The following is a 57,671-nucleotide window of genomic DNA, read 5'->3' on the forward strand; positions in this document are numbered from 1 at the left end:
GGTGTAGTGACAGCTCCGGAAGGTATCAGTGCAGGATATGATGCCTTTAAGGTAGATGCCCAAGGCAATGTCAGCACAGATGGTACGATTATCGCTCAAGGCAATTCAACGATTGGCGGTGTCACACTGGAAGACGGCAATGTCCTGACTAATGAAGTATGGGCTGGCAACAATAACTTCCATGTAAACGAAACCGGGAGTGTAACTGCACCAAGCGTAACCGGCCTTGAAAATACAGAATGGAATGCTGGTGAAGTTGTAGCAGACCGTGCAGCAACGGAAGGTCAGCTAGCAGATATTCAAAAACAAGTTACTAATAATACAAATAATATAGGTAACTTGACTACTAAATTTAACGAAGCTGGAATTAACACGAACAGCCTTGAAAAAGCGGTTGCTGTTGCTAACCAGCTGGATGGAGCGAACTTGTCTGCGCTGAACGCCTTGTCGCAAATTGCTCCTATGAGTTTGGATGTAACGATGATGACGAACAGTGTATTGTCGGCACCGCAGGAATCTCCAAAAGGGATGCGTGATCCGGATCCGAGTGAATGGGGCAACAATGTAACGACTGAAGATATGACGACTATTAATAATAATCTGACCGTTACGGGCGATACCCATCTGAAAGGCGATTTGAAAGTCGACGGTGAAGCTACGTTTAACAATAACGTTAGCATCAAAGGCGATCTGAACATGAACAACAACAAAATCACCGGCGTGGCTGACGGAGAAATCTCCGAAACGTCGAAAGACGCCGTCAACGGCAGCCAGCTCTACGGCGTGAAGCAGGATGTCGAAGCTAACGCGAAGAACATCAGCACTCTCGGCGGCGCAGTCAATAAGCTGGGCAACCGCATCGACGAAGTCGGCGCAGGCGCAGCCGCATTGGCAGCCCTCCATCCGCTCGATTTCGACCCGGACAACAAGTGGGACTTCTCGGCTGGCTACGGTAATTACCGCGGCGAAAGCGCCGTCGCCTTCGGAGCCTTCTACCGTCCGAACGAAGACACCATGTTCAGTGTCGGCGGCACCGTCGGTAACGACGACAATATGGTCAATGCCGGCGTATCCCTCAAGATCGGCTCCGGCAGCAGCGGCGTTACTACGTCCCGCGTCGCTATGGCCAAGGAAATCAAGGCTATGCGCGATGTCGTCGCTAAGCAGGATGCGCAGATTCAGAAATTGACGGCTATGGTCAACGCTCTCGTCGGCATTCAGTCCGAACCGGATACGACGACGATGTTCCCGGATGTACCGGAAAACCACTGGGCTTACGAAGCTGTCGCAGCCATGGCTAGAAGCGGCTTAGTAAAGGGCTATCCCGACGGCGAATTCAAGGGCGATCGCACTATGACCCGTTATGAATTTGCCCAGATCATCCAGAACGCGATTCAGGCCGGAGCGGAAGTAGATTCCCGTCTGGTAGAAGAATTCAAGCCGGAGCTGGAATATTTCCACATCGCCACGGTCGCGAAGGATAAGGATGGCAACCCGACGATCGAACGCGTACGGGCTAACTAACTTCATACGGAAAGGCTTTGTGAATAGCTTATAGCTGACACAAGGCAAGAGAAACGAGTCGGGGGAAACCTCGGCTCGTTTTTTCTATCATTTTATTCATTTAAAGGAGGAACTTCCCATGAATCAAACCGTATGCCAATGGATAGAACGCGCTCAGAAAGGCGAGGAAGAGGCGGTCTTGCTGATATTGCAGCAGTTCCGGCCCTTGATTTGCAAGTACGCCCGGCGGCACCGCTATTGCTACGATTCGCTGGACGAGGCCGTGTCGGTGGCCCAGCTGGCGATTTTGGAGTGCGTCCATGCCTTCGACGTAACTGGTGATGACGAAGCCCACAAGGCCTTCCGCCGGGCTGTAGACCGGGTGTTTAAACGGGAGAGCCGGCGGTTTAAGACTTACATGGAATCGATGGAGACGGCCCTTCATATCGACGAGATCGCCGAGGCATTGGGCTTATTCAGCGGCGACGAGCAGGACCCGCACCGGCAGGCTGTGGTGTCCGAGGTGAAGGACCTGGTGCGGAAGTGTTTGGACAGCCTGACGGAGGAAGAACAGCGATTTCTCCGCCTGCGCTATCTCGCCGACCTGACCTACGGCGACGTAGCCAAACGCTGCGGCCTGTCCCTGTCGCAGGCCCATAAGCTGACGAAGGCGGCCATGGCTAAGTTTTATGAGGCTGTGGACTGTCATGGCGGTGGAGAAGGTGAGGGTTATGGATTACTGCGTCCAGACGGGCAGCTGTAGGCGGCAGGCCATACAATTTGCTGAGATTTTTTTGAAAAAATCATTGACGAATAGCCCCTGAAATGATATTATAATAAAGTATTTGCATGGAGCGGTATCGAAGTGGTCATAACGGGGCTGACTCGAAATCAGTTAGGCCGAAAGGTCTCGTGGGTTCGAATCCCACCCGCTCCGCCAGACAAGAACCGCGCTGTCGAGCAGAAATGCTTGGCAGTGCGGTTCTTTTTTGCGTTTAAGAGCCTTTTACGGCTGTTTTTCTGCCTAAAAAAACGGCATTGAATAGAATCTATTATCGATGCTTGACATATAGCTTTCTACGCCGGTGCCTTCTCCATAAATATGGTAAAATTAACAAAGTAGCCGCATGAGAAAATAAGTCTTTGCATGCGGCCGTTTCTTTGATATGCGTGTAAACTATGTTGCATTATTATTAAATTTGTTATTTATCCCTATAATGAGAACCGCACTGGACGATTTTTATTATACCCTTTTCTATACGATACACGATGCGGTTAGAATCATCTATTCGACGACTCCAATAAGCAGATAAATCGCCGCTTAACCGTTCCGGCTTGCCAATTCCTTCATATCCGTTGCGGTCTATATCTCTCAGAAGTTGTAAAATACGTTTCAGTGTTTTCTTATCTTGCTTTGTCCAATATTCAAAATCTTCCCAGGCTTCATCAGTCCATGCTTTGATCATCTGTAATTACATCATGAATTGTACCGCCTGTAGCTTCCATCTGCGCAATGGAACGGCGAAGTCGAGCCATATTTTTTTCAGAATAAAACGGATCTATAGACACGTCGAAGGGGATACGTTTTTCCCTTGTCATTTTTTTTGCCAGCATGGTAATAGCCGTAGTCATAGAAAGTCCCAGATCATTGCAAATGCGGTCAAATTCTTTTTTTAAGGATTCGTCCATTCGGACGCTGATTGTAGTTTGTGCCATCGTAAACACGCTCCTTTCTATTTATATTTTAATACAATATCCATACAACATCAATACAATTAGCAAAAAGTGTATTTGATGATTATTTGAAGAAGTATTGCAGAATGCAATGTTTCAAGAAAAATGGATATACTTATTGCCGCTGCAGCTGAATACAAAATCGTTGTATTTTTTACGTATATTTTTATCGATGAAACGCTTTAGGTTCATGAAGATATAAAAATTTAAGAGTATCACTCATTGTATGCCGAATATTCTAATTAAATTTCATCTTATGGTATAATATCTATATGTATATTGATTATAACAAATTCGGCGCAGGGAGGAATGCAGGATGTTTGAATTGGTGCAGGTCAACGAGAAGACTTATTATATCGAGAGTCCGGCGAAAATCGGCGTGTATGTTGCCGAAGGGACGGACGTGTATTTGATTGACAGCGGCAACGACAAGGACGCAGGGCGGAAGATCCGCAAGCTTCTCGACGAAAAAGGCTGGACGCTGAAGGGGATTTTAAATACCCATTCCAATGCCGATCACATCGGCGGCAATGATTATCTGCAGCGCCAGCGGAAATGCAAGGTCTTTACCGGCGGTATTGAAACGGCCTTTACGAAGTATCCTATTTTGGAAACGTCCTTCTTGTACGGCGGCTATCCCTGCAAGGATTTACGCCACAAGTTTTTGCTGGCGGCGGCCAGCGACGCCGTCGATTTTTCCGACGCCGATTTTCCTAAGGACATAGAAGTAATTCCTCTGCCGGGCCATTTTTTCGACATGGTAGGCTTCCGTACGCCGGACAACACGGTCTTTCTGGCCGACTGCCTCAGCAGCATAGAAAACCTCGATAAATACGCCGTGTCCTTCATTTACGACGTAGCGGCCTATTTAAAGACTCTCGACGCAGTGGAGGCTATGGAGGGGGACGTCTTTGTGCCGTCTCACGCGGCGGCCGGCTCAAAGGAGGATATGCAGAAGCTCGTGCAGGCCAATCGGGACAAGATATATGAAATCAAGGCCTATCTCCTGTCGCTGTGCCAGGAGCCGATGATATTCGAGCATATCCTGCGGAAGGTATTTGACCGGTATCAGCTGGTCATGACGATAGAGCAGTATGTCCTGGTAGGCAGCACGATTCGCTCGTATTTGTCGTGGCTCCGCGATACGGGCGAGATGACCTATGCCTTTGAGGATCATTTGATGGTATGGAAAGCTGTATAATGTGTATATAAGAGTAGGACGACAAGGCGCTTGCGCAGGCAGGCGTCTTTTTTTGTATGAAACATGTCATACAGGTGGATTTATTTGAGAAAAAATTCACGTAGCATATGGGCCATTATTCTGTGCACGAACACATCAACAGAAAGGGCCTATTTTAATTGGATAGCTCGTATATACTATGTAAGCGTCACATAGGTACGGCAGTTTTTATGATATAAATATATCATAAAATTAAAAATAAAATGAAAAGACTATTGCATTTAGCTAACGAATGAGTATAATAAAGGTACAAACAAGGTTTACCAAAATTTTACAGTACTCTTACATGACGAAGGGAAATGTATTGAAAGGACGGGATGACATATGCCAATGGATTCGGCAAATCAGGAAGTTTGGATTGGCGTCGACGTAGGGACGACAGGCGTGCGGGCTATCGCCTACACGGAAGAAGGGACGAACGTCTGCTCTTCCGAAGCATTTTATCCGCTGTTAACGCCTCATCCGGACTGGGCGGAAGAAAGTCCGCTGCAAATTTATGAAGCTATCGAACAGGTCGTGCGCAAGACGGCGGACCAGCTCCGCTACAAGAACAAGGAGCTGGCAGGCGTAGCCCTGAGCACGGTGATGCACAGCTTCGCCGGTCTGGACGATATGAAGGAACCTCTCATGGACATGCAGACCTGGGCCGACAGCCGCAGCACGGGCATCGTGCGGGAAATGAAGAAAAATCCGGAGCTGTGCCGGTCGTTCTACGAACGGACAGGATGCCCCATTCACGCCTGCTATCCCCTGGCGAAGATCATCTGGCTGCGGGAAAACCAGCCGGAGCTGTTCAAACAGATGAAATACGTCGGTTCCTTAAAGGATTATATTTTTTACAACATGACGGGCGAATGGGTTATCGACAAGTCGGCGGCCAGCACGAGCGGCATGTACAACGAGCATACGCTGGACTGGGACGATGAAATCCTGGCGTACGCCGGTGTGACGAAGGACTACATGCCTCCCGTCGTATCGACGACGTACAGCCATCCGCTGACGGACGAAGCGGCGGCGGCCATGCATCTGCCTAAGGGACTGCCCGTCGTTATCGGCGCGACAGACGGCGTATTGGTCAACGTCGGCATCGGCGCTGTCGAACCAGGCCAGCTCAGCGGCACCATCGGCACGAGCGGCGCGCTGCGCATGCTGACGAAGGAACCGATGACGGACCCGCAGATGCGCACGTGGTGCTACAACCTGACCGACGACATGTGGGTAGCCGGCGGCGCTATCAACAACGGCGGCATGATTCTCCGCTGGGTCCGCGACAAGATCTGCCATTACGGCGGCAGCGCCCTGGAAAACCTGGACATCGACCCGTACGACCTCATGACCATGAAGGCGGAACACGTCGACGCCGGCGCCGACGGCCTCATCTGCCTGCCGTACTTTACAGGCGAACGGGCTCCGTACTGGAATTCGGAGCTGCGGGGCATGTTCTTCGGTTTCTCCCTCAACCACAGCCGGTCCCACATGATCCGGGCTGTCATGGAAGGTATCTGCTACAGCCTGAACAGCGTCATGCAGGCCTTGAAGGAATTCGGAGATGTAAAGGATATCCGCGTCAGCGGCAGCTTTACGAAATCGAGATTGTGGATTCAAATCCTGTCGGATGTTCTCAATCAGCCCATTACCTTGCCGGACAACAGCGAAGGCGCGGCATTCGGCGCTGCCGTACTGGGCTTCATTTCCAGCGGCAAGATGAAGAGCATCGCCGATACGGCCCATCTCGTCCATCCGCGCCGCATTTACACGCCGCAGGATGAAAACCGCGAAGTATACGACGAATTGTATGATATTTTCGTCCGCTTGTATCACAACTTACAGACTGAATTTTCCGATATTACGGAATATCAGAAGAAAATATAAGGAAGCAGAGAGGAGATAGATGATTATGGAATTACGGGATATCGGCGTCGTAGGCATGGCTGTCATGGGCAGCAATCTGGCCCTCAATATGGCCGACCACGGCTTTGCCGTATCGGTATACAACTACACGCCGGACTTGACGGAAAAATTTGTAACGGAACGGCCTCATGACAACATTAAAGGCTACTACGACTTGAAGGAATTTATCGGCTCCCTGAAAAAGCCCCGCAAGATCATGCTCATGATCATGGCTGGCGCGCCTGTAGACAGCATGATTGAACAGCTTATTCCCATCCTCGATGCCGGCGACATCATCATCGACGGCGGCAACTCGTACTTCGGCGACACGCGCCGCCGCTGCGAACGCTGCAGCGAAGCAGGCATCCACTTCTACGGCATGGGCATTTCCGGCGGCGAAAACGGCGCCCGCCGCGGCCCGTCCATCATGCCCGGCGGCAACAAGGACACATATCCGGAAATCCAGCCGGTCTATGAAGCCATCGCCGCCAAGGCTGCCGACGGCAAGCCGTGCTGCACCTACATCGGCGAAGACGGTGCAGGCCATTACGTCAAGATGGTCCACAACGGCATCGAATACGCCGATATGCAGCTCATTTCCGAAGCGTACCTGCTCTTGAAATACGTCGGCGGCTACGACAACGCCAAGATTTCGGAAATTTTCCACCAATGGAATCAGGGCGAGCTCAAGAGCTTCCTCATCGGCATTGCCGCCGATATCTTCGCAGAAGACGACGAAGCAGGCGGACAGGTCGTAGACTACATCGTCGACGCTGCCGGCCAGAAGGGCACGGGCCGCTGGACGAGCATCGAATCGATGAAGCAGGGCGTAGATATTTCCATGATTACGGCGGCCTGCAACGCCCGGGTCATGTCCAACCAGCCGGGCCGCAAGGTGGCGCAGGAAGTCATCCATAAGCCGGCTCTTACGAAGCAGGAAGGGGAGGCCTTTATCGAAGCCGTCCGTCAGAGCTTGTACACGGCGAAAATCGTCGCCTACGCCCAGGGCTTCTCGCTGTACCGCAGCGCCTCGGAAACGTACGGCTGGAACCTCGACTACGGCAGCATCGCGTCTATTTTCCGGGCCGGCTGCATCATTCAGGCTGAGTTCCTGAACAAGATTACCGAAGCCTACGAAAAGAACCCGAATCTGGAAAACCTCATGTTCGACGAATTCTTCCTCGACAAGATCAACGCCAATCAGGCCAGCCTGCGCAAGATCGTTTGCCTGGCTGTCAGCGAAGGTATTCCCGTACCGGCTTACGCCAACGCGATGGAATACATCGACGCCTACAGCAGCCCCCGCGTCGGCGCCAACCTCATTCAGGCCCTGCGCGACTACTTCGGCGCCCATACGTTTAAGCGCGTAGATAAAGAAGGTACGTTCCATCATCAGTGGAAGGAACATTATACGAAATAATAGAAGGAGGTCATACTCATGCCGCTAGTCATACTTGCCATCGGTATTCTCGTACTGTTTTTCCTCATCGTCAGAGTCAAGCTGAACAGCTTCCTGGCCCTTCTGGTCGTCGCCGGTCTCGTCGGCCTGGCCGAAGGAATGCCTATCGACAAGCTGATCCCGACTATTGAAAAGGGCTTGGGCGGAACCCTCGGCGGCCTGGCTATCGTCGTTTCCTTCGGCGCTATGCTGGGTAAGCTCATGGCCGAAAGCGGCGGCGCACAGCGCATCGCCACGACGCTCATCAACGTCTTCGGCCGGGAAAAGGTAAAATGGGCCGTCTGCCTGACGGGCTTCATCGTCGGCATCGCCCTGTTCTATGAAATCGGCTTTGTCCTCTTGATTCCTCTCGTATTCACCATCGCTGCAGAAGCGAAGATTCCCCTTCTCGAAGTAGGCATCCCGATGGCCGCGGCCTTGTCGGTCACGCACGGCTTCCTGCCGCCCCATCCCGGCCCGACGGCTATCGCCATCATCTATAACGCCGATATCGGCACGACCCTCGTATACGGCGCGATTATCGCCATCCCGACGGCTATCGTCGCCGGCCCGCTGTATTACAATTTGACGAAGGATATTAACCCGGAAATTCCTAAGGGATTGTACAATCCTAAAATCTTTAAGGACGATGAAATGCCCGGATTCGGCGTTTCCGTTTTCACCGCTCTCGTGCCCGTCGTCCTCATGGCTGCATCGGCTATTGCGAAATTAGCCCTGCCCGAAGCTTCGGGAGCGCGCCATATCCTGACCTTCCTCGGCCAGCCGGACATGGCCCTGACCATCGCTGTGGCCATCGCCATTTACACCTTCGGCCTGGGCCGCGGCAAGAAGATGGATGAAGTCATGAAAATCGTCCAGGACGCTGTCTTGGCTATCGCCATGATCCTCCTCATCGTCGGCGGCGGCGGTGCGCTCAAGCAGGTCCTCATCGACAGCGGCGTCGGTACCTATATCGGTGATTTGGTCGCTGGTGCCGATTTGTCCCCCTTAGTATTGGCTTGGCTCGTGGCCGCCGTTATCCGTACAGCCTGCGGCTCGGCTACCGTCGCGGCCTTGACGGCTGGCGGCATTGCCGCTCCGATCTGTGCGGCTACCGGGGCCAATCCCGAGCTGATGGTACTGGCTACGGGCGCAGGCTCCCTCATCTTCAGCCCGCCTAACGACCCCGGCTTCTGGCTGTTTAAAGAATTCTTCGGCCTGACCGTCAAGGAAACGGTGCGTACCTGGTGCGCGCTGGAAACGATCATCGCCGTCATGGGCCTCCTCGGCGTACTTGTTATCGACGCATTTTTAGTATAAAATTAAATATAGTCATAGAATTACTATGAAAATTTGCAAGGTAGGGGAGACGCGCCTATGGATGAAAAAGCAATCCAGCAATTTCCCGTGCTGCGCAGCGCATACGGCGGTCTGACGAAATCAGAGCGCCGTATTGCCGATTATATCGTCGCTGCGCCGGAAGAAATCATGGAGCAGACTATTTCCGATATTGCCAACGCTACGGAAAGCTCGGAAATTACAGTATCGCGGTTTTGTAAAAAGCTGGGGTTCAGCGGCCTGCAGGAATTGAAGCTGAATCTCATTGCCGGCATGTCGGCGGCAGAAAATAAAGAGTTTCACGACATCCGCAGCGGCGACCGCTGTTCTGTCGTAGCGTCTAAGATGTTTCAAAACATCAGCGACGGCCTGCAGGATACGCTGGCCTTGCTGGACTACGACGCCGTAGATGCTGCGGCCCGTATCCTGCGCCGGGCCCGCCGCGTCGCCGTGTACGGCTTCGGCAACTCGGCGACGGTGTGCCGGGACATCGCTACGCGGTACCTCCGCCTGGGATTGGCCATTCAGGCCTATGCGGACTCGCACATGCAGGTCACGTCGGCGGCCCTTTTGTCGCCGGACGACGCGGTCATCGCCGTCTCCCACAGCGGCGCGTCGCAGGAGCTGCTCCAGTCCGTGCAGGCTGCGAAGGACAGCGGCGCGTCTATCGTCGTCATTACGAGTCATGCCAAATCGCCGCTGGCAAAGCTGGCCGACGTGTGCCTGTGCGGTATGGGCCGCGAAGTCCGCTACTCTTCCGAAGCCGGCGCGTCGCGCCTCATTCACATGGCTATCGGCGACGTCCTGTACACGCGCATCGCCATGGCCGACGCCGAGCTGTTTCAGGACAACATGCAGAAAATGCGGCGGGAAATTACGAAAAAGAGAATATAAAGCATATCCTTCAGGGCCTTGTATGCGAAAAAAGTATACAACTTGCCAAAGAAATGACACACAACTGTAACATTTGTGCTGTATACTATATGTATCAACCAAAGGAAAACACTGGAATGGCAGCTAAAGGAGTGGTACAGATGATGAAGCGCATAAAGAATATTTTGAAGATGACGTTGGTTACGACGTTGGTACTGACGACGTTCAGCGGAGCCGTTGCCGTTCAGGCTGCCGGCCCGAGACACGACCGGCCAGGCTGGGAACAGCGAGACGACCGCCGCGACCATCGCGACAGAGACTGGGATCGCGATAGAAAAGACCATAAGAGCAAAACTCAGGAAGACGCTGACGACGCCAACAAGAAAGCCAACTGGGCTTTGGGCGTAGCCGCCGTCGCAGCGATTATCGCTATCGCCAAATAACATGGCTCCCCTATAGGGGAGGATATGATCTCCCTTTTAATCTCATATAATAAAATACCCGCAGGCAGCGACGACGAGCTGTCGGCGGGTATTTTATTGCCGTCTTGGGCTGGCGGCATATATGGCTTGACTGTAGTTTTTATGATACAATGTTTTCATAGCTTTTAAGAGTGAGGAACAGCAGATGAAACTAATCGTAGGAAACGTCATGCCCGAAGAAACGCGCATGGCTATCATAGAAGACAGTCGTCTCCGCGATTTCGCCGTCGAGCGGAACGACGAGACCCATATTGGCAATCATATTTACAAGGGAACCATACAGAATATCCTGCCGGCCCTGCAGGCGGCCTTTGTCAATATCGGCCGTAAGAAAAACGCCTTTTTGTATCTGGGCGATCTATTTCCCCGGGCGGCGACGAAGGAAGAAATTCAGCAGACCCATATTTCCGTCGGCCAGAGCGTCCTCGTCCAGGTCATCAAGGAGGAACGGGGCAGCAAGGGGGCCAAGGTGACGGCCAATGTCAGCCTGGCCGGGAGATACGCCGTCCTCATGCCGACGGTGGACTACGTCGGCGTGTCGAAAAAGATACGGGACGAAGAAGAACGGAACCGCCTGCGCGATATTACGGCGAAAATCAAGCCGGCCGGCATGGGCCTGATTATCCGTACCGTCGCCAAGGGCGTGTCGGAAGAGGCATTGCTGGCCGATATCCGCTATCTGCTGCGGACGTGGGACAGCGTGCAGCAGCGGTATAAGCTGGCGAAAAAGCCCAAGCTCCTGTACCGTGAGGCCGATTTGGTCATGCGGATGATACGGGATCACTTTACGGCCGACGTAAAAAAAATCATCGTCGACGACAAGGATGCCTACGACCGCATCTGCCAAATCGTGACGGACGACCAGTGGCGCAGCCGCGTCGAGCTGTATCAGGGCGACCAGCCGATTTTTGAATGCTACAATTTAGAAGACGAGCTGCGGCACCTCATGGCTCGTGAAGTCGCGCTGCCGTCGGGAGGCACGCTGGTCTTCGACCATACGGAGGCACTGACGGTCATCGATGTCAACAGCGGCAAGTACACGGGCAACGGCACCCTGCAGGATACGATATTTCACGTCAATAAGGAAGCGGCCGTGGAAATTGCCCGGCAGCTGCGGCTCCGCGATATCGGCGGCATCATCATCATTGATTTCATCGACATGGCCCAGCCTGTGCGGCGCGATGAAATTCTGCAGATACTGGAACGGGAAATGGCCCAGGACTGCACGAAAACCCACGTCCTGGGCATGACGGCCCTGAATCTGGTGGAAATTACCCGCAAGAAGGCCCGGCAGGGCTTGTATCAGGTACAGTTCAGTCCCTGCGATATCTGCGGCGGCTCGGGATATTTGTATTCTCCCGAATCGGTGGCGATCCAGATTATCCGCCGCCTGCGCCATATGGTTCACGTGCGCTATATAAAGGGCGACCTGCTCATCTGCGCTCATGCCGACGTATTAGCCGTCTTAAAAGATAAAAAGCGGCGGGACGAATTGGAGCGGGAGCTGTCACGGACGCTTCATTTCGAAGCGTCAGATCATCCGAACAGAGAAGTATTTTCGATTTTGTCGTATCATGAATAAATGAAAAACAGCTCGACACTATGATGTGCCGGGCTATTTTTTTTGCTCGTCCGTATGCTATTGGAGATAGAACGTCATGGTGACTGTTTCGCTTAACGTATTGGTGCCTGCTTCTACGGGGGCGTAGTCGGCGGCTTTGGCGGACATGCGCAGCGCCGCGCCGGCGTAGCCGTTTTCATAAGACGGCGAGCGGCCGGAAATGCTGATTTCCTTCACCTTGCCGAGGGACATGCCGGCGGCCTGGGCGGCGGCTTCAGCCTGCCGTCTGCCGTTGATGATGGCCTGCTTGACCAGGTTGTCCTTAATCTGTTCGGTCTTTTCGTTGGTGAAGCGGATGCCTTGAATAGAGTTGGCGTTCAGGTTGGCCGCCTTGGCGATGATGCGGGGAATCATGTCGAGGTCGGACACTTTAATTTGCAGATTATTCGTTACGGTGTACGATACGATCTTGCGGCTCTTGCTGTCGTAGTTCGGCGACATGTAGAAGCCCATGGTCTTGAGGTTTTCCGGGGCGATGCCCATAGATTTCATAGCCGCCGTGACCTGGCTCATGACTTCGTTGTTCTGCGTGCGGGCCTGCTGAGCGTCTTCTCCTGTCGTTTCCATGCCGATGGTGACGTAGGCCGTGTCGGGAGCGACTTCCTGCTGGGCGTAGCCCGTGACGTGGATGACCGACGGTTCGGGAGCAGCGGCATAAGACGGGGACATAAAGGCCGTGGAACCGATGAGCAGGGCGGCGACGGCCAAGGCTTTAACGGGATAATATTTCATGATAGGACCTCCTTTTAATTCCATAAGGCTTGTTTATTGGTACGCCTATTATAGCATTTCGCCGGAAGGCCCTTCAATACAAAGGAACGGACTGTGCAGAAACTGTGACAATTATGACAGATAGTTGTGTTTTATTTACTTCCGACGCCGGCTGCGGAAGAAATCGCGCATGATGGCGGCGCATTCGTCGGCCCGGACGCCGGCCGTCACTTCGACGCGGTGGTTCAGGGCCGGATTGTCGACGATTTGAAACAGTGAACGGACGGCGCCGCCCTTTGGATCGTCGCAGCCGTAGACGACGCGGTCGAGGCGGCTGTTGACGATGGCGCCGGCGCACATGGGGCAGGGCTCGACGGTGACGTAGAGGGTGCAGCCCGTGAGCCGCCAGCGGCCCAGAGCCCGGCAAGCTTTTTCGATGGCCAGGAGCTCGGCGTGGGCCGTGGCGCAGGGCAGGGTTTCGCGCAGGTTGTAGGCCCGGGCAATGGCCTTCTTTTGATAAATGACGACGGCGCCTACGGGAATTTCCCCGACGGCGGCGGCGATTTTCGCTTCTTCTATGGCTTTGCCCATGTAAAATTCGTCTTTTGTCATGACGTGTCTTGATTCTCCCTATATAATATAGTATGGTAAGGTATGTATTATATTATTTTACTAAATCGAGGTGTCCTATGCAATCTATTTGGTGGCAGGTTTTTGATATATTGGGAACGTCGGCCTTCGCCTTGTCGGGGGCGCTGGTGGCGATTTCCCGGCGCATGGATCTATTCGGCATCTTCGTCCTGGCGGCTGCGACGGCTGTCGGCGGAGGGATTGTCCGCGACCTGATGCTGGGCCATACGCCGCCGTCGGCCTTCCGCACGACGCTGTATGTATGGATTATCGTTCTTTCTATCGTCGCCGTCGTCTTGTTTATCCGCTACGTCAACGTGTCGTCGCGTCAGCGTCTGATTCATCAAATGGAATCGGTCTATCTCGTCTGCGACGCCATCGGCCTGGGTTCCTTTACCGTCACGGGGACGCTCATGGGATTTTATTACTATCCCCAGTACTGGGTGCTGAACGTCACCCTCGGCGTGCTGACCGCCGTCGGCGGAGGCGTCGTCCGCGACGTGCTGGCCGGGCAGATACCGGGCGTATTGAAAAAGGAAATTTATGCGACGGCGGCCTTGGCCGGGGCGTGCATATTGCTGTCCGTGCACATCTATTGGGGCTTTACCATATACGCTGCGTCGACCTTGAGCTTTGCTTTTACGGTCTGCCTGCGGCTAGTTGCCGTGCGCTTTCACTGGAACTTGCCCCGCGTGCGCAGGACGACGAAGAGTTCCATTTTTTAACGGAGTTTGCTATAATCATTACAATGATTTCATTATATTATACAAGGAAGTGGTACTTTTGAAAGGTTGGCAAAAAGCCGTAGGCGCCGCCGTCTTGTCCATGCTCATGAGCGTTGGGCCGACGGCGATGGCGCGGACGATTTTATATGTGCCTCAGGATAATCGTCCCGTCGATCTGGCGTATACGGTCAACACGGCGGAAGACGCGGGATATACAGTTCTTACGCCGCCGGAGCAATATTTGTCCGGGTCCAATTTTCAAGGTTCGCCGGACCGGCTCCTGCGCTGGGTCAACGAGAACGCCGGCCTGGCCGATGCAATGGTCTTATCTATTGATTCTCTAGTATACGGCGGTCTCGTCGATTCGCGGAAGCATAATTTCGACATGGAAACCCTCGTCGAACGGCTGGAAAAGGTGGAACACCTGCATAAGCTTCATAAAAACGTACCTATTTACGCTTTCAGCACCGTTATGCGCAGCCCCTGGGCCGGCGGCAAGGGCGTAGAGCCTGATTATTACCTGAAAATGGGGACGGATATGTATCAGCTGGCGGCCCTGCAGGCTAAGATGGACGTAGATAACCTGACGCCCCAGGAGCGAAGCAGCTGGTTTGCCGTCATGCGCCGTATTCCTTTGGAATATCTGCAGGACTGGTATAATCGCCGGCAGAAGAACATGATGATCAATTACCGCCTTATTCAGGATGCTAAGAAGGGGATTTTCAAATATTACAGCCTGGGCCATGACGATAATTCCGTCAATACCCAGTCGTCCCTCGAATCGAAGTATTTGGAAATGGCCGGCGCCGACGTGCCTAAGACGTCCTTCGGCTCTTTCCCCGGCGCAGACCAGCTGGGGCTGCTGCTCATTACGCGGGCAAATAATGATTTTACGAACTATCATCCCAAGGTCACGGTGATTTACCCCCTGGGCGGTGGCGAAAAGACCGTGCCGAGCTACGACGGACAGGCTATCGGCAAGACGATTGCTGCGCATATCGAGGCGATTGGCGGGACGGTAACAGAAACGGAACGGCCCGATTTACTGCTGGCAGTGAACACGCCCCTTACGTCGTCGACGAGCGAATCGGGGAATTTTGAAAACTTCCCCATCATGCTGCAGTCGACGCGGGAATTCCTGACGCAGATCGAAACGGCCGTCAAGGCCGGCATTCCCGTCAGCCTCGTCGATATGGCCTTTTCCAACGGCTCGGACAATACCCTCGTATACGGCTTATATCAGGACAAGATGATGTACCGTTTGGCGGCGTACAACGGCTGGAACACGGCGAGCAATTCCGTCGGCTACGGCTTGTCTCAGGGCGTCTTGTCGCGGTATATGACGCCGGAAGCCCACCGCGACATGCTGACGACGCAGTATCTGGACAACTGGGCCTATCAGGCCAACGTGCGCGACTATATTTCCCGCATGGACCAGAAGCTGGAAGCCGGTACAGTGAAGCGCTATTATCCGACGGGCATGAGGGAGCTTCAGAGCCTGACGAAGGAACAGCTCCAGCGCTATGCCGGCACGTATTTGGGCGTCGACCCGCGGACAGTCGACGTGACTTTGCCGTGGAACCGCTTGTTTGAAGTATACGTAGACGTCCACGATAAGCCCGATGTCGATTTGGAATGGCGGGAACGGCAGAAATTGAAGCAGAAAGAGCTGGACCGTCTGGGAAAAATCCTGAACGACGCCAAGAAAGCCCTGGAAGACGCGAAGAAGGCGGCTAAGGGCGGCAAGGTGGACCCGGCCTTGGAAAAACGGCTGAAAGATGCCGAAGCCGACGCGAAAGCCGCCTATGAAGCGGAAAAGCAGGCTCAGGAATTGAACGCCAAGGAAGAAGCGGCCCAGAAAAACCGCACGTGGGCTCCTAAGTAATCGAAAGGGGAGGGCGCGGCGAGCCGCATTGTGCCGACAATGACATCGTGCTGTAACAAAATTGTAACAATTATTAGCTATACTATTCATATACCAAAGGTATTTGAATAAAGGGAGCTGATATACGATGAAATTGAAAGATTCGCTGCGCAAAAAGATTATAGCATCTGTTATGACCGGCGTCATGGCCGTCGTCGTAGCCGCGCCGTATTCTATGGTTTCGGCTGCCGATATGACCCATGGAAGACTGCCTGTCAAAGCCGTTCAAAAGGACGGGCCTAAGCATGATAACGACATGCGGAAGCCGGGAGACCGGAAAGACGTGCGTAAGGACGTTCGGAAAGATGTCAAAAAAGACCGCAAGGCCGATAAAAAAGACATAAAGAAAGAAGTAAAGAAGGATGCAAAGAAGCCCGGTGTCATGAAGAAGCAGCCGCCTAAGAAGGGCGACGTCAGAAACGGCAAGGATACGGTCAGGCACGACCAGAAGGGCCATGGCGACAAGAAAGATGCGCCGCGCCGCGGACGGGCTTAATAGAAATCAGACGGGCGAGGGGAGGACTATACTCCCTGCGCAGCTAGGCATATGAAACCACAGAAAGCGTGAAGGAGCTGAATCATATGAAAACGACAACATGGCGTAAGAAATTGGCATCTTTTGCATTAGTAGGCGCTGCAGCCGCCGTTATGACGGTCATGCCGAACAGCCAGGCTTCGGCCGCCGACATGCGTCCCGGCCCGCCGCCTCCGCCGCACCGCATCGGTATGGAAGGACCGGGGTTCCACAGCACCTTTGATTTTTCCCATCGCGTGCAGGCTATGGTACGGGACGGCAAGATTACGCAGGAACAGGCCTTTAAACTGTATGATGAAATGAAACGGTTTGAACGGAAGGGGCAGCGGGACCATCGGCGGTTTATGCATAAGCTTCCCGACAGGACGGGCATTTCTGAAGATACGCTGAAGGAATTGTTCGCGCCGCCTCAGAGAGGTCAGAAGTTTAGAGACGGCAAAAAGCATCGTCCGGCACCGCCTCATCGCCGCGGCGACCGCCGGTAGGCTCATGGCTATGGAGAGTCGGAACGACGGCTCCGGGCATTGGCAATACAGCCGTAATGCGGTATAATACTGCCTATGGAACATAACAATAAGTATTCAGAAAAAAACAAAGAACATAAGGAAACGCAGGAAGTACGCAATACAGCTCCGGGCCGCCGAAAACGGCGCGCCGCAGGGGCTGTTCTTTGCGCGCTTCTTTTATCTGCGGCCTTCGTGGCGGCGGCCTATGGCGCGCCGAGTCTTTTCCTGCCGGAAAAACGAGGCTACGTCCATGTTCGCAGCGATATGACGGCGTCGGAAGTAGCCGATATGCTCAGCGAACAGGGGTATATTGCCAGCCCCCTCCTGTTCCGCGCGGCGGCCGTGGCTACGGGGCAGGCCGGCGATATCAAGGAAGGCGAGTACGTCATCGATACGTCTATGAGCGTCCACTCTATCCTGGAAAAGCTGACCAGCGGCAAGTCGGAGGCCCTGCGCCTGGTCGTTCCCGAGGGCTACACGGTGTGGCGCATTGCCAAGGAAGTGGCGGCTATGGGAAAAATTTCCGAAAAGGATTTCCTAGCGGCGGCTAAAAAGGAAGAATATCTCTATCCGTATATGAAGAGCCATCGCGACGTAACCTTCCCGACAGAGGGCTTCCTCTTTCCCGACACGTATTTTATTCCCCTGAACGCGACGGCCGACGACATCGTCAAGATGATGCTGAAAAACTTCGACGACCATCTGACGGAGGAAATGAAAAAGGGCATCGACGAGGAAAACCTGTCTATTTACCAGTTTGTCACCTTGGCATCGCTCATCGAAAAGGAAGCGAAGTACGAAAAGGACCGGCCCCTCATCGCCTCGGTATTCCTCAACCGCTTGGACAAGCACATGAAGCTCCAGTCTGACGCCAGCATTTCCTATGCCATGGGGACGCACAAGGCGGCGTACAGCATCGCCGAGACGCGCTACGATTCGCCTTATAATACGTATATGTACGAAGGCCTGCCGCCGGGACCGATCGGCAATCCCGGCATGGACTGCATGAACGCCGTACTGAAAGCGCCTCATACGTCGTATTTGTATTTCGTAGCCGATGAAGACGGCCACAACTACTTTGCCGCGACGTACGAAGAGCACATGAAAAACGTAGAGGAGCATATGCCATGACGGAGCTGTGGGCAGAGATGAAGGCCTATGCCAAAATCCACCAGGTTCCGATTTTGCGCGACGCCGAGCTGCCCTTATTCCGCGGCCTGGTGACGGCGGCTCGTCCGTCGTCGGTTTTGGAAGTCGGCGCGGCTATTGGGTACTCGACTTTGCAGATAGCCTCGTGCCTTACGGCGGAAAGCCGTATTACGACAATTGAAATCGATGCGGAACGGATTGCCGCGGCCCGGGATTTCATCGGCCGCTCGCCCTATGGAGAGATGATACGCCTCCTCGAAGGAGACGGCACGGCCCTCCTCGACGAGCTGGACGAGACGTGGGATTTCGTTTTCCTCGACGGCCCGAAGGGCCAGTATTCGCGGCAGCTGGCAAAAATCATGCCCAAGCTGCGGCCCGGCGCCGTCGTCGTAGCCGATAATATAAGCTATCATGATATGTTTTATATCGAAGGGACGGTACCTCATAAGCACCGCACGGCCATAGGCCGCCTGCACGAATTTTTGGACATGATCTATGACGATGACCGTTTTGAATCGGTATTTTTTGAAAATGGAGACGGCATGACCGTTTCCCGATGGAAAGGATAGATAATACGCATGCAGAAAATGGAGTTGCTGGCTCCGGCCGGCAATATGGATAAATTGAAAATGGCCCTGCTGTACGGGGCTGACGCCGTGTATTTAGGCGGCAAGTCGTTTGGGCTGCGGGCTTTCAGCGACAATTTTTCCCTGGAAGAAATGGAAGAAGCTGTCCGCTACGCCCACGAGTTGGGGAAGAAGGTTCACGTGACCGTCAATATCTTTCCCCACAACGCCGACTTAAACGGTTTGCCCGAATACTTGACCAGCCTGCGGGATATTCATGTCGACGCCGTGCTCATCGCCGACCCCGGTATTTTTAGCCTGGCCCGGCAAATCGTACCCGACTTGCCCGTTCATATTTCGACGCAGGCCAACGTGACCAACTGGGCGTCGGCGAAGTTTTGGCATGATGCCGGCGCAAAGCGCGTCGTCATGGCCCGCGAGGTCAGCTTAAAGGACGTAAAGGCCATTCACGATAAGGTGCCCGTCGAGCTGGAAGGCTTCGTGCACGGTGCGATGTGCATTTCCTATTCGGGGCGCTGCCTGCTGAGCAATTACTTTACGGAAAACCGCGATTCCAACCGAGGCCAGTGCGTCCAGTGCTGCCGGTTTAAGTACAACGTCGTCGAAGAAAAGCGGCCGGGCCAGTATTTCCCGGTCATGGAAGACGAACGGGGCACGTATATCTTCAATTCCAAGGACCTGTGCCTTCTGCCGTATCTGCCCGACTTGTACAACGCCGGCTTGTGCAGCCTGAAAATCGAGGGGCGCATGAAGAGCGTTCACTACGTCGCGACGGTCGTCAAGGTATACCGTCAGGCCATCGACGCCTATGAACGGGACCCGGAACATTTCCGCGTCCTGCCTGAATGGGTAGAAGAATTGGAAAAAATTTCTCACCGCCCCTATACGCGGGGCTTTTCCGTGTCCCGTCCGACGGAAGCCGATCAGGTGTACAGCCATTCGAGCAATACGCAGACTCATGAATTCATCGGCCTCGTCCGCTCGTATGATGCAGAGCGGAAGCTGGCCTGGATTGAGCAGCGCAACCATTTCAAAGTCGGACAGACCGTCGAATTTCTCCAGCCTAAGGGAAAGCTGATTCGCTGCACTATCAGCCGGATTCTCGATGAAGACGGACAGGACCTCGACGCGGCCCGCCATGCCCAGCAGGTCGTCGCCGTTCCCGTAGACGAGCCGTTGGAGGCCTATTCTATGATGCGCCGGGAGATGAAACGCCATGCTTGAGCCGGAATGGGTGTATTTCCGCATTCCTCCGCAGGAAATGACGTATCTCACGCGGATTCTTGAGGGCTGCGAGTATTTGGGCGTCGTTACTGCAATAGATGGAAAAGCTGGCGTCGGCTTCGTGCGGACGACGGCCGATACGGCGGCGGAGACGCGGGACGTCCTGCTGTCTCTGCCCTTTCCTGTCACCTTGCTTTCGCATGAGGAAGCCTGTCGTTGGCAAGCAGGGAAAGAATAAATTATCAATTTATAAATATTTAATATGCATGAAAAGTTACGGAACCGCGTCTGCTTGGCAGAGGCGGTTTTTTGTTGCGAAACGGTAATCTTTCCGTAAAAAGTCAATAATATCTGTGAAAAAGACGTAATTTGCAGCGCGATTTACTCTTAATTTTCTTGGCAAAATGTTGTATAATTAGCGTATATTATTTAAAATATGCATAGCTATTCGCGGAAGTATATTTATAAAAGAAAATCCTATAGCATATAGACATAACGCACGCGTTTGACAGAGTATGACTGGGATTTTCTTGACGTGAGGAGGAATTTTATATGAGAAAATCCAATTGTCTGGCAATGATTCTGGCTGGCGGGCGAGGGAGCCGTCTGGGCGTCCTGACGAAAGATCAGGCCAAGCCCGGACTCTTGTTCGGTGGCAAATACCGCATTATCGACTTTCCGCTCAGTAACTGCCGCAACTCCGGCATCAACACCGTCGGCATCCTGACCCAGTACCAGCCGCTGGAACTGAACTGGTATGTCGGCAACGGCAGCTCGTGGGACTTGGATTCCGATCGGGGCGGTGCATATATCCTGCCGCCGTATGAAAGCGACGGCGGTTCCAACTGGTACCGCGGCACGGCCGACGCTATTTATCAGAACTTGAATTTCGTCGAAATGGTCGGAGACGACTACGTCCTCATCTTGTCGGGCGACCATATCTATTCTATGGACTACGCTAAGATGCTGGCCTTCCACAAAAAGCATCAGGCGAAAGTCACCATCGCGACGATCCGCGTTCCCTGGGACGAAGCCAGCCGCTTCGGCATCATGGTCGCCGACGAAACGATGCGCATCAATAAATTCCAGGAAAAACCGGCCAAGCCCGAAAGCAACCTGGCTTCCATGGGCATTTATATCTTCGACCGCGACGTATTGGAAAGCTATTTGAAAGCCGACGCGAAGGATGAAAAATCGGAACACGACTTTGGCAAAAACGTCATTCCCGCTATGCTGAAGGACAAGCTGCCCCTGTACGCCTATCCCTTTGAAGGCTATTGGAAGGACGTCGGAACGATCGACAGCCTGTGGCAGGCCAATATGGACCTCATTGCCGACGAACCGCCCCTCGACCTGAACAATCCGGCATGGCGTATTTATTCTGCCAGCCAGAGCATGCCGCCTCATTTCGTAGGACCCGAAGGCAGCGCCAAGAGCTCTATCGTCGCCGAAGGCTCGGCTATCCTGGGCAACGTCATAAACTCGATCATCTTCTATGACGTGACGATTGAAAAAGGCGCAAAGGTAAGCAATTCCGTCATCCTGCCGGGCACGGTCATCAAGAAGGGCGCCGTCGTCGACAAGGCGATTATCGGCGAACGCTGCGTCATCCATGACGGCGCCGTCGTACAGAACGAAGACGGCTCTATCGCCGTATTGGGCAGAAACGAAGAAAAGCTGGCAGCTAAAAAAGGGGAGGCATAACATATGAACAGCAACATGATTGCAATAATTAACCTTAGAAACGAAAGCCCGCTCCGCGAGCTCAATGAAAAACGGCCCTTGGCGACCATTCCCGTAGGCGGCAAATTCCGCCTCATCGACTTTACGCTGTCCAATTTGGTCAACGCCGGCGTATCGCAGGTCGGACTCTTGTTGTCGGCCCAGTCGCGCTCCGTATTGGACCATATCCGCTCAGGTAAGGAATGGGGCCTGGCCCGCAAAGGAGACGGCTTGTTCTATCTGCCGGAAGAAGTAGAAGACGTCGTTCATCCTACGGAAGGCGACGTACCGGCTTATTATAAAAACCTCATGTTCGTCGAACGGGGCAATAAGCCGTATATCTTGCTGACGGGCTGCGACATGGTGCAGAACATCGATTACGACGAAGTGCTCCATTTCCATCGCCGTCACAACGCCGACGTCACCCTCGTTTACCAGAAGCAGAAATACGAATTTAACCGCAGCGGCTACGCCCTGAATATCGGCGAAAACGACCGCGTCCTGGACATCGAATCGCGGGAAACGCTGGCGGCCGGCGAAAACCTGTACCAGCGGGGCGTCCTCATCGACAGCAAGGTCTTTGAAAGCTGCATCCGCAAGGCCTATACGCAGGGCTACAACTACCTGATTACGGACGTGCTGAAGCGCAATGTAGACCGCCTGCGCATTTTCGGTTATAATTATCAAGGATATGCGAAGCGGATCGACACCATCGATTCGTACTTCCAGGTCAATATGGACCTGCTCGACGCCAAGACGTGGCACGACTTGTTCCTCAAGGACAAGCAGCACCACATCTACACGAAGATCAAAGACGAAGCGCCGGCTAAGTACATGGAAGAATCGCATGTCAGCAATTCTCTCGTAGCAAACGGCTGCATTATCGAAGGCCGCGTCGAAAATTCCATCTTGTTCCGTAAGGTCAAGGTCGGCAAGAACGCCGTCATCCGCAACAGCATCATCATGCAGCATACGGGCATCGGCGACGACGCCCAGCTCGACTACGTCGTATGCGATAAGAACGCCGTAGTGCAGCCCGAGGCCATTTTGTCCGGCACCAAGGACAAACCGCTGTGCATCGGAAAATGCACTGTAATTTAAGAAGAGGTATAGAAGAACAATGAAAAAATGGCAGGATAAGGAAGAATTCAAGAAGATATTTACTGAAAAGGCGCATGTCTTGTGGGAAAAAGAGCTCAGAGATCTGACGCTCAACGAAGTATACCAGACGATTGCCTACATGATACGCGACTTGGTCAGTGAAGATTGGATTCGTACGAACGAAGTGTACGCCGAGCAAAAGGCGAAACAGGTCTATTATTTCTCGATTGAATTTTTGCTGGGACGCTTGCTCCAGTCCAACCTCATCGGCATCGGCTTGGAAGACATTTGCCGGCAGGGCTTGGAAGATCTGGGCTGGAAGCTGGAAGACGTCGTTCCGCAGGAACGGGACCCGGGCTTGGGCAACGGCGGCTTAGGCCGTCTGGCAGCCTGCTTCATCGACTCCCTGGCGGCGCTGCAGCTGCCGGGACATGGATGCAGCATCCGCTACCAGTACGGGCTGTTCAACCAGCGCATCGTCGACGGCCAGCAGGTAGAGCTTCCTGACAACTGGCTGGTCAACGGCTATCCCTGGGAAGTCAAGCGAGTAGATAAGGCCGTAAACGTCCGCTTCGGCGGCAACGCCTACATGCGGCCGACGGAAGACGGAGAGCTCGAATGCGTTCACGAAAATTATTCGTCTGTCCGCGCCGTCCCGTACGACGTTCCTGTCATTGGCTATCATAACGACACCGTCAATACGCTGCGCCTGTGGCGGGCCGAATACTCCCGGGAAGATTTGTACCGCGAGCTGACCCTCGGCGACCGCCACCGGGCGTTCCGTTACAAGAACAACGTACAGCTCATTTCCCGCTTCCTCTATCCGGAAGACAGCACGGAAGAAGGCCGCCGCCTGCGCCTGATGCAGGAATACTTCATGGTTTCGGCAGGCCTGCAGAGTATCGTACGCCACTATAAGAGAAAATACAAGGAAAGCATGTACAAGTTCGACCAGTACATCGCCATCCACATCAACGACACTCATCCGGCTCTGGTCGTGCCGGAACTGATGCGCATCCTCCTCGACGAGGAAGGCATGGCCTGGGAAGACGCATGGGATATTACGTGCCGCACCGTGGCTTATACGAATCACACGATTTTGCCGGAAGCCATGGAAAAATGGTCTATCCCCATGTTCCAGTCGCTCCTGCCGCGCATTTATCTCATCGTCGAAGAAATCAACAACCGCTGGCTCAAGGAAGTGCGCCGCCTCTATCCGGGCGACGAAAACAAGGCCCGCAGCGTAGCCATCCTTTGGGACGGCCAGGTTCACATGGCTCATTTGTCCGTATTGGGCAGCCACAGCGTCAACGGCGTTGCGGAAATCCACTCGCAGATCCTGAAGGATTCGACGCTCCATCAGTTCTATACGATTTTCCCGAACCGTTTCTCCAACAAGACCAACGGCGTTACGCACCGCCGCTGGCTTATCGAAGCCAATCCGCAGCTGTCGAACCTCATCGATGAAGCCATCGGCGACGAATGGCGCCTCGAACCGTCCAAGCTCATCCGCTTGAAGACCGTCTCCAGCGACAGCGCCTTCCTGGATAAGCTGGCTAAGGTGAAGAAAGCCCGCAAGGAAATTCTGGCTGACTATATCAAGAAGGAATACGATACGAATATCGCCGTCGATTCGATTTTCGACATTCAGATCAAGCGCATTCATCTATACAAACGGCAGCTGTTGAATATCCTCGGCATCCTTCACCTGTACTATACGCTGAAAGCAAATCCGGACCTGCGCGTCCGCCCGCACACGTTCCTGTTCGGCGGCAAGGCTGCGGCGGGCTACGGCGAAGCCAAGCAGACGATCAAGCTTATCAACGTCGTGGCCAATATGATCAACCGCGACAAGCAGGTGAACAAGCAGCTGAAGGTACTGTTCCTGGAAAACTACAACGTCTCCTTGGGACAGCTCCTGTTCCCGGCGGCCGACGTGAGCGAGCAGATCTCCACGGCCGGCAAGGAAGCGTCCGGCACGGGCAATATGAAATTCATGATGAACGGGGCCATTACGCTGGGCACGATGGACGGGGCCAACGTAGAAATCTGCCGCGAAGTCGGCATGGAACACTGCGTCATCTTCGGCCTGCGGGCGGAAGAAGTCATGAATTACTACATGCACGGCGGCTATTCGTCGTGGAATATGTACAGCTCGGACCCGCGCATCCGCCAGCTCATGAACTCGCTCGTAGACGGTTCCATCAACGGCGAACATTTCGGCATGCTGTACGAATCGCTGCTGGACCGCAACGACGAATTCTTCGTCCTCAAGGATTTCGCCGCTTATTGCGAGGCCCATACGGAAATATCCCGCCGCTACGCAAACCAAAAGCAGTGGTTCCATTCCAGCGCCATCAATATCGCCCATTCGGGCTACTTCTCCAGCGACAGGACGATTCAGCAGTATGCATCTGACATTTGGCGTATTAAATCCGTCAAGGTATAATCAGTCAGGGGGAATGCTTACATGAAACTCAGTGCAATTGACGAATACGGTACGTTTCTGTACCATCAGGGAACAAACTACGCCAGCTACCGTTTGTTCGGCGCTCATTTTACCGTTCTCCGCCGCAGATCGTGCGTGCGCTTTTCCGTATGGGCTCCTCATGCCCAGAAGGTAAGCGTCGTCGGCGATTTCAACCAGTGGGACATAGAAGCCAATCCTATGGAACGGTGCGGCGCCGGCAACGGCATCTGGGTTACGTATATCGAGGGCCTGCAGGAAGGGGATATTTACAAATACGCCGTTACGACGGCGTCTGGCGAAGTGCTCATGAAGAGCGATCCCTATGCCTTCTGGTCGGAAGTGCGCCCCAACACGGCCTCTAAAATCACCAAGCTCCGCTATACGTGGAAGGACAAAAAATGGCAGAACAGCCGCGAGCAGTACGACTCGTACCGCAAGCCTATGCTGACCTACGAAGTGCATCTCGGCTCGTGGTGCCGCGACGAAGAAGGCAATATGCTGACGTACCGCGAAATCGCCGACAAGCTCGTGGAATACGTCACGTCTATGAACTATACGCACATCGAAATCATGCCACTGTGCGAATATCCCTTCGACGGCTCGTGGGGCTATCAGGCGACGGGGTACTTCTCGGCGACGAGCCGCTACGGCGAGCCGGAAGACTTCATGTACCTCGTCGACACATGCCATAAGCACGGCATCGGCGTCATCCTCGACTGGGTGCCGGGCCATTTCTGCCGCGATGCCCACGGTCTGCGCTATTTCGACGGCGAGCCCTGCTATGAATCGGGCAACCCCATGCTGGCAGAAAACAAAGAATGGGATACGATGAATTTCGACTATGGACGGACGGAAGTACAGTCCTTCCTCATTTCCAGCGCCATGTTCTGGCTCAGCCAGTTCCACATCGACGGCCTGCGCATCGACGCCGTGGCCAACATGCTGTATCTCGACTACGGCCATCCCGATGGAAATTGGCAGCCCAATAAGTACGGCGGCCGGGAAAACCTCGAAGCCATCGACTTCCTGCGCAATTTAAATAAAGCTGTGTTCAGCGAATTTCCCCATGCCCTCATGATTGCCGAAGAATCGTCGGCCTGGCCGCTGGTGACCAAGCCTGTCGACGTCGGCGGCCTGGGATTCAACTATAAGTGGAATATGGGCTGGATGAACGACATGCTCCGCTACATGTCCATGGACCCGCTGTTCCGCAAGGATAATCACAATCTCGTTACGTTTTCCCTGTGCTACGCCTTTTCGGAAAACTTCATCCTGCCTTTGTCGCACGACGAAGTCGTCCACGGCAAGCACTCGCTCTTGGACAAGATGCCCGGCGACTACTGGCAGAAATTTGCCGGCCTGCGGGCTTTCTACGGCTACTGGATGTCTCATCCCGGCAAGAAGCTCCTGTTCATGGGCAGCGACTTCGGCCAGTTCATCGAATGGAAATACGACGACAGCCTCGACTGGCATCTGCTCGAATATCCCATGCACAAGGCCATGCACGACTACGTCAAGGAGCTGAATACGTATTATGTAGAGCATCCTGAATTCTGGGAAGAAGACTGCGACTGGTCGGGCTTTTCGTGGATCAGCTGCGACGACCGCGACAACAGCGTCATCGCTTTCTTCCGCAGCGGCCAGGAAACAGACGACATGACCGTCGTCGTATGCAACTTCACACCTGTCGTCCGCCATTCGTACCGCTTCGGCGTGCCGCGCAAGGGGACGTATGTCGAAGTATTCAACAGCGATTCCGAAGCCTTCGGCGGCTCCAACGTCCTCAACGAAGGCGAATTTGAAGCGCAGGATATTCCCATGCACGGCATGGAACAGTCTCTGGAGCTGACGCTGCCGCCGCTGGCGACTATATATTTACAGCTCAAGACGTCGGCCGATAAAAAAAAATCTCTGAAGGCTGGCAGCAGTACTGCCAAGACGCGGAAGACGACTGGCTCGGCTAAAAAGGCCAAGAGCAGCGAAAAGAAACCAGCTTCCAAGACGACGAGAAAACGCGCCGTTAAAAAGACGACGAAAAGCGACGCGGCGAAATAAATAGTAAACTGCATTCCAAAGGGAAAGTGGGGGAGTTAAGATGGAAAAAATATTATTCGTGGCGTCAGAAGCCGTGCCTTTTATCAAGACGGGCGGCTTAGCCGACGTCATGGGCGCTTTACCGAAGGAATTGGCCGCCAAGGGCATGGACGTCCGCCTGGTCATTCCGAAATACAGCCTGATTAAAGACGAAGCAAAGCAGCAGATGAAGCAGGTGACGACGGGGATCGTCAACCTGGCCTGGCGTCAGCTGTACTACGGCGTCGACGAAATCGATATGGACGGCGTCAAGGTATATTTCATCGACAATGAATGGTACTTCAAGCGCGACCGCCTGTACGGCTATGCCGACGACGACGAACGGTTCGCCTATTTCTGCCGCGCCGTGCTGACGATGCTGCCGCGCATCGGCTTCCAGCCCGACATCATTCACGGCAACGACTGGCATACGGGTATGCTGGGCGTCTTCTTGAAGGAAGATTTCTACCATGACGATTTCTACAAGAATATGAAATTCGTCTATACCATTCATAACCTGAAATATCAGGGGATTTATCCGGCGTCTATCATGCAGGATATCATCGGCCTGCCGCAGCACTTGTTCGACAATGGCAATCTGGAATGCGACGACTGCGTGAACTACATGAAATCGGGCATGGTCTACGCCGACTACATCACGACGGTCAGCCCGACGTACGCTCAGGAAATTACCTATCCGTACTTCGGCGAACGGCTGGACGGCTATATCCGCAGCAATCAGGACAAGGTCGTCGGCATTATCAACGGCCTCGACGAAGATGCCTATAATCCCGAAACGGACCCCTATATTGCCCAAACGTATACGTCGAAGGACGCCCGCGCCGGCAAGCGCGTCAACAAGGACGCCCTGCGCAAGGAATTGGGGCTGCGCATCAAGCGCGGCGTGCCCATGGTCGCCATGGTATCGCGCCTCGTCGAAGACAAGGGCATGGATTTGGTAACGCGCATTATGGACGAGCTCGTCGAAGACGACGTACAGCTGGTTATCGTCGGGACCGGCGACTGGCAGTATGAAGAAGCCTTCCGCGATTTGGCCCGCCGCTATCCGACAAAGGTATCGGCCAACATCATGTTCAACGAAGGCCTGGCGCACCGCGTCTATGCGGCGGCGGATATCTTCCTCATGCCCTCGCGGTATGAACCGTGCGGACTGAGTCAGCTCATCGCCCTGAGATACGGCGCCGTGCCCGTCGTCCGCGAAACGGGCGGCCTGCGAGACACCGTCGTTCCCTTTGATAAATACAAAAATCAGGGCAACGGTCTGACGTTCCCGAACTTCAATGCTCATGAACTGTTGTTTACGGCAAAGACGGCTTTGGGATACTACGAAGATACTGCCTTGTGGGATCACATCGTCAAGAACGCCATGGAAAGCGACTACAGCTGGAAGCGTTCGGCTCAGGCGTATGCAGACTTGTACAAAAAGGTATTGAACCGATAAGAACAATACAGCCAAATCCCCCGCCGTACTTGCTCGGCGGGGGATTTTACAAAAAAGGAGATTTCATGGATTTAGGACTGTATCACAATTCACATGAATTTTATTGCCGCTCTGTTTTCGGCGCCGTTCCCTCGGGCAGCCAGGTCGTCCTGCGCCTGCGGGCCGACAAAAATATAGAAGAAAACTGGCAGGCCAGCGTGCGCCTGTGGCAGAGCAACGCCGGCGAAACGATCGTTCCCATGACCTGGGAAGGCGAGGCCTTCAAGGCGACGCTGACCATGCCGGATAAGGGGTGCCTCCTTTGGTACTATTTCATCGTTTCCTACGACGGCAAGACCGTCTATTACGGCAATAACCACGAGCAGCTCGGCGGCAAGGGCCGCATTACGGCTCAGGAGCCGCCGTCCTATCAGATTACCGTATACGATAAGGACGTCAAGACGCCGGACTGGTTCAAGAATGCCATCGTCTATCAGATTTTTCCCGACCGGTTCCGCCGCGGCAAGGACACGACGGCGGTGCTTACGGGCAAGACGGGCGCCGTCATTCACAGCGACTGGGACGACATACCGGCCTATTGGAAGAACCCCGATACGGGAGAGATTGCCTTTTACGATTTTTACGGCGGCAACCTGGCGGGTATCCGGGAAAAGTTTTCGTATCTGAAAGAATTAGGCGTTACGGCGATTTACCTCAACCCTATTTTTGAAAGCTGCACGAACCATCGCTACAGCACGGCCGATTACCACCGCGTCGATCCCTTCCTGGGGACGAACGAAGAGTTTGCCGCGTTCTGCCGGGCAGCTAAGGACGAGGGTCTGGCCGTCATCCTGGACGGCGTGTTCAGCCATACGGGGGCCGACAGCATTTATTTCAACCGCTTCGGCCATTACGACAGCGTCGGCGCCTACCAGTCCAAGGAATCGCCGTACTATTCGTGGTACCGGTTTAAGGAATACCCGAACGACTACGAGTCGTGGTGGGGCGTCATGGATTTGCCAAACGTAGAGGAAACAGAGCCGTCGTATATGGATTTTGTCATCCATAACGACGACAGCGTGCTGCGCTACTGGATGCGCCAGGGCATCAGCGGCTGGCGTCTCGACGTCGTCGACGAGCTGCCGGCGGCGTTTCTCCGCGATTTCTATAAGACGCTGAAGGAAGAAAACCCCGAGGCCGTGCTCATTGGAGAAGTGTGGGAAGACGCGTCGAATAAGATCAGCTACGGCGAACAGCGCGAATACCTGTGCGGCTATGAGCTCGACAGCGCCATGAACTACGCCTTGCGGACGATTGCCGTCGATTTCATCATGGGGCGCAAGGAAGGACGGCGCATGCTGGCTGAAATGACCCACCTCATTGAGAATTATCCGCCTGAGCACTTTTACGCCATGCTCAACCTCATCGGCAGCCACGATATCGAACGCATCCTGACGGTCCTGGCCAAGGACGCCGATACGAATACGCTCTCGGCTGAGGACATCGCCAAGAAGCGCCTGCACCTGCTTCTGGCCTGGCAGATGACGATGCCCGGCGCGCCCTGTATTTATTACGGCGACGAAGCCGGCGTGACCGGCGGAAAGGACCCGGACAACCGCCGCACCTATCCATGGGGGCATGAGGACGAAGAAATCCTGTCGTGGACGAAAGAGCTGACAGGACTGCGCCGCCGCAGCGACGCCCTGCGGACGGGCCGTTTCATCCCGCTGTACGCCGACGGCGATGTCTTCGCTTACGCCCGCAGTATTGAAGGCGGCCGGGATATATTCGGCCAGAAAAAAGAAGACGGCTTTTTTATTATCGTCATGAATAAAAACACCACGTCCTTGCGGACGGTCAGCGTGTACACGAACGGATTGGCCTACGGCGAGCTGACCAACGCTTTGTATCCCCGCATGAAGCCTATCCGCACGATCAACAGCCGCTTCACCCTGACGCTGCCGCCTCTGAGCGCCGTCATCCTGAAAGGGCAGGAAGCCCGCAAAAAACGGGCCGGCGTCCTCCTGCATCCGACGTCGCTGCCTTCGGCAGGCGGGAACGGCGACCTGGGACCCAACGCCTATCGGTTTATCGATTTTCTCAAGACGGCCGGCCAGAGCCTATGGCAGATCCTGCCGCTGACGCCGCCGCTCATGGGCGATTCGCCCTATCTGGCCCGATCGGCCTTTGCCGGGAACGAACGGCTCATTTCCCTCGACGTGCTGCACGAATGGGGATGGCTGTCTGCTGAAGAGCTGTGCGAATATAAAGAAGCTGTCGGGAAGACGAAATCCTGGGACGAAGCCTGGAAGGTCAAGAAGGACGCGCTCTGGCGCATGTCCCATAAGAAAGACCTGAACGTGCCGTGGTCGCCTTATGCCGATTTCTGCAAGGAAAACGCCTACTGGCTCGACGACTACGCCTTGTTCCGGTCCGTCAGCGATTTCTTCGGCGGCAAGGTCTGGACAGAATGGCCCGACAACATCCGCTGCCACGCTGCCGACGGCGTAGCCTATTATAAAAAAGAATTGTCCGGCGCTATATCCCATTATAAATTCTTGCAGTATATTTTCTACTGCCAGTGGCAGTCCCTGCGGAAATATGCCCATGACAACGGCGTGCAGATCCTCGGCGACATGCCCATGTTTGTCGCTCACAACAGCGCCGACTGCTGGGCTCATCAGGAGCTGTTCCAGCTGGACGAAGGCGGAAATCCTACGGCCGTCGCCGGCGTGCCGCCTGATTATTTCAGCGTCGACGGCCAGCTGTGGGGCAATCCGCTGTACGACTACGAGGCCATGGCTGCCGACGGCTATCGCTGGTGGGTAGAGCGGTTCCGCGCGATATACCAGTTTGTAGACGAAGTGCGCATCGACCATTTCCGCGGCCTCGAATCGTACTGGGCTGTGCCCGCCGAAGCCAAGACGGCCCGCGAAGGCGCCTGGGTCAAAGGGCCGGGCCTCGACCTGTTCCGTGCCGTGTATAAAGAGCTCGGTTTCCTGCCCATGGTGGCGGAGGATCTGGGCATCATTACGGACGACGTATGCGCCCTGAAAGACGCCCTGCGCCTGCCAGGCATGAAGATACTCCATTTCCACATGGCAGAACGGGCCGACGGCCGGTATTCCTTTGATACAGAGCCGAACTGTCTCGTCTACACGGGAACGCACGACAACAACACGACGCTGGGCTGGTATGAAGAAGACCTGGACGAATCGGAACGGCTACAGCTGCGCCAGGCCTTGGGCCTGCCGGACGACGCCGCGCCGGAAGCTGTCGTCCGCGCCGTCATCGCCTACGTTTACAGCCGCCGCGCCGAAACGGCCGTCGTACCCCTGCAGGACATACTGGCCCTGCCGGGAAACTGCCGCATGAACGTACCCGGCGTTGCCGAAGGAAACTGGCAGTGGCAGATGGACGGCGGCATGCTCAAGCTGGACATCGCCAAATGGCTGTCTGAATTATGCAAAGAATACGGACGGTAACTGCGCCCGTTTCAGAGGGGGAAGAGACGCATGTCTGATATGACAGATAAAAATGAAAAATTTAAACGGGCCTTGGAAGTCCACGCCCAGCTGCACGGCAAACTAGCCATTCACAGCAAATTGCGGGCCGATTCCAAGGAAGCCCTGTCCATCTTATATACGCCCGGCGTCGCCGCGCCGTGCCTGGAAATCGCCCAGGATAAAGAGCTGGCCTATACGTATACCGGCAAGGGCAACGACGTGGCCGTCATTACCGACGGCAGCGCCGTCCTGGGGTTGGGGAATATCGGCCCTGATGCGGCCATGCCGGTCATGGAAGGGAAGTGCCTGCTGTTCAGCGAGTTTGCCGGCATCAACGCCGTGCCCCTGTGCGTAGGCACGCAGGACGTAGACGAATTTGTCCGCTTCGTCCAGCTGGCCAGCCCGTCCTTTGGCGGGATCAACCTGGAAGATATCAGCAGCCCGCGCTGCTTTGAAATCGAAAAGCGGCTTCGCGAAACGCTGAATATCCCCGTGTTCCACGACGATCAGCACGGCACGGCCATCATCGTCCTGGCCGGCGTCATCAACGCGCTGGAGTATTTAGGAAAGTCTGCCGAAACGGCGTCGGTCGTCATCAACGGCGCCGGCGCAGCCGGCATCAGCATCGCCAATCTGCTGCTGGAATATGGTTTTACAGACGTGACGCTCTGCGACATCAACGGCGCCGTCTGTGAAGGCGACGATACGCTCAATCCGGCTCAGGCCGCTATGGCGAAGCGGACGAACCGCCGTCACGCCAAGGGCAGCCTGAAGGATGTACTGGCAGGCAAGGACGTGTTTATCGGCGTGTCCCGCGGCGGCCTCGTGTCCCAGGAAATGATTGCCTCGATGGCTGAGAAAAACGTCGTCTTCGCCATGGCCAATCCCATCCCGGAAATCTATCCCGACGAAGCGAAGGCTGCCGGTGCGTCCGTCGTCGGCTCGGGCCGATCCGATTTCCCCAATCAGGTCAACAACGTCCTCGTATTTCCGGGGATTTTCCGCGGGGCTATCGACTGCCATGCGTCGGATATCAGTGAAGGCATGAAGCTGGCGGCGGCGAGAGCCATTGCCGACGTAGCGAAGCAGGACGGTCTGCGGGAAGACTACATCCTGCCCGACGCCTTCGACCATCGCGTCACCATCGCCGTGGCGGCTGCCGTTGCCGAGGCGGCGGCGAAAGAAGGCATTGCCGGCAATCCCTTGACCTATGAAGAGGAAGCGGCAAAGGCCGAAGCCTTTTTGAAGGAAGTATAGCAGATATGAAAGCACCGGCGTCATCTGGCAGTGACGCCGGTGTTTTTCGTTTCTGCTCGGAAAAAAGCAGGGACACAAGACGCCTGCGTCGAATATTATACTATTACGGTATGTTGCGAACGGATTCTATACAGGCGGTGATATTGTGCATATCCATTACATGCATATTGAAAATTATCGAAACTTGACAGACGTGGAGATGACCTTTCACGAAAAGGCCAACTATCTCGTCGGTGAAAACGCTATCGGCAAAAGCGGGTTTCTGCGCCTGCTGTCGGTTATGAGCGAAGGCTTCGGCATCAGGGAAGACGATTACGCCGACCCGGAAAAGCCGATTATTGTCACGCTGGAAATGCATTTGCTGCGAAATCAGAACGAATACTTTGCCGCCTTTCCCGACGAGCAGCGGGAAACGATGACGGTGCGCCTGGAAAAGCGAGTGGAAGAAATCTATCCCCGGCTGTATGACGTGGAGCGGAATGAAGAACTGCCTCTTGACCTGATACGCTGTATCCATTATCTGCCGAATTCCGTCGTCGAACCGGAGGAACTCAAAGTGCCGGCTACGGTATACCGCGCGCTGGAACGGCGGCTGTATCAGTGGGAGCATTCCCATGATAACGGACTGGACGAAGATACGCAGGCCTTTATCCATCATGAAGTGCAGGTAGGCAGCCTCGACTCGTCGTATTTTGTCAATATCTTCCTCTTGTCCCGCATCCTGAGCCGCCAGGATCGCTCGACAGCCGACAACATGAAGTTTATTTCCCTCGTCGCCCTGCGTATCCTCACGCAGATTTTCATCATGTCCCGAAGCAAGGCCATGCCCCTGGAGCAGAGCCTGATTATCGACGGCAAGGGGCGGCGCTATTTGCCTCTCGTCGTATCTATCGACGAGCCGGAGGTGCACCTCCATCCATACATGCAGCGGTCTATTTTAAATTATTACAAGCAGCTCCTGAGCAACGGCGATTCCCGCTTCTGCGAGCTCCTGAAGGATTTGTTCGGCATCGACGGCCTGCGGGGGCAGCTGTTCATCGTCACGCACTCGACAGACGCCCTCGTCGACGATTACCGCAATATCGTCCGCCTGTACCGCGGCGACGCCGGTCAGGTCTGCGCGGCCTGCGGAGCGACCTTTCATTTCAGCGAGGAAATCGAGAAGCACCTGATCATGCATTTCCCCGAAGTGAAGGAGGCCCTGTATTCGCGGAGCGTCCTCGTCGTCGAAGGGGAAACGGAGTTCGGCTGCTTCCAGCTGTTCGGCACGACGCTGGGGCTGCCCTTTGACTACTACGGCATCTGCCTCATCAACGCCCGCGGCGAAAGCTCGATTTCAAAGATAAAGAAGCTTCTGGAATACTTCAAGATTCCCACCGTCGCCTTATACGACGCCGACGTAAAGGGCGGCCATAAGGGCGAGACGGGCGTGTTCTTTACCGACGAAATTTGCTTTGAAATGGATTTGGCCAAGACGATGATCGACATGGGCCGCCGCCGCGAGCTGGACCGCATCATCAATACCGTAGCCGGCGAGCACGGCCGGGCCACGTCGGACATGATTAAAAAGGCCTGCCGCAAGCTGGACGTCAATTTCCACGACTATCCGCCGCGCATGCTGGGCAACGTCAACGCCCGCAATATCAAGGCACTGTACATCTATTATTTTGCCTGGCTGTACAGCAACAAGGGCGTCATCCTAGGCCGGCTCCTGGGGCAGTCCCTGCGCAGCCAGGAAATCCCCAGGGCCTTTGTCAAGGTCATCGAAGAGGCCGGCAAACTGGCAAAAGTATAAGCTGCCTTGCAGCAGACATTAGAGCAGGAGTTATCGTATAGTATGAAATTGTTTATCGCAGAGAAGCCCAGCATGGCCAGGGAACTGGCAAAATGCCTCCCGCAGCCGCAGCGGCAGGAAAAGGGCTTTATCCGTACGGGCGGCGGCATCGTCACCTGGGCCTACGGCCACATGCTGCAGCAGGCGGAGCCGCAGGATTATAATCGGCAATACAAGCAGTGGAAGGACGCCGATTTGCCCATTATTCCAGAGCATTGGAAGCTGCTCGTCAGCCCGAACAGCAGGGAGCAGTTCGACGTCATCTGCCGCCTCATCGGCGACGCCGACTCCATCGTCCATGCCGGCGACCCTGACAGGGAAGGGCAGCTTCTGATTGACGAAATACTGGATTATGTAGGCAATACGAAGCGCGTTGAGCGCATCTTGTTGAACGCCCTCGACGAAAAGAGCATTGGAGAAGCCCTTCGTGATTTGCGGGATAACGGCGATTTTTCTCATCTCAAAGAATCGGCCCTGGCCCGCAGCCGCGCCGACTGGCTCATCGGCATGAACCTGTCGCGGGCTTATACGCTGGCCGCCCGCCGGCAGGGACACCGCGTCGTATTTCCCATCGGCCGGGTTAAGACGCCGACGCTGGCCTTAGTCGTCCGCCGCCAGCGGGAAATCGACAATTTCAAGCCCGTGACCTATTACGTCGTCAAGGCGCAGTTCAATCATGCCAAGGGCGTCATTACAGCCCAGTGGCAGCCTGGCGATACGCAGGCCGGCCTCGATTCGGAAGGTCGCTGCATCGATAAAAAGAAAGCTGAAGAAATAGTAGAAAGGCTGCGCGCTCAGCCCGATGGAACGATTGCCGAAGGGAAGAAGACGAAAAAGAAGGAAGCGCAGCGGCTGCCCTTGTCCTTGTCGTCCCTGCAGGTGCTGGCAGGTAAGCGCTACGGCTACAGCCCCCAGCAGGTATTGGACGCAGCCCAGCAGCTGTACGAACGCAAGCTGACGACGTATCCCCGTTCAGACTGCGAGTATCTGCCCTTGAATCAGCGAAAGGACGTGCCGGCTATTTTAGCTAATTTAGGCCGCCTTTCAGATAAAACCTTGCCCCAATGGGCCGGGCGGGCCGACGGCAGCATCAAGAGCCGGGCCTGGAACGACGGCAAGATTACGGCGCACCACGCGATCATCCCGACGACGGTGCCCTGTCCGTACGATAAGCTGACGGCTGTCCAGCGAAATATATATTTCCTCATTGCCCAGGCCTACATGGCGCAGTTTTATCCTGTCCACGAATATATACAGAACCGCGTCGTCATCGCCGCCGCCGGCGAGCAGTTCGTCGCCCACGGCAAAACCGTTGTCGTGTTGGGCTGGAAAGAGCTGTATCAGTCCGATGCAGACGATGATGACGAAAAAGGAGAGCTGCCGCCGGTCCGCAAGGGCGACGGCGTCCAGTTCCGCCGCGGCAAGGTCGAAGAAAAGGCTACGAAGGCGCCGCCGCGGTTTACTTCGTCGACGCTTCTTCAGGCGATGAAGGAAATTTATAAATACGTCAAGGACGATTCGCTGAAGAAAAAGCTCAAGGAAGTGCAGGGCATCGGCACGGAGGCGACGCGGGCCACGATTATCGGCGAGCTCATCGAGCGGAAATTTTTAGTCGAAGAAGGGAAAAAGAAGTACCTGAAACCGACGGATATGGCCTATCTTCTCGTCGATTCCCTGCCGGACGAGCTGCTGTATCCCGATGAAACGGCTGTTTGGGAAGAACGGCTGTACCAGATGAGCCTGGGAAAGGACAGCCTAGCCGACTTTCTCAGCGCCCAGGAATTATTTTTGCGCAAGCTCATTGCGGCAGCCCGGAACAATGACGGAACGCCGCAGCCAAAGGAAGGGCGCGTGTGCCCTCAATGCGGCGGCGCTATGGTACGCCGCCATGGAAAGTACGGCGATTTCTGGGGCTGTACCAACTATCCCAAATGCCGACATACGGAGCGCATCGATGCGCCGCCTGCGTCGGCGGCCGGCGATGGTTCATCTTATATTTGTCCGCGCTGCAAAGAGGGAATCTTTGTCCGCCGCAGCGGCCCGTACGGTCCGTTTTGGGCCTGCAGCAAAGAAGGCTGCCGCACGACCTGCGCCGATGTGAACGGCGTTCCCAGCATTTATGCTGCTTCGTCGGGAACATAATCCTGCCGGGGACGGGATACGGCGCGAGCGTCTGCGACGTATAGTACTGCAGAAGAGAGGAGGGGCGAAGGATGGATACCGTGCAGGCCCGGCAGTGGTGCCGCCAACGGAAATACGATCAGGTAGCGGCTATGTACGCCCGGCAAATTGCCGCAATGGATACGTGGGGGCCGTGGGACTACTATTATTACGCTTACAGCCTGAGCAAGCTGAAAGAATATGCCGAAGGGCGGGAGATTTCCCGCCGGTGCATCATGGCCTTTCCCGACTTCGCCCAAATCCGGGACGTATACGGCTGGTGCCTGTATCATCTGTACGTGCGTCCCTTTGCGCCTGGACAATCTGATGAAGGCGATTTCCGGCGGGCCGTCGAGTCCATCGTCAAGTACACCGAGCAAACGGATCAATCTCCTTATGAACGAGCTGTCTGGAAGATGATCGACGTGCTGCGCCGGCAGAAAAAAGCTACCGCTGAAGAGATAGACTCCTGGCTGACTCTCCTTAATCCTAACAGGTTGTCTTTGCAGCCGCAGGAGTACGTCAAGGACGGCGAATGGCTGAGCGGCGCGTCGTACCGCGAGCGGTGGTATGCCCTGAAGAGCGGCGTGTTGGTCAAGAAAGGGGAATATAATGCCTGCATTGCTGCCTGTGAAGAAGGGCTGCGTATTTTTACGGAATTTCACTATGACAATGACATCTGGCTCAAATATCGCATCGCCCTCTGCCGCCTTCGCCTTGGCGACATAGGCGGTGCAGAGCGAGAATTTTCCGCCCTTTTGCAGTATAAGCAGCATTGGATTATATATCGCGGGCTGTTTTACGCAGGGCAGGCGCAGAAAAGCCTGCGGAAGATGAAACAATACGGCGCCGCAGCCCTGCTCCTGCCGGGGGATATGGCTGATAAAGTCCAGTTCCTCGCTGAATTTGCCGATTCCCTGGCGGGCCAGGAGGACTTGCGGACGGAGCGGGCCCGGCACTATGCCCTGGCCCTGCGCATTCGGCAGGAAAAAGGCTGGTTCGTTCCGGAGGCTCTGCGCAGGCAGGCCGCGACGTATGAAGGGCAGATTCCCCGTAAGGCGGAGTTGCTTCGCTCGCTGCAGGCATTCTGGATACGGTGCCGGCACGACGGCGAAGAAGAAAAGCAGGGCTTTATCTCGGCCGTTCTGCCGGGAGGACGGGCCGGGTTTATCAAGGAATACGGCGGGCCGTCCTATTATTTCAAACGCGATGCCCTCCTGGGGCTGGACGCCGAGGCAGGGACGTACGTCACCTTTTTCGTCGAAGTCGGCCAGGATCGCTTTGGCGGCAAGGCGTCGCGGCGGGCTGTCGATATCCGGAAAAAAGAAAGCCTGTTCTGACGATGAGTTTTTCGCATATACTTTCTCATTTTGTATGGCGACGCGGCCTGTTTTGATATATAATTTTGGTATACCACATGGAAAGGTGAAGGCACAACATGATTTTATCAGGCAAGGAAATCGTAAAACATTTGGGTAAGGAAATTATCATTACGCCCTTTCATCCCGAACGGGTCAATCCAAACAGCTATAATTTATCGTTATATAATCAGCTGATGGTATATGATGACTACGAGCTGGACATGGCCAAGCCCAATCCGGCGTCGCTTATCGACATCCCCGAAGACGGCTACGTACTGCAGCCGAATAAGCTCTATTTGGGGCGGACAAACGAGTATACGAAGACTGACGGCTATATTCCTATGTTGGAAGGCCGCTCGTCTGTCGGCCGTCTGGGCGTGTTCATCCACGTGACAGCAGGCTTCGGCGACGTTGGCTTTGCCGGCTACTGGACGCTGGAAATCTTCTGCGTCCAGCCGATCCGCATTTATCCCAACGTGGAAATCTGCCAGATTTACTACCACGACATCGACGGCGAGTACGATACATATCAGCACGGCAAATACCAGAACAATTCAGGCATTCAGCCGAGCATGCTGTGGAAGGATTTCCAGAAGAAATAATATAAGCAAAGGATATAAAGCATGTCTGCGCGCAGATATGCTTTTTTGCGAAAGGAGAAAGGCTATGAAAGAAATTGCATTGCAGGATATTCAGGGATTTCGCATCGGCAGCGCCCAGGATGAGCTGGGCGGCACGGGCTGTACTGTCCTCATATTTCCTGACGGCGCGCCCTGCGGCGTCGATATTCGCGGCGGCGGGCCGGCCAGCCGGGAGTCGGAGCTCCTCAATCCGACGGCGGCAGCGGAGAGAATTCATGCCGTACTGTTAAGCGGCGGCAGCGCCTTCGGTTTGAACGCCGCCGGCGGGGTCATGCAATATTTGGAAGAAAAGGGCATCGGCTTTCCGACGGGCATTTGCAATGTGCCCCTCGTCGTAGCGTCGTGTATTTTTGACCTGGGATGCGGCGACAACGTCCGTCCCGATGCGGCTATGGGCTATGCGGCCTGCGTCGCATCGGAGAAACATATGATCCGGGAAGGCAATTACGGCGCAGGAACCGGCGCGACAGTGGGCAAGCTCTGCGGCCCTAAAGGCATGATGAAGTCCGGCCTCGGCGTATACGCCGTCCAGGTCGGCGAGCTGAAGGTCGGCGCTGTCGTCGTCGTCAACGCCGTCGGCGACGTATTGGATGAACATAATGAAATCATCGCCGGCATGCTGAACGACGACGGCACGGGATTTGCCGATACGCGCCGCGTCATGCTGGAAGAATACGGCATGCACGATACGCTCTTTTCCCTGCGGGCGGCGGCCGGTACGACGAATACGACGATCGGCGCTGTCGTCACGAACGGCAAGTTCGATAAAAGTCACATGAAAAAAATCGCCGCTTTGGCCAGTAACGGCTTTGTGCGGACAATCCGGCCGGTCAACACGACAGCTGACGGCGATTCCTTGTATGCCCTGAGCGTCGGCGACGTAGAAGCCGATGTCAGCACGACGGGGACGATTGCCGCTTACGTCGTAGAACAAGCCGTACGCCGCGCCGTATTGACGGCGGAACAGGCATACGGCGTTCCGGCGGCTAAAAGCTTAACTACCTATTAATAAAAAACGGATTTACCATGCAGGCGTCTGATTCGCCAGGCTGCAGGTAAATCCGTTTTTGCGTTTTATATGAGTTTGATTAATACGACGCCGGCAATCATCGTCGCTACGCCGCATATGCCCAGAGGACGTATGCGCAGGCCGAAGAAGCGGGCGTCTACAGTCGTCGTCAGAATCAGGCCCAGGGCGCCGAACATGGCGTAGGCGATGCTCAAATCCATGATGCGGATGAGATGAGCCAGGCAGAAGAATGACAAGACGACAAAGGAGAGAGCGGCTATGCCGTACCGCTTTTGCGTAAATCCATTCGACTTTTTCAGACAAATATTGGCGCACAGGTCTAACCCGACGGCGCCGACGAGGAGCAGTATGCCCAAAAGATTAACTGTCATGAGAAGCAGCCTCCTTTTCCGGCAGGGACGTGCCCAGTTTAATCATGGCGAGTCCTGATAAAATGACAAAAAATCCTAATAGTTTCAGCGGCGGCATGGGTTCGTGAAATACGGACCAGGCGATGCATACTGTGCCGACGAGGCCGACGCCTTCCCATACGGCATAAGCCAGGCTGATGGGGATGCGGACGACGGCTTTACTGAGGACGAAATAAGACAATAACATACAAGAAATCATCGTAATATAGCCTTCGGAACCGCCCTGCATGGTAAAGTATTTCATCGACGACGTGCCCGTCAGCTCCAGCATAATCGCTAAAAACAACATAAACCAACAATATGCTGCAGTGTGCTTCATAGATAAAACATCCTTTCTGCTATCCTGTTGCCTTTTCTAGTTCCATTGGCTATACTAAGTATAAAGTATGGTGCAGCACCATAGTCAAGAGGTGAGTTTTATGTCAAAGAAATACCTGAAAACAGGAGAATTTGCCAGCTTGTGCGGTGTGACAAAGGATACGCTGTTTCACTATGATGACATCGGCCTGCTCAAACCGGCCCGGGTCGGCGAGAACGGCTATCGTCTCTACGGCCTGTACCAGCTGGATACGTTCGATTTAATCAGCGTGCTCAAAGAAGTAGGGCTGACCTTACATGAAATCAAAGCGTATATTGAACGGCGAAATACGACGGAGTTTTTGCAGATGCTCAAAGAGCAGGACAAAGCCCTGGCGGCGGAAATTGAACGATTGAAACGCTTGCGGCGTATTTTAAAAAATACCATAGAGACTACGCAGAAGTCTCTTCATGTTCCTATCGACACTATTCAGTTTGTAGAAAAAGAGGAAGAATACTTTATCATTACGGACGGCCAGCGGAAGCAGGATGAAAAGTCCGTCGTAGAGGCAATCAGCGAACACTTCAAATACTGCAACGCCCACCGTACGTACAACACCTTTACAATCGGCGAAATCATCGGGGAACAAGCGATTGCAGATCGGACCTATTACACGCAGTATTATTGCTCTAAAATCGACAAGCCCGTCCGGAGCAGGCACTGCCACGTCAAGCCGGCCGGCTTGTACGCCGTCAAATACATACAGGACTCGTACGACATGCTGCCCGAGGCGTATCGGCAGTTTGTCAACGAGGTGCAAGCCTTGGGATACAGGCTGTGCGGCAAGATATATGAAGAGGATATGCTCAATTATTTGACGGAAAAAGACGACGAAAACTATTTGCTGCGAATTGAAGGGCAGGTAGAGCCTGTGACCTGAGCGATGTATACGAAGAAAGCTATTGACTTTTGCAGACAAAAAAAGAAAGCATGAGGACGACGATGCGTATCTCATGCTTTCTTATATTGGTGACCCAGTAGAGATTCGAACTCTAGACCCACAGCTTAGAAGGCTGTTGCTCTATCCAGCTGAGCTACTGAGTCATAACGAAAATGGAGCGGGTGATGGGAATCGAACCCACGTAACCAGCTTGGAAGGCTGGCGCTCTACCATTGAGCTACACCCGCATGCTGCGATATGGTCGGAGCAGCAGGATTTGAACCTGCGACCCCCTGGTCCCAAGCCAGGTGCGCTACCAAACTGCGCTATGCCCCGCCAACAAAAAGTATTATATCGTGAATGAGTAATTTTGTCAAATTATTTTTTCACAAAGACGAGGACTATCGTATCGGCCCTTATCTATCCCAAAGCAATAGCCCGGCGAGGTTGGGCTCGTCGGGCTATATTGCTGCGTGATGAAAGAGCCGGCGTGACGCAGCGGGCGTTTTGTACGTTTACAAAATGCGTTCCGGCGCGCGGCTGGAGAGAATTTTAAATGCCAGAGGAGAAATTTTCAGGATCTCCCTGTCTTCCGGCGCTAGCTTGGTACGGATTGCTTCGTCGTGCCCGTTTAAAAGCTTCGCAGCCCAGTTCGGGTCGATCAGGGCGGAACCGCCGACGGCGGCGATATCCGAGTGTTCGAGGGCCTGCTGTACGTCGCTGCGGGTCTGGATGTTGCCGACGGAAATGATGGGCAGCCGGCCGCGGACGGTTTCGTCAATATGCGCGAGAATCGGCTTGCCGCAGTATTCCGGCTCGGTAACCGTGCTGGTAATATGGCTTTGGGAAATATGCAGGTAATCCAGCTTCAAAGAGGCGAGCTTGTCTACGAGGTACAGCGTATCGCCGAGGGCAATGCCCGGCGTCCATTGCTCGCGCGGAGACAGGCGATAGCCGACGATAAAATCTTTGTCTCCCATTTCCCGGACTGCGTCTAAGACGGCGTCGGCGACGGCCAGGGGAAAGGCGGCGCGGTTTTCCAGCGAGCCGCCCCAGCAATCGGTCCGATTGTTGGAATGGGGAGAGAAAAACTGATGGATAAGATAGTTATTGGCCCCGTGGATTTCTACGCCGTCAAAGCCGGCTTTCATCGCGCGGACGGCGGCGCCTTTGAAATTTGCAATGACTTCGGCAATTTCTGCATCAGTCAAGGGACGTGGCGTACGGTATCCTTTCAAGGGCGCGGCGACGTCGCCGGCCGATGCTAAATCATAGCCGAAAATAGCATCCTCTTCGGCCATGCGGCCGGCGTGGAAGATCTGCATGATCGCCTTAGTGCCGTTTCGTTTGATTGCGGAAGCCATCTTGGACAGGCCGGGAATAAATGAATCGTCGTAAATGGCTTCTTCACCGAGCCAGCCGCGGCCGTTCGGCTGGATGTAGGAACAGCCTGTAATGTACAGGCCCACCTCGCCCGTACGGGAGGCGTAATAGTCGACTTCCTGCGGCGTGACATAGCCGTGGGGGTCGCTGAGGCAGACTGTAAGCGGAGCAATGGCCAAACGGTTTTTCAGCACAACGCCGTTGGGCAGCGTCAGTGTATCGTGGAATGAACGCATCGTATCACCTCTCTATACCATATAAGTTGATTAAAAAAGTATAAATTTATAGGGCCATTATATCATGAAACAGAGGCGATGCAAAGAGTGCCGATACAGTTCGTCATAAAAGGCACCGTCATTGTCATAGTGAAATCAGAAGCAATCAATGATACAATAAGAAGAACACCGAATCTTGTTGTCGTCGGCGAAGGAGGCATAGCTGTACGGTATGGAACAGAATAAACGCGGGGGCGCGGCGCCCGACTGCATTCAGATACGGGGCGCGCGAGTCCATAATTTAAAAAATCTCGATATAGACATCCCTTTGGGGAAGTTGGTAGCCATAGCCGGCGTATCCGGCTCAGGGAAATCGTCGCTGGCCTTGGGCGTATTATATGCCGAAGGGTCGCGGCGGTATTTGGAAGCCTTGTCAGCCTATACGAGGCGGCGCATGACCCAGGCAGCGGAAGCGAAGATCGACAGCATTGAAAACGTGCCGGCGGCCTTAGCCCTTCATCAGCGGCCGGCTGTGCCGGGTATCCGCAGTACCTTCGGCACGGCGACGGAACTGCTGAACAGCCTGCGCCTATTGTTTTCCCGTCTCGGCAGCCATCGTTGTCCCAACGGCCACTATTTAGAGCCGTCGGCTGCCGTGGCTATGGGGAAAAGGCTCGTTTGTCCTGTATGCGGCGTTGCATTTGACGGTCCGGCGGCGGAGGATTTTTCTTTCAACAGCGGCGGAGCCTGCAGGACCTGCGGCGGCACGGGCATCGTGCGGACTGTCGACGAGGCGTCGCTGGTTCCCGACGAATCCTTGTCCATCGACGAGGGAGCTGTCGCGCCGTGGAATTCTCTCATGTGGTCCCTTATGACCGACGTGTGCCGGGCTATGGGCGTCCGTACAGACGTGCCCTTTTCGGAACTGACCGATAGGGAACGGGACATCGTCTTTCACGGCCCGGCAGTTAAAAAGCACATCTTTTATAAGGCGAAGAGCAGCAACCAGGCCGGCGAACTGGACTTTACCTATTACAATGCCGTGTATACCGTAGAAAATGCATTGGCGAAGGTCAAGGACGACAAGGGTATGAAGCGCGTAGAAAAATTTTTAAAGCAGGACGTCTGCCCCGACTGCGGCGGCACCCGCCTTAGCGAGCGGGCCCGGTCGACGCGCCTCTGCGGATTGGATTTGGGTGAGGCCTCGGCGATGACGCTGGATGCCCTTATCCCGTGGGTCCAGGCCGTACCGGCGGCTATGCCCGAATCGCTGCGAGACATGGCTGACAGTATAGCGGCTCAATTTCTCCATACGGCGAAGCGCCTTGTGGAATTAGGTCTGGGATACTTGTCTATCGACCGGGCCGGCGCGACGTTGTCTACCGGCGAGCGTCAGCGCGTCCAGCTGGCCCGGGCTGTTCGGAACCGTACGACAGGCGTGCTGTACGTGCTGGACGAGCCGTCTATCGGTCTTCATCCGGCTAACGTCGACGGCCTTCTGGGGATGCTGGGCGATCTGACTGCACATGGAAACTCCGTCGTCCTCGTAGACCACGACGTGCAGGTCCTGAAAGCGGCGGACTGGCTCATAGAAATGGGCCCTGGAGCCGGAGCGCACGGCGGCCGCCTCGTCTGCGCCGGTACGGTGCAGGACGTAGCTCTGAATCCGTCGTCGCGCATCGGGCCCTTTCTTGCAGGGAGCGGCTCGCCAGTTGTGCGCCGGCGGGCTGATAAAGAAACGATGTTTGATCATGGAACGATACGCATGGTTTCCGGGCCGATTCACACGGTTCAGCCGTTAGACGTCGCGCTGCCCAAAGGAAGGCTAGTCGCTGTGACCGGCGTGTCCGGATCAGGCAAGACGACGCTGATTTTGGAAAGCCTGATACCGGCGCTGCAGCGTCAGGCCGACGGGCAGCCTCTGCCAGGACATGTCCTGGCCATAGAAGGCGGCGGCATACGAAGGGTCCACCTGATCGATGCCGCGCCGATCGGCGCAAATGTCCGCTCGACAGTAGCGACGTACAGCAACGTCCTGGACGACCTGCGCCGGGTCTATGCGGCCCTGCCGGCAGCGAAGGAAAAGGGCTATGGCATGAAGGACTTTTCTTACAATACGGGCTCGCTGCGCTGCCCGGCCTGCGACGGCACGGGACAGATTACGATGGACGTGCAGTTTTTGCCCGACGTGGCTGTGACTTGCCCGGCCTGCGGCGGCTCGCGTTACGGCAAAGAAGCCGCAGCCATTAGACGTCCGGCAAAGGACGGCGGCCAAGGGCTGTCTCTGCCGGAATTGATTGCACTGACAGTGGAACAGGCTTTGGAAGCCGTAAAGAACGTGAAAAAAGTCCGCGACCGCTTGCAGACATTAGTGGATTTAGGACTAGGGTACTTGACCCTCGGCGAAGCGACGCCGGCCTTATCGGGCGGTGAAGCCCAGCGGCTGAAGCTGGCCGCCGAAATCGGCAGGGGACAGGACGAGGCGCTCTTTGTCTTTGACGAGCCGACGATTGGCTTGCATCCCTTGGACGTGCGCAGCCTCATTGCGATTTTTCAGCGCCTCATCGACCAGGGAGCGACAGTAATCGTCATCGAACACGACCTGGACATGATTGCCAACGCCGACTATATCATCGACATGGGTCCCGGCGGCGGTGCGCAGGGCGGCCGCATTGTAGCGGCAGGGACGCCAGGAGACATCGCGGCGGCTCCGCAGAGCGCGACTGGACGATATCTTCGCCCTTTGCTATAATCAGAGCGGCGAATAGTAAGCTGATGAATTTATAGATATGAAATTGGAAAGGAGCATGACGGCATGGCCGAATATATTATGCTGCAGGGGACGAGTTCCCATGTCGGCAAGAGCGTATTAGCCGCGGCACTATGCCGCATTTTTCTGCAGGAAGGAAAGAGCGTCGTCCCTTTTAAGGCGCAAAACATGGCGCTGAACTCCTATGTGACGGCTGACGGCCGGGAAATGGGCCGGGCCCAGGTGGCGCAGGCCGAAGCGGCAGGATTGGAGCCGACTGTCGATATGAATCCTGTCCTGCTCAAGCCTACGGGAAACTCCTGCTCCCAGGTTATCATCGACGGCCTGTCCGTAGGCAATATGTCCGCTAAGGAATACCATAATGGATATGCCTTGGAGGCCTTTTCGGCAGTACAGAACGCCTTGTCGCGCCTGACAAAGGCCTATGACACTCTGGTCATCGAAGGGGCCGGCAGTCCGGCGGAAGTAAATTTGAAACCATACGATATCGTAAATATGCGCGTAGCTAAATATCTGCATGCGCCGGTCCTTCTCGTAGCCGACGTCGACCGGGGCGGTTCGCTGGCAGCCTTGGTAGGTACGCTCGCATTATTGGAGGAAGACGAACGGGATTTGGTCAAGGGGCTCATCGTCAATAAATTCCGCGGCGACGTATCCTTATTTGCCCCGGCCGTAGACTTTTTGGAGAAGAAGACCGGCAAACCCGTCTTAGGCGTCATTCCCTATATAGAAAATTTAAACATTGACGACGAAGACTCGGTGTCATTGGAGGATAAGCCGGCAGATAGACAGGAAGGCGATCTGGATATTGCCGTAATCCGCCTGCCGAAGATTTCCAACTTTACCGATTTTGACAGTCTTCAAGGCGAAGGGGACGTATCTCTGCGCTATGTCCGCGAGGCGGCCGATCTGGGCCGTCCCGACGTCGTCATCCTCCCGGGAAGCAAGAATACCATTGAGGATATGGCCTGGCTGCAAGACAGCGGCATGGCGTCATCCCTTTACCAGGTGCTGTCAGCAGGCGCGCCCGTCGTCGGCATCTGCGGCGGATATCAGATGCTGGGTCGGTATATTTATGACCCGGAGCATACGGAGTCGTCGACGGAAGACATAGGAGGATTGGATTTGCTGCCCATAGAAACGACCTTTACAGCCGGAAAGACCTTGGCCCAGGTCAAAGGCGAATGCTGCGGCCTGCCGTTTTTAGGGCAGGTGCTGTCGGCGGAAGGGCTGGAAGGCTATGAAATCCATATGGGCCATACGGCTGATACCGAAGCAGGGCTGCTTCACCCCATCGTTGTGACGGAGCGGTCTCAGCAGGCCTGCCATGTCGTGCACGGCACGGCGCGACGCGACGGCTTGGTTTGGGGGACGTATATGCATGGTATATTTGACAACGACGCCTTCCGCCGGGATTTCCTCAACTGCCTGCGGCGGCAGAAGGGACTGCAGCCCTTAGCGGTGCGGCGGAATTTCCGGGCGGAAAAGCAGAAGAGCTACGACCGGCTGGCTGCCGTCGTCCGCGCGCATTTAGACATGGATACGCTGCGGCGCATCATGGCTGGGAGGGACTGATCATGGCGGTTATCTGGGCGCTGCTGTTCGACACGCTGTTAGGCGACCCGCGCGTCAAAATACATCCTGTGGCGCTGATAGGGTCGCTTATTGCTTGGCTGGAACGGATATTTTACCGTTCGGCAGCAGGAAAAAAGGAGCAGTTCCTTGCCGGCATGGTCTTGTCTATCATTGTTCTGCTGGCCGTATATGATATCGTTTACGCTGTCATGCTGGGGATATCGTATATAGACAATGCCTATGTATCCTATGCGGCCGAAGGATTTATCTTGTTCTGGACGATTTGCCCCCGCAGCCTGGCCCAGGCGGCCAACGAAATCCGTCATTATTTGCTTCATCACCGCCTGCGCATCGCCCGGGCGAAGGTAGGATGGATTGTCGGCAGGGATACGGAGAACCTGAGCGAGGGCGAGGTCGTGCGGGCGACGGTCGAAACGGTAGCGGAAAATACGATCGACGGTATTTTGTCGCCGCTGTTCTTTTTTGCCCTCGGCGGCGCGCCCCTGGCGGCATGTTACAGAGCGGCGAATACCCTCGATTCGATGATTGGCTACAAGAATGACAAATACTTGTATTTCGGCCGGTTTGCTGCCCGGCTGGACGACGTGCTCAATTACATACCAGCCCGCATCGGCGCATTGCTGTACATCCTGATGGCCGCGTTGCTGCGCTATGACTGGAAGGGAGCGTGGCGCATCGTACGGCGCGATGCGTCCAAGCACCCCAGTCCGAACGGGGGCTATGCAGAAGCTGCCGTAGCCGGCGCGTTAGGCATTCGGCTGGGCGGATATAATTCCTATTTCGGCAAGGTTTCCTTCCGGGCCTATATGGGCGATCCCAGGCACGAGCTGGGGCCCGGCCATATTCGTCAGGCCGTCCATCTCATGTATGCCGTTGCGTTGTCTGCGGCGGCGCTGACGGCGTGGTACTGCTGGCAGGTGGCGTGATGGAATTGATCGTGCGCGTTCCCGGTTCGTGCGGCGAGCTGGCGCAGGGCTACGCCAATGGAGAACCTTTTCTTATTACCTGCCCTATCGACCGCTGCGCCGAGGCCGTTGTCAAAGACGACGGCCTCAGATGTATTGCCGCCGGGGAAAAATCGCGGGCCGCTTTGGCAAAAACGCTGCAGTATCTGGGCGTCAGTCAATTTCCGTTCAGCCTGTATGTGACGTCGGAGCTGCCGGCAGGGAAGGGGATGGCGTCGAGCAGTGCCGACATAGGGGCCGTTGTTGTAGCTGCGGCAACAGCTTGCGGACGGTCGATAACGGAACAGGAAATCGCCTCCATCGCCGCGTCTATCGAGCCGACAGACGGCGTATTCTGCCGCGGCATCGTGGCAATAAATTATCAAACCGGCAACATACTTCATTCTTTTGGCGTCATGCCGGCCCTGGCTATTGCTATGTTCGATTTGGGTGGGACCGTCGATACGCTGGCCTTTCATGAACAGTACGATGAAGCCGCCAGGATGTACAGCATTGACGCGGAGCAGATACTGCCGCTGCTGACGCCGCCATATACGGCGGAAAAGCTGGGCGCTGCCGCAACGCACAGCGCCCTGGCCCATCAGCGCGTCGTCTGTAAGCCGCAGCTGCCGGCGCTGCTGGAACTAGGGAAGGCATTCGGAGCTGTCGGTGTGAATATCGGTCACAGCGGCACGGTTTGCGGGTTGCTGTTTCCAGAACGTTGCTCTTTACAATGGCTTGACGACTGCATGGGACCATACGCAGCGGAACGGCTGGCGGCGGACTATATGGGCGCGGCTTCGTTAAGCGGCGGCGGATGGACTATCGAGAGGAGATGAGGGCCTTGCCCGAACGATTTGAACACGGCGGAAATATATATATACCTATTGATGGTGGGAAGTGGCTGGATTTCAGCGCTAACATCAACCCGCTCGGCCTGTCGGACTCGGTTCGCGCGGCGATTGCGGAGGAAATCGATACCGTCGTCCACTATCCAGACCCGCAGGGACGGCGGCTCAAGGAAGCTTTGAGCAGCTATTACGCCGTGCCGGAAGCCGAGCTTTTGCTGGGGAACGGCGCGGCTGAACTATTTTACGTGTACATGCACTGCTTTCGGCCGAAGCGCGTCCTGATTCCGGTTCCCTCTTTTAACGAATATGAGCGGGCGGCGTTGGCGGCGAGGGCAGATGTAATTTATTGCTATATGAAATGTGAAGATGGCTTCGCCATGCCTGTCGATGAATTGCGCCGGCAAGCCGGCAATGCAGACTGCATTATGATCGGCAATCCCAATAACCCAACGGGGACGCTGACGCCGGCAAGCGACATAGAGTCCCTGGTATGGACGGCGCGGAAGGCCGGGACAGACGTCATAGTCGATGAGTCCTTCCTCGATTTCCGCAGCGATAGCGAGCAGTACGCCGCCCGTTCGCTGGTAAAACAGTATGACAACCTGTTCGTCGTACAATCCCTTACGAAATATTACGCCGTTCCCGGCCTGCGCCTGGGCTTTGCCGTCGTGCCGGAGGGGAAACGCAGGCGGCTGGAAATGCACAAGGATGTGTGGAACGTCAATTGCCTAGCCCAGTCCGCCGGCATCGCCGCCCTGAAAGACAGGGCGTATCAGGAGAAAACGCAACAATACGTGCGGAATGCGGCAATGCGCTTGTACGAAAAAGTACGAGCCATACCCGGGCTGGAGCCGCTGCCGCCGACGGTTAATTTTATGCTGACCGACGCTGCAGGAACGGGACTGACAGCCTGTCATATCGGCGCCGCGTTGCGCAACGAGGGTATACTAATTCGCGATTGTGCTAACTATCCTGGCCTGACGCCCTTTTATTTTCGCCTCGCCGTGCGGACAGAGAAAGAGAATGAAATGCTTTGCAAAGCCCTTAAACATGTTGTTTCTATTGAAAGTTAAAGGACGGTATTTAAATTTTACCGTCTTTTTATTGCCCAACATAAGTTACAAAAATCACGTATTTATTAAATTAAAATTAAAATAAAATTAGAAGAACATTAAAAGTAGGGTTTGCAAATGATTTTTTTTTGATTTTATGATACAATAACATCATAGATTAGATAACGTAATCGCAAAGATTAAATTATTTAATGTATGCTACACTTTATTCCCGTCCTTATTTATATGTAGCGAAAAATTTAAAAGGGTTAGGAGGAATTCATATGGGAGAAAAGAAACAAAACAGAACCGTAGCTATCGGGTTAATGCTGTTCGCCTTGTTCTTTGGCGCCGGCAACTTGATATTCCCGGCATCTATGGGGCAGAACGCAGGCGTGAACGTCTGGTGGGCCGTTTTGGGCTTCGTTCTGACAGGCGTTAGCCTTCCGCTGCTGGGCGTACTGGCTATCGGCTATTCGGGCTGTAAAGACTTGGAGGAGCTGGCAGGCCGCGTGCATCCGAAGTTCGGATTGTTCTTCGCAGTTATTTCATCGCTTACGATCGGGCCTTGCTTTGCTACGCCGAGAACGGGCAGCGTTTCCTATGAAATCGCCGTTCGTCCGTTCTTGTCTGACGGCGGCAGCGACATGGTTATGACCATATTCTTGGTCGTTTTCTTCGTCGTTTCGTGGTGGCTGTCCGTATCGCCGAGCAAGCTCGTCGACCGTATCGGCAAGATTCTGACGCCGACCTTGCTGTTTGTCATTTTAGTTCTTATCGTTAAGTCGTTCATTACGCCGCTCGGCACGCCTCTTGAAGCGACGGAAAAATACGCGACGCCTATGCTGGCGACCGTACAGGGCTTCATCGACGGCTACGGCACGATGGACGCCATCGCATCGCTTATCTTCGCTATCTTGGTCGTAGAATTCGTCGTAGAAGACGGCGCGTCTACGCCGGAAGAAGTGACGAAGGAAGTATTTAAGGCCGGCATCATCGCCGTCGGCTGCCTGGCTTTCGTCTACATCTTTATTTCCAAGATCGGCGCCGACAGCGTTATGGCATTCGGCATTCAGGACACGGGCGCGCCGGTACTTTCCAAGAGCGCTATGATCCTCTTCGGCGACGTAGGGGCTATCATCCTGGCTATCATCGTATTGCTGGCCTGCTTGTCCACGGCTATCGGCCTGATTTCGTCCTGTGCGAGATACTTCAACCGCTTGATTCCGAAGATCAGCTATAAAGGCTGGGTAACGATTTTCTCCGTTTGGTCCTTCGGCGTCGCTATGTTCGGTTTGAAGACCATCATCGTTGCGGCTATTCCCGTTTTGATGTTCATTTATCCGCAGGTTGTCGCCATCGTATTCCTGACGTTCCTGCATAAGTCCTTCGGCGGCCGTCAGTGCGTATACGCCTGGACGATGGGCCTGACGATTATTCCGTCCCTCATCGCCGGTACGCAGACTGCCGGTATTTCCCTCGGCGGCATCGATACATTCTTTAATACGATGGTTCCGTTCCATTCCATCGGTATGGGCTGGATTTCCTTTGCCATCGCCGGGTTTATCATCGGCCTGATTTGGAAGGGCGCAGTAAAATCTAAAGCAAGTTAAGAAAATTTTGTTGTCAACTGCCAAGTGACATGATATACTCTTAGGCAAGCATAATAAAACAGCTCTTAGGAATCCTAATTCTTAGGAGCTGTTTTGTTCATTACGCTGAATTTGTAGTGTAAAGGGGAAAAAAGCATGAACATTTTGCGCCGTAAATCCTTCGAAGATTTGATGGAGACTACGGAAGAAAAAAAATTGACGAAAGCCTTGGGAGCGTTCGACATCACCCTCATGGGGTTGGGAATCATCATCGGGACGGGGATTTTCGTCCTGACCGGCATTGGCGCTGCTAAATATGCCGGCCCTGGCCTGATGCTGTCCTTCGTGCTGGCAGCCGTTACCTGTACCTTCGTTTGCCTGGCCTATTCGGAGTTGGCCTCGTTCCTTCCTGTATCAGGGAGCTCGTATACTTATGCCTATGCGTCGCTGGGTGAAGTATTCGGCTGGTGGGTAGGATGGAGCCTGATTTTGGAATATTCCGTCGGGGCCAGCGCCGTTGCCGGCGGCTGGTCGGCATATTTTGTTGGCATCCTTCATTCGTGCGGCATCGATTTGCCTAAAGCGCTTACGGCCGTGCCGGCGGAAGGCGGCCTCATCAATCTGCCGGCGGCCTTTATCGTACTCGTCACGACGGCGCTGCTGGTAATCGGCGTAAAGGAAAGTACCCGCGTAAACCGTATTCTTGTGTACATTAAAATCGGCACGATTTTCGTATTCCTGTTTTTGGCGGCTCCCCATATTGAGCCGGCGAACTGGCAGCCCTTCCTGCCGTACGGCATTCACGGCGTCGCCGCCGGCACGGCTGTGTTGTTCTTTGCTTACCTTGGTTTCGACGCCTTGTCTACAGCGGCAGAAGAAACGAAAAATCCGAAACGGGATATGCCTATCGGCATCATCGCCGCCTTGGCTATCTGTACGATTTTGTACATCGCCGTATGCGCCGCTATGACCGGCGTCGTGCCGTATCCCCTTCTGGATACGGCTGCTCCGGCATCGTTTGTATTGGAATACATCGGCCTGCATTTAGGCTCGGCTGTCGTTGGCACCGGCGCATTCTGCGGCTTGTCGACAGTCGTGCTGTGCATGCTCTATGCCCAGAGCCGGGCCCTTTATTCCATGAGCCGCGACGGTTTGATGCCCATGAGTTTATATAAGGTCCATCCGAAATTCCACACGCCGTATATCATCCAGATTGTCGTCGGAATTCTCGTTGCCTGCATCGCCGGATTCACGCCGATTCATATCGTCGCCGAAACGTGCAGTGCCGGTACGATTTTCGCCTTCCTGTGCTCGTGCGTCGGCATTCTCGTTCTGCGCCGCAAATACCCGGACAAGCCGAGAGGTTTCCGCTGCCCGGCGGTGCACGTCATCGCTCCCTTAGGGTTTATATTCTGTGCCTTCGTCTTTTCCCAGCTGTCGTGGCATACGCTCGTGCTGTTTGCCATCTGGTCGGTTTTGGGCTTGGTCATTTACTTGGCTTACGGCTATGGCCACAGTACGTTAAACAAGTAAAGCCGTTGGAAAAGGCAGAAGAAACTGCATTTCAAGGGATATATCTGTAAAACTGAAAACACCGCATCCTGCAGTTGTCCTGTGCGATGCGGTGTTTTTGGCTAAGTAAGACCACTAGCCTTGAAACCTTGTGCAGCCCGTTTAGAGCAGCTGTACCTTTCAAAGGATTATCTTTGCAGGTAATGGTATCGTTTTCTTTTTCTCCTGTTTTCAAGCGTTTGATCTATTGTGAGGCTATGAAATGACGTTTTTGCTAAGGGAATGGCAGGAAAATTAAAAATAGGACTTGTAAAACTCCATGAATCTTGTATAATAAATACATGTCATGGGGATGTAGCTCAGCTGGGAGAGCGTACGGTTCGCATCCGTGAGGTCGAGGGTTCAAGCCCCTTCATCTCCACCATGAAAAAGACCCTTAGCGGGGTCTTTTTTTGTGGAAAAATGCATGAAACTAGTGGCATTCTGCCGCGCGGCATGCTATAATACAGTAGCTTATGAGAAGACCTTGCAGGGAGGAAGACAAGCCGTATGAAAGTACAGCAGCGAGTACGAAATACCATATCGGTTTCCATACCGGGAATAGCCGCGCTGAAGCGGATAGAATTATATATGCGGCAAAATCCGGATTTGACGATTGCCTCGTTGTTTGCCTTGGCGACGACGATTGCCGTTCCCGTTTCGCCGGAACAGCTGGTCGGTAGTATCAATGCGCCGCTGCTGGCGACGTTATTCTGCCTGATGGCGATTATTGCCGGCTTTCGTCGCGGCGGCGTCTTGACTTACGCCTACGGGCGCTTGTTTTCCGGAGCCGTATCAGCGCGCCGTCTCGTGCAGTTTTTCGTATTCAGCTGCTTTTTTTTCTCTATGGCCGTGACGAACGACGTGTCGCTCATCATCTTTGTGCCCCTGGCTATTGCCGTGCTTTCAGCGGCAGGCATGGAAGACCGGCTGCTGTTTGTCCTGACCTTTCAGACGATTGCGGCGAATATGGGCAGTATATTGACGCCTATCGGCAATCCGCAGAACCTGTTTATCTATTCCTATTATCAGATGAATTTAGCCGAATTTCTTCGTATTACGGGGCCGCTGACGGCGTTCAGCGGGCTGCTGCTGTGGGCTGTTACGTATTATATTCCCAAGACGGCTGTCTCCGTGCCTGACGGCGATGCGCCGACGATGGGGCGGCGAAAGGGACTGGTCTTTGCCCTGTTGTTCGGCGTGTGTATCTTGGCTGTCCTGCGCCTGATCACGCCGCTGATGATGTTTCTTATCGTCTGCCCGGCCTTGGTTTTAGCGGACAGACGAGTATTTCGCGACGTCGATTACAAGCTGCTATTGTTGTTCATCTTTTTATTTATCGGCGTAGGCAATATCGGCCGTCTGCCGATTATGGCGGCTGGCCCGGCCCAGCTGCTGCAGGGCCATGAATTTATGCTGTCCCTTCTGCTCAGCCAGGTTTTGAGCAACGTGCCGACCGTCGTTCTTCTCGCTCCCTATACGGATGCGGCGCGGGAACTGCTGCTGGGCGTCAACGTCGGCGGCTTGGGTACGATTATCGCTTCCATGGCCAGCATCATCTCTTTTAAGGCCTACTTAGGAACAGCTCATTGCCGTCCTCTGCGGTATTTGGCCTTTTTCACGGCGGCAAACGTCGTGTTTTTAGCCGCTGTCTTGGCAATGGAAAGCGTTTTTATCTAATTCAATACGAATCTACTAAAAGTCATCTGTGGACTTTTCCGGACATTGTCATCTTTTAGCCACACGATTGTCGTCATGCAGTCGTGCGGCTTTTTTGCGTGTAGGAGGTAATTGTATGAACGAAACCTTTATGAAAGAGAAACCGATGTTGCCGCTCATCGCGTCTATGTCGCTGCCGGCTGTCGTATCAATGATCGTCAATTCATTATATAACATTATCGACAGCTTTTTTGTCGCCATGATCAGCGAAGATGCCCTGACTGCGGTATCACTCGTATTTCCCATGCAGAACTTCGTCAACGCCGTGAGCATAGGCTTCGGCGTCGGCCTGAATGCGGTCATTTCCATCTGCCTGGGAGCTAAGCAGAACGATACGGCCCATACGGCGGCGACGCACGGCATGGTACTGTCCGTCGTCCACGGCGTCGTGCTGACAGCCGTGACCTTCGCCCTGATTCCGTCTTTCCTGCGCATGTTTACCGACGACGAGGCTGTCGTATCCATGGGGTTAACCTATGCCTATATTGTCTTTGGATTTTCTACGATATTGACCATCGGCCTGGCCTATGAAAAGATGTTTCAAGCCGTCGGCAGGATGAATGTGACGATGATAGCCCTTATCTGCGGATGTCTGACGAATATTGTCGGCGATCCCATTTTGATTTTCGGTTTCGGCCCCATTCCGGCTATGGGGATTGCCGGCGCGGCCTGGGCGACGGGACTGGGGCAGACCGTGTCGCTGGCCGTATACCTTGCCGTATGCCGGTATAAGCCTCTGCAGGTACGTATTTCGTCGGCTTATTTAGTATGGAATCCCCTGCTGGATAAGCGGCTCTACGGCATCGGCATTCCCGCCGTGCTCAATATGGGCCTGCCGTCGCTGCTCGTATCGGCTCTCAACGGCATGCTGGCGCCCTTTTCGCCGATATACGTCGTCATCCTCGGCATCTACTATAAGCTCCAGACCTTTCTGTATATGCCGTCCAACGGCATCATTCAAGGCGTGCGGCCCCTTATCGGCTATAACTTCGGCGCTGGGGAATACGGCCGCGTTGGCGCGTTGTATAGGACGACGTTAGGGCTGAACAGCCTCATCATGATCGGCGGAACCGTTGTCTGCTTTGCTGTTCCAGATGTACTCATAGGTTGGTTTACGGAAAATCCCGAAACGATACGCCTCGGAGCGTCGGCCCTGCGCATTATCAGCTGCGGCTTTATCGTGTCGGCCCTATCCGTTACGGCGTCGGGAGCTCTTGAAGGACTGGGGAAGGGCGTACCGTCCCTGCTGATTTCCCTCCTGCGCTACGTCGTCGTCATCATTCCGGCAGCGTTTGTCTGTGTCAGCCTGTGGGGCCCCGACGGCATTTGGCACTGCTTTTGGATAGCGGAAGGCGTTGCGGCATTGCTGGCCTTCTTCATCTACAGGAGAACGGCGTCGGCTGCCATGGGGAAGGCAGGTAAATAGCTGGTTTTTTCAGGTATTTTTCTGTATAATGGTAACGATGTCACTTGTATGTCAGCAAGGAGGAACTGCGATGCTGCAAGAAAAAAACGGTATTTTTTATATTACCTTTGATATATTTAAAGCGCTGTCTAATGTGACCGCCGCCGTATCGGCGCGGAAGGGCGGCGTGAGCGGCGCTCCCTTTGCATCTCTCAACATGAGCTTTTCCAGCGGCGACG

The 57,671-nt window shown here is 54.6% G+C and carries 47 protein-coding genes and 5 tRNA genes (1 of these 52 running past the window's edge); 42 read left to right on the top strand and 10 right to left on the bottom strand.

The features are described 5' to 3' along the window. The 3 genes from B5F80_RS11395 to B5F80_RS02905 form a co-directional block, all read left to right on the top strand. Nucleotides 1-1,524: S-layer homology domain-containing protein (locus B5F80_RS11395; protein ID WP_239386289.1), on the top strand; the 1,524-nt coding region annotated here is incomplete at its 5' end. Between the two features lie 118 nt (nucleotides 1,525-1,642). Beyond that, a complete protein-coding gene (locus B5F80_RS02900; RefSeq protein ID WP_087477323.1) occupies nucleotides 1,643-2,266 on the top strand; it encodes a sigma-70 family RNA polymerase sigma factor in 624 nt (207 codons plus the stop codon). Between the two features lie 88 nt (nucleotides 2,267-2,354). Continuing rightward, nucleotides 2,355-2,443 (top strand) — tRNA-Ser (locus B5F80_RS02905). 262 nt (nucleotides 2,444-2,705) lie between these two features. On the opposite strand, the gene B5F80_RS02910 is transcribed toward B5F80_RS02905, so the two are convergent. Together B5F80_RS02910 and B5F80_RS02915 are read right to left on the bottom strand one after the other, a co-directional pair. Continuing rightward, nucleotides 2,706-2,969 (bottom strand): Txe/YoeB family addiction module toxin, encoded by a 264-nt coding sequence (locus B5F80_RS02910; protein WP_087477324.1) that lies wholly within the window; start codon nucleotides 2,967-2,969, stop codon nucleotides 2,706-2,708. Then, nucleotides 2,950-3,219 (bottom strand): type II toxin-antitoxin system RelB/DinJ family antitoxin, encoded by a 270-nt coding sequence (locus B5F80_RS02915; protein ID WP_087477325.1) that lies wholly within the window; start codon nucleotides 3,217-3,219, stop codon nucleotides 2,950-2,952. Before B5F80_RS02915 ends, B5F80_RS02910 begins: the two co-directional genes overlap by 20 nt. A 334-nt stretch (nucleotides 3,220-3,553) precedes the next feature. Between B5F80_RS02915 and B5F80_RS02920 the strand changes: the two genes are divergently transcribed. The 7 genes from B5F80_RS02920 (at nucleotide 3,554) to B5F80_RS02950 (ending at nucleotide 12,080) form a co-directional block, all read left to right on the top strand. Beyond that, complete coding sequence (locus B5F80_RS02920) at nucleotides 3,554-4,438, top strand: MBL fold metallo-hydrolase (protein ID WP_087477326.1); 885 nt, start codon at nucleotides 3,554-3,556, stop codon at nucleotides 4,436-4,438. Between the two features lie 363 nt (nucleotides 4,439-4,801). Next, complete coding sequence (locus B5F80_RS02925) at nucleotides 4,802-6,349, top strand: gluconokinase (protein ID WP_087477327.1); 1,548 nt, start codon at nucleotides 4,802-4,804, stop codon at nucleotides 6,347-6,349. A gap of 25 nt (nucleotides 6,350-6,374) precedes the next feature. Further along, nucleotides 6,375-7,787: a decarboxylating NADP(+)-dependent phosphogluconate dehydrogenase gene (gnd, locus tag B5F80_RS02930; protein ID WP_087477328.1), complete on the top strand. Its 1,413-nt coding sequence runs from the start codon at nucleotides 6,375-6,377 to the stop codon at nucleotides 7,785-7,787. Between the two features lie 18 nt (nucleotides 7,788-7,805). Then, a complete protein-coding gene (locus B5F80_RS02935) occupies nucleotides 7,806-9,125 on the top strand; it encodes a gluconate:H+ symporter (RefSeq protein ID WP_087477329.1) in 1,320 nt (439 codons plus the stop codon). A 57-nt stretch (nucleotides 9,126-9,182) separates the two neighbouring features. Next, a complete protein-coding gene (locus B5F80_RS02940; protein WP_087477330.1) occupies nucleotides 9,183-10,037 on the top strand; it encodes a MurR/RpiR family transcriptional regulator in 855 nt (284 codons plus the stop codon). Between the two features lie 140 nt (nucleotides 10,038-10,177). Next, entirely contained in the window at nucleotides 10,178-10,459 is a 282-nt protein-coding gene (locus B5F80_RS02945; protein ID WP_232818746.1) for a hypothetical protein, read from the top strand. Nucleotides 10,460-10,643: 184 nt separating this feature from the next. Continuing rightward, the gene (locus tag B5F80_RS02950; protein ID WP_087477331.1) at nucleotides 10,644-12,080 is read left to right on the top strand and encodes an Rne/Rng family ribonuclease; all 1,437 of its coding nucleotides are present in this window, start codon (nucleotides 10,644-10,646) and stop codon (nucleotides 12,078-12,080) included. Nucleotides 12,081-12,137: 57 nt separating this feature from the next. Here B5F80_RS02950 and B5F80_RS02955 read toward each other — a convergent pair whose 3' ends face one another. Both B5F80_RS02955 and tadA read right to left on the bottom strand, forming a co-directional pair. Then, complete coding sequence (locus tag B5F80_RS02955; RefSeq protein ID WP_087477332.1) at nucleotides 12,138-12,851, bottom strand: SIMPL domain-containing protein; 714 nt, start codon at nucleotides 12,849-12,851, stop codon at nucleotides 12,138-12,140. Between the two features lie 135 nt (nucleotides 12,852-12,986). After that, the gene (tadA, locus tag B5F80_RS02960) at nucleotides 12,987-13,442 is read right to left on the bottom strand and encodes a tRNA adenosine(34) deaminase TadA (protein ID WP_087477333.1); all 456 of its coding nucleotides are present in this window, start codon (nucleotides 13,440-13,442) and stop codon (nucleotides 12,987-12,989) included. Between the two features lie 77 nt (nucleotides 13,443-13,519). Here tadA and B5F80_RS02965 point away from each other — a divergent pair, with 77 nt between their 5' ends. The 20 genes from B5F80_RS02965 (at nucleotide 13,520) to B5F80_RS03060 (ending at nucleotide 40,685) form a co-directional block, all read left to right on the top strand. After that, nucleotides 13,520-14,185, top strand: a complete 666-nt coding sequence (locus tag B5F80_RS02965) for a trimeric intracellular cation channel family protein (RefSeq protein WP_087477334.1) — start codon at nucleotides 13,520-13,522, stop codon at nucleotides 14,183-14,185. A 58-nt stretch (nucleotides 14,186-14,243) separates the two neighbouring features. Next, entirely contained in the window at nucleotides 14,244-16,070 is a 1,827-nt protein-coding gene (locus B5F80_RS02970; RefSeq protein ID WP_087477335.1) for a DUF4127 family protein, read from the top strand. A 127-nt stretch (nucleotides 16,071-16,197) separates the two neighbouring features. Beyond that, nucleotides 16,198-16,605 carry a hypothetical protein gene (locus B5F80_RS02975; protein ID WP_087477336.1) on the top strand — a complete coding sequence of 136 codons (408 nt, stop codon included), beginning with the start codon at nucleotides 16,198-16,200 and terminating at the stop codon, nucleotides 16,603-16,605. 86 nt (nucleotides 16,606-16,691) lie between these two features. Continuing rightward, entirely contained in the window at nucleotides 16,692-17,129 is a 438-nt protein-coding gene (locus B5F80_RS02980) for a hypothetical protein (RefSeq protein WP_087477337.1), read from the top strand. A gap of 75 nt (nucleotides 17,130-17,204) precedes the next feature. Beyond that, nucleotides 17,205-18,281 carry an endolytic transglycosylase MltG gene (gene mltG, locus B5F80_RS02985; RefSeq protein ID WP_087477338.1) on the top strand — a complete coding sequence of 359 codons (1,077 nt, stop codon included), beginning with the start codon at nucleotides 17,205-17,207 and terminating at the stop codon, nucleotides 18,279-18,281. Next, nucleotides 18,278-18,868, top strand: a complete 591-nt coding sequence (locus B5F80_RS02990; protein ID WP_087477339.1) for an O-methyltransferase — start codon at nucleotides 18,278-18,280, stop codon at nucleotides 18,866-18,868. Before mltG ends, B5F80_RS02990 begins: the two co-directional genes overlap by 4 nt. 18 nt (nucleotides 18,869-18,886) lie before the next feature. Then, nucleotides 18,887-20,110, top strand: a complete 1,224-nt coding sequence (locus B5F80_RS02995) for a U32 family peptidase (RefSeq protein ID WP_087477445.1) — start codon at nucleotides 18,887-18,889, stop codon at nucleotides 20,108-20,110. After that, on the top strand, nucleotides 20,103-20,348 hold the full coding sequence (locus B5F80_RS03000; RefSeq protein WP_087477340.1) for a DUF4911 domain-containing protein: 246 nt from the start codon (nucleotides 20,103-20,105) through the stop codon (nucleotides 20,346-20,348). Before B5F80_RS02995 ends, B5F80_RS03000 begins: the two co-directional genes overlap by 8 nt. Nucleotides 20,349-20,662: 314 nt before the next feature. After that, entirely contained in the window at nucleotides 20,663-21,814 is a 1,152-nt protein-coding gene (locus B5F80_RS03005; protein WP_087477341.1) for a glucose-1-phosphate adenylyltransferase, read from the top strand. Between the two features lie 3 nt (nucleotides 21,815-21,817). Further along, nucleotides 21,818-22,933 (top strand): glucose-1-phosphate adenylyltransferase subunit GlgD, encoded by a 1,116-nt coding sequence (glgD, locus tag B5F80_RS03010; protein WP_239386290.1) that lies wholly within the window; start codon nucleotides 21,818-21,820, stop codon nucleotides 22,931-22,933. Nucleotides 22,934-22,952: 19 nt separating this feature from the next. Beyond that, nucleotides 22,953-25,382, top strand: coding sequence for a glycogen/starch/alpha-glucan phosphorylase (locus B5F80_RS03015; protein ID WP_087477342.1), 2,430 nt, complete (start codon nucleotides 22,953-22,955; stop codon nucleotides 25,380-25,382). Nucleotides 25,383-25,403: 21 nt separating this feature from the next. Continuing rightward, nucleotides 25,404-27,458 (top strand): 1,4-alpha-glucan branching protein GlgB, encoded by a 2,055-nt coding sequence (gene glgB, locus B5F80_RS03020; RefSeq protein WP_087477343.1) that lies wholly within the window; start codon nucleotides 25,404-25,406, stop codon nucleotides 27,456-27,458. Nucleotides 27,459-27,498: 40 nt separating this feature from the next. Next, a complete protein-coding gene (gene glgA / locus B5F80_RS03025; protein WP_087477344.1) occupies nucleotides 27,499-28,938 on the top strand; it encodes a glycogen synthase GlgA in 1,440 nt (479 codons plus the stop codon). Between the two features lie 65 nt (nucleotides 28,939-29,003). Continuing rightward, complete coding sequence (gene malQ / locus B5F80_RS03030) at nucleotides 29,004-32,402, top strand: 4-alpha-glucanotransferase (protein WP_087477345.1); 3,399 nt, start codon at nucleotides 29,004-29,006, stop codon at nucleotides 32,400-32,402. A 30-nt stretch (nucleotides 32,403-32,432) separates the two neighbouring features. After that, entirely contained in the window at nucleotides 32,433-33,680 is a 1,248-nt protein-coding gene (locus B5F80_RS03035) for an NADP-dependent malic enzyme (RefSeq protein WP_239386291.1), read from the top strand. A gap of 145 nt (nucleotides 33,681-33,825) precedes the next feature. After that, a complete protein-coding gene (locus tag B5F80_RS03040; RefSeq protein WP_087477346.1) occupies nucleotides 33,826-35,475 on the top strand; it encodes an AAA family ATPase in 1,650 nt (549 codons plus the stop codon). Nucleotides 35,476-35,517: 42 nt separating this feature from the next. After that, nucleotides 35,518-37,656: a DNA topoisomerase III gene (locus B5F80_RS03045; protein WP_087477347.1), complete on the top strand. Its 2,139-nt coding sequence runs from the start codon at nucleotides 35,518-35,520 to the stop codon at nucleotides 37,654-37,656. Between the two features lie 71 nt (nucleotides 37,657-37,727). Then, nucleotides 37,728-39,014, top strand: a complete 1,287-nt coding sequence (locus tag B5F80_RS03050) for a hypothetical protein (protein WP_087477348.1) — start codon at nucleotides 37,728-37,730, stop codon at nucleotides 39,012-39,014. A 98-nt stretch (nucleotides 39,015-39,112) separates the two neighbouring features. Next, nucleotides 39,113-39,637, top strand: coding sequence for a dCTP deaminase (dcd, locus tag B5F80_RS03055; RefSeq protein WP_087477349.1), 525 nt, complete (start codon nucleotides 39,113-39,115; stop codon nucleotides 39,635-39,637). 64 nt (nucleotides 39,638-39,701) lie between these two features. After that, on the top strand, nucleotides 39,702-40,685 hold the full coding sequence (locus B5F80_RS03060; protein WP_087477350.1) for a P1 family peptidase: 984 nt from the start codon (nucleotides 39,702-39,704) through the stop codon (nucleotides 40,683-40,685). A gap of 65 nt (nucleotides 40,686-40,750) precedes the next feature. Here the strand turns inward: B5F80_RS03060 and B5F80_RS03065 are convergent, their stop codons facing one another. Further along, entirely contained in the window at nucleotides 40,751-41,077 is a 327-nt protein-coding gene (locus tag B5F80_RS03065) for an SMR family transporter (RefSeq protein WP_087477351.1), read from the bottom strand. Further along, entirely contained in the window at nucleotides 41,067-41,435 is a 369-nt protein-coding gene (locus B5F80_RS03070) for a multidrug efflux SMR transporter (protein WP_198947357.1), read from the bottom strand. The genes B5F80_RS03065 and B5F80_RS03070 overlap by 11 nt, the downstream gene beginning before the upstream one ends. A gap of 100 nt (nucleotides 41,436-41,535) precedes the next feature. Between B5F80_RS03070 and B5F80_RS03075 the strand changes: the two genes are divergently transcribed. Then, entirely contained in the window at nucleotides 41,536-42,354 is an 819-nt protein-coding gene (locus tag B5F80_RS03075; protein ID WP_087477352.1) for a MerR family transcriptional regulator, read from the top strand. Between the two features lie 87 nt (nucleotides 42,355-42,441). Here the strand turns inward: B5F80_RS03075 and B5F80_RS03080 are convergent. The 4 genes from B5F80_RS03080 to B5F80_RS03095 all read right to left on the bottom strand — a co-directional run bounded on the left by B5F80_RS03080 (nucleotide 42,442) and on the right by B5F80_RS03095 (nucleotide 43,973). Further along, nucleotides 42,442-42,518 (bottom strand) — tRNA-Arg (locus B5F80_RS03080). Between the two features lie 10 nt (nucleotides 42,519-42,528). Continuing rightward, a tRNA-Gly gene (locus tag B5F80_RS03085) sits at nucleotides 42,529-42,602 on the bottom strand. 11 nt (nucleotides 42,603-42,613) lie between these two features. Further along, nucleotides 42,614-42,690 (bottom strand) — tRNA-Pro (locus B5F80_RS03090). A 179-nt stretch (nucleotides 42,691-42,869) separates the two neighbouring features. Continuing rightward, nucleotides 42,870-43,973, bottom strand: coding sequence for an NADH-dependent flavin oxidoreductase (locus B5F80_RS03095; protein WP_087477353.1), 1,104 nt, complete (start codon nucleotides 43,971-43,973; stop codon nucleotides 42,870-42,872). 211 nt (nucleotides 43,974-44,184) lie between these two features. Here B5F80_RS03095 and B5F80_RS03100 point away from each other — a divergent pair, with 211 nt between their 5' ends. The 11 genes from B5F80_RS03100 to pgeF form a co-directional block, all read left to right on the top strand. After that, nucleotides 44,185-46,704, top strand: coding sequence for an excinuclease ABC subunit UvrA (locus tag B5F80_RS03100; RefSeq protein ID WP_087477354.1), 2,520 nt, complete (start codon nucleotides 44,185-44,187; stop codon nucleotides 46,702-46,704). Between the two features lie 63 nt (nucleotides 46,705-46,767). Next, entirely contained in the window at nucleotides 46,768-48,297 is a 1,530-nt protein-coding gene (locus B5F80_RS03105) for a cobyric acid synthase (RefSeq protein ID WP_087477355.1), read from the top strand. A 2-nt stretch (nucleotides 48,298-48,299) separates the two neighbouring features. Beyond that, nucleotides 48,300-49,244, top strand: a complete 945-nt coding sequence (gene cbiB / locus B5F80_RS03110; protein ID WP_087477356.1) for an adenosylcobinamide-phosphate synthase CbiB — start codon at nucleotides 48,300-48,302, stop codon at nucleotides 49,242-49,244. Beyond that, a complete protein-coding gene (locus B5F80_RS03115; RefSeq protein WP_087477357.1) occupies nucleotides 49,244-50,101 on the top strand; it encodes a hypothetical protein in 858 nt (285 codons plus the stop codon). Before cbiB ends, B5F80_RS03115 begins: the two co-directional genes overlap by 1 nt. Before the next feature lie 5 nt (nucleotides 50,102-50,106). Beyond that, nucleotides 50,107-51,186, top strand: coding sequence for a threonine-phosphate decarboxylase CobD (cobD, locus tag B5F80_RS03120; protein WP_087477358.1), 1,080 nt, complete (start codon nucleotides 50,107-50,109; stop codon nucleotides 51,184-51,186). Nucleotides 51,187-51,449: 263 nt separating this feature from the next. Then, nucleotides 51,450-52,778: a branched-chain amino acid transport system II carrier protein gene (gene brnQ, locus B5F80_RS03125; protein WP_087477359.1), complete on the top strand. Its 1,329-nt coding sequence runs from the start codon at nucleotides 51,450-51,452 to the stop codon at nucleotides 52,776-52,778. Nucleotides 52,779-52,913: 135 nt separating this feature from the next. Next, nucleotides 52,914-54,290, top strand: coding sequence for an amino acid permease (locus tag B5F80_RS03130; RefSeq protein WP_087477360.1), 1,377 nt, complete (start codon nucleotides 52,914-52,916; stop codon nucleotides 54,288-54,290). A 327-nt stretch (nucleotides 54,291-54,617) separates the two neighbouring features. After that, a tRNA-Ala gene (locus B5F80_RS03135) sits at nucleotides 54,618-54,693 on the top strand. 125 nt (nucleotides 54,694-54,818) lie between these two features. Next, entirely contained in the window at nucleotides 54,819-55,988 is a 1,170-nt protein-coding gene (locus B5F80_RS03140) for an SLC13 family permease (RefSeq protein WP_087477361.1), read from the top strand. Nucleotides 55,989-56,103: 115 nt separating this feature from the next. Continuing rightward, a complete protein-coding gene (locus tag B5F80_RS03145) occupies nucleotides 56,104-57,453 on the top strand; it encodes an MATE family efflux transporter (protein ID WP_087477362.1) in 1,350 nt (449 codons plus the stop codon). A 70-nt stretch (nucleotides 57,454-57,523) separates the two neighbouring features. Next, a protein-coding gene (pgeF, locus tag B5F80_RS03150; RefSeq protein WP_087477363.1) for a peptidoglycan editing factor PgeF crosses the window boundary here: on the top strand, nucleotides 57,524-57,671 show its 5' end (the start). It continues 680 nt past the right edge of the window; only the first 148 of its 828 coding nucleotides appear in the window; its start codon is at nucleotides 57,524-57,526; its stop codon lies off the right edge, out of view.

Source organism: Megasphaera sp. An286 (assembly GCF_002163455.1).
GTDB lineage: Bacteria > Bacillota > Negativicutes > Veillonellales > Megasphaeraceae > Megasphaera > Megasphaera stantonii.

Bases quoted from the DNA above. Each gene is read 5' to 3' on its own strand.
- B5F80_RS03130 (WP_087477360.1), top strand. From the start codon at position 52,914: ATGAACATTTTGCGCCGTAAATCCTTCGAAGATTTGATGGAGACTACG.
- B5F80_RS03075 (WP_087477352.1), top strand. From the start codon at position 41,536: ATGTCAAAGAAATACCTGAAAACAGGAGAATTTGCCAGCTTGTGCGGT.
- glgD (WP_239386290.1), top strand. From the start codon at position 21,818: ATGAACAGCAACATGATTGCAATAATTAACCTTAGAAACGAAAGCCCG.
- B5F80_RS02965 (WP_087477334.1), top strand. From the start codon at position 13,520: ATGCAATCTATTTGGTGGCAGGTTTTTGATATATTGGGAACGTCGGCC.
- B5F80_RS02995 (WP_087477445.1), top strand. From the start codon at position 18,887: ATGGAGTTGCTGGCTCCGGCCGGCAATATGGATAAATTGAAAATGGCC.
- B5F80_RS02925 (WP_087477327.1), top strand. From the start codon at position 4,802: ATGCCAATGGATTCGGCAAATCAGGAAGTTTGGATTGGCGTCGACGTA.
- B5F80_RS03000 (WP_087477340.1), top strand. From the start codon at position 20,103: ATGCTTGAGCCGGAATGGGTGTATTTCCGCATTCCTCCGCAGGAAATG.
- B5F80_RS02945 (WP_232818746.1), top strand. From the start codon at position 10,178: ATGATGAAGCGCATAAAGAATATTTTGAAGATGACGTTGGTTACGACG.
- B5F80_RS03060 (WP_087477350.1), top strand. From the start codon at position 39,702: ATGAAAGAAATTGCATTGCAGGATATTCAGGGATTTCGCATCGGCAGC.
- glgA (WP_087477344.1), top strand. From the start codon at position 27,499: ATGGAAAAAATATTATTCGTGGCGTCAGAAGCCGTGCCTTTTATCAAG.
- B5F80_RS03105 (WP_087477355.1), top strand. From the start codon at position 46,768: ATGGCCGAATATATTATGCTGCAGGGGACGAGTTCCCATGTCGGCAAG.
- B5F80_RS03045 (WP_087477347.1), top strand. From the start codon at position 35,518: ATGAAATTGTTTATCGCAGAGAAGCCCAGCATGGCCAGGGAACTGGCA.
- brnQ (WP_087477359.1), top strand. From the start codon at position 51,450: ATGGGAGAAAAGAAACAAAACAGAACCGTAGCTATCGGGTTAATGCTG.
- B5F80_RS02990 (WP_087477339.1), top strand. From the start codon at position 18,278: ATGACGGAGCTGTGGGCAGAGATGAAGGCCTATGCCAAAATCCACCAG.
- malQ (WP_087477345.1), top strand. From the start codon at position 29,004: ATGGATTTAGGACTGTATCACAATTCACATGAATTTTATTGCCGCTCT.
- B5F80_RS02910 (WP_087477324.1), bottom strand. From the start codon at position 2,969: ATGATCAAAGCATGGACTGATGAAGCCTGGGAAGATTTTGAATATTGG.
- B5F80_RS03140 (WP_087477361.1), top strand. From the start codon at position 54,819: ATGAAAGTACAGCAGCGAGTACGAAATACCATATCGGTTTCCATACCG.
- B5F80_RS02935 (WP_087477329.1), top strand. From the start codon at position 7,806: ATGCCGCTAGTCATACTTGCCATCGGTATTCTCGTACTGTTTTTCCTC.
- B5F80_RS03145 (WP_087477362.1), top strand. From the start codon at position 56,104: ATGAACGAAACCTTTATGAAAGAGAAACCGATGTTGCCGCTCATCGCG.
- B5F80_RS03015 (WP_087477342.1), top strand. From the start codon at position 22,953: ATGAAAAAATGGCAGGATAAGGAAGAATTCAAGAAGATATTTACTGAA.
- B5F80_RS03005 (WP_087477341.1), top strand. From the start codon at position 20,663: ATGAGAAAATCCAATTGTCTGGCAATGATTCTGGCTGGCGGGCGAGGG.
- B5F80_RS02955 (WP_087477332.1), bottom strand. From the start codon at position 12,851: ATGAAATATTATCCCGTTAAAGCCTTGGCCGTCGCCGCCCTGCTCATC.
- B5F80_RS02920 (WP_087477326.1), top strand. From the start codon at position 3,554: ATGTTTGAATTGGTGCAGGTCAACGAGAAGACTTATTATATCGAGAGT.
- B5F80_RS03100 (WP_087477354.1), top strand. From the start codon at position 44,185: ATGGAACAGAATAAACGCGGGGGCGCGGCGCCCGACTGCATTCAGATA.
- B5F80_RS02980 (WP_087477337.1), top strand. From the start codon at position 16,692: ATGAAAACGACAACATGGCGTAAGAAATTGGCATCTTTTGCATTAGTA.
- tadA (WP_087477333.1), bottom strand. From the start codon at position 13,442: ATGACAAAAGACGAATTTTACATGGGCAAAGCCATAGAAGAAGCGAAA.
- B5F80_RS03115 (WP_087477357.1), top strand. From the start codon at position 49,244: ATGGAATTGATCGTGCGCGTTCCCGGTTCGTGCGGCGAGCTGGCGCAG.
- B5F80_RS02975 (WP_087477336.1), top strand. From the start codon at position 16,198: ATGAAATTGAAAGATTCGCTGCGCAAAAAGATTATAGCATCTGTTATG.
- glgB (WP_087477343.1), top strand. From the start codon at position 25,404: ATGAAACTCAGTGCAATTGACGAATACGGTACGTTTCTGTACCATCAG.
- dcd (WP_087477349.1), top strand. From the start codon at position 39,113: ATGATTTTATCAGGCAAGGAAATCGTAAAACATTTGGGTAAGGAAATT.
- B5F80_RS03050 (WP_087477348.1), top strand. From the start codon at position 37,728: ATGGATACCGTGCAGGCCCGGCAGTGGTGCCGCCAACGGAAATACGAT.
- B5F80_RS03070 (WP_198947357.1), bottom strand. From the start codon at position 41,435: ATGAAGCACACTGCAGCATATTGTTGGTTTATGTTGTTTTTAGCGATT.
- B5F80_RS02940 (WP_087477330.1), top strand. From the start codon at position 9,183: ATGGATGAAAAAGCAATCCAGCAATTTCCCGTGCTGCGCAGCGCATAC.
- B5F80_RS02950 (WP_087477331.1), top strand. From the start codon at position 10,644: ATGAAACTAATCGTAGGAAACGTCATGCCCGAAGAAACGCGCATGGCT.
- B5F80_RS02900 (WP_087477323.1), top strand. From the start codon at position 1,643: ATGAATCAAACCGTATGCCAATGGATAGAACGCGCTCAGAAAGGCGAG.
- B5F80_RS02915 (WP_087477325.1), bottom strand. From the start codon at position 3,219: ATGGCACAAACTACAATCAGCGTCCGAATGGACGAATCCTTAAAAAAA.
- B5F80_RS03095 (WP_087477353.1), bottom strand. From the start codon at position 43,973: ATGCGTTCATTCCACGATACACTGACGCTGCCCAACGGCGTTGTGCTG.
- mltG (WP_087477338.1), top strand. From the start codon at position 17,205: ATGGAACATAACAATAAGTATTCAGAAAAAAACAAAGAACATAAGGAA.
- gnd (WP_087477328.1), top strand. From the start codon at position 6,375: ATGGAATTACGGGATATCGGCGTCGTAGGCATGGCTGTCATGGGCAGC.
- B5F80_RS03035 (WP_239386291.1), top strand. From the start codon at position 32,433: ATGTCTGATATGACAGATAAAAATGAAAAATTTAAACGGGCCTTGGAA.
- cbiB (WP_087477356.1), top strand. From the start codon at position 48,300: ATGGCGGTTATCTGGGCGCTGCTGTTCGACACGCTGTTAGGCGACCCG.
- B5F80_RS03065 (WP_087477351.1), bottom strand. From the start codon at position 41,077: ATGACAGTTAATCTTTTGGGCATACTGCTCCTCGTCGGCGCCGTCGGG.